Raw genomic sequence first — 53,675 nt, 5'->3', positions numbered from 1 at the left:
CCCGCAAGATACTGCGCATCGCATTTGCTGTCTGGAATTCGGGCGTCCCTTACGACCCCAAGCTTGTCGGCAAGGCTTGTGCTCCAACATAGAATCTACGGTGTTGCATGAAAAAAACCGCCAATTTGGCGGTTTTTTTTTTGCGGCCAACGCTGGTAGTGGCTTACTGCGCCACCGCCTGCAGATGCGAGCCCAGCACGCCTTCGCTGGCGGCTAGCGGCTGGCCGGCCTGCACGGCGGCGATCCAGTCGTCGGTACTGGCCACCGCGGCAAAGCCGGTCTGCATCACCACCGTGAACACGCGGTGGATTTCCTCGGCGCTGGCACTGCCGGCGCGGTTGCGGTAGGGCAGCGAGCCGCTGGCGTCGTTCAGCAGCTCCACCTGCCAGCCGTCGTGGCTGGCGTGCAGCACGGTGGCGGCATCGCAGTTGTGGGTCATGTAGCCGACGATGCTCAGGGTGTCGATGTCGCGCGAGCGCAGCCAGTCGGCAAGATCGGTGCCGGTAAAGCAACTGGCCAGCTGCTTGCTGATCAAGTGGTCGCGCGGGCGCTCGGCAATACTGGGGTGCAGCGCGGCGCCGTGGCTGCCTTCGGCGAAGATCGGCGTGCCTGGCGGGGTGATGTGCTGCACCACCACCACCGGAATGCCGGCGGCGCTGGCCGCATCCATGGCGCGGCCAACGTTGGGCAGGGTGATGGCCGGGTCCGGGTAGCTGATGCCCAGCTTGCCGCTGAAGTATTCGTTCTGTACGTCGATGACGATCAATGCGCGTTTCGGGCTGCTCATGCTGTTCTCCTGGTGTTGGCTGGCGATGAGGCAGTGTGCCGCCGGCGGCTGGCGGCCACGAGTGGCCCGGATGACAATTTACGTTAAGATCAGGCCATCGTAGCGGGAGGCAAAGCCCATGTCCGAGATTCGCGTTGCCGTGGTGGCGTTCGATCAGATCAGCCCGTTCCACCTGTCGGTGCCCTGCGTGGTGTTCGGCGAGAACCAGCTGCAAGCGCCGGCTTACCGCCTGCAGGTCTGCGCCGCCGAGCCGGGGGCGCTGGCTACCTCCGCTGGCTTCGGCCTGACGCTGGCGGCCGGGCTGGGAGCGCTGCAGCAGGCCGAGGTGGTGATCGTGCCCAGCTGGCGCGACCCGGCGGAGATCGCGCCGGCACCACTGTTGGCTGCATTACGGGCGGCGCATGCACGCGGCGCGCGCATCGTCGGGCTGTGCCTGGGGGCATATGTGCTGGCGCAAGCCGGGCTGCTGGATGGCCGCCGCGCCACCACGCACTGGGCCTATGCCGATGACTTTTCCCTCCGCTTTCCGGCGGTGACCGTGGATGCCGATGTGCTGTACCTGGACGACGGCCCGCTGCTGACTTCGGCCGGTACCGCCGCCGGGCTGGATTGCTGCCTGCACCTGCTGCGCCAGCTCAGCGGCGCTGAGGCGGCCAACAGCGTGGCACGGCGGCTGGTGACGCCACCGCATCGCCAGGGCGGGCAGGCGCAGTACATCGAGCAGCCGCTGCCTGCCAGCGCACGCGACGGGCGACTGTCCGGCCTGCTGGACTGGGTGCGTGCCAACCTGGATCAAGCGCACAGCCTGGACAGCCTGGCGGCGCGGGCGCTGATGAGCCGGCGCACCTTCACCCGCCACTTCCGCCAGCTCACCGGCAGTACGGTGCAGGGCTGGCTGCTGGCGCAGCGCCTGGCGCTTACCCAGCGGTTGCTGGAAACCAGCGCGCTGTCTGTGGAAAGCATCGCGCAGCAGGCGGGCTTCGGCTCGCCAGCCTCGCTGCGGCTGCACTTTCGCAAGGCGTTCGGCGTAGCGCCCAGCGAGTGGCGGCAGACGTTTGCCGGAACATATCCTCGATAGTCGGATTGCGTCATGCTGCTGTCGGCGGCGCTGTATGCTTGCTGCTGTCATGTGCTTAGCCGTAAACATTGTCAACTAAACCGAGGGGAAAACACGATGACGAAGCGTGCCATAGAGGGGTTTGCCGGTAGTTGGCACTGTGCCGATGGGTTTTCGGACGTTGTCATTGAAGTTGACGGGTACGAAGGCCACGTCTTGGTCCGTGTCCGGGATGAGTCAGATCAGGAGGAAGCAGAAATTTATGATCTGCTGTTTGCAGATGGCAAATTATCGTTTGCCGCCCACTGGCCATCAAATGGGCGTTTCATCAAATACCGCATGTTGCTGACTGCAAGTGACAGAGCGGATGTCACTTACACCTATAGCGGTCAGGAAACTTGGCTCAAGCAGCCGCCTAGTAGCCCGGATAAGCCGTAGGCGCATCCGGGGGAGTGCAGGGTGTTCGTTGCCGGAATTCAGGCCGTAGTCGCCAGCCGGCCCTGATCAGGCCTGCACCACAATCGCCTCGCCATTCAGGCTGAACGCCAACCCCTGCGGGCCGAACTGCATGCAGGTGTCGCTGCGCAGGCTGGCCATCAGTGCGCGGTAATATTCGAACACCGCCATGCGCTCGCTGTCGGTTCTGGCTGCTTGCCAGGCTGCCACATACGGGCCGGCGGCATCCATTGCCGGCACCAGGCTGGCCAGGGCGTTGACGTTGTGGATGGCCAGCGTCAGCTTGTCGTCACTATTGATCAGCTGTTCGATGGCGGCGGCATCCGGACGTTGGCCGCGTACGCTGATGTAGCCGGTGTTGGGGTCGCTTTCCACCAGCTCGAACGGCGGGCTGGCGCTGATGCCGGCGGCAGCCAGCTTGTGCTGCAGCAGGGCCTGGGCATTGGCCGCCAGGCGGCCAACGTTTTGCCATGTCGGCAGCAGCAGTGCGGTGTCCTGTTCGCGCAACAGGCCGCTGCTGGCTGGCGGGGTGGTTGTGGGGGTGGCAACGGCAAATGGCTGGCCGTTGCCGGTAGTTTTTGCCTGCGGCTTGCCGCTGATGGCGGTGGCGGCGGCAGATGACTGGCTGCTGATCTGCATTATCAGTTTCTCCCTTGGGTGGAGGCTGCAGATAATGCAAACCGCATGCCAGTAGCGGTCGGCAGCTGGCTTACGCCGCCTCAAACCCTTGCAGCACGTTTACCGCGTTGACGCCGATGTCGTCCACCATGTAGCCGCCTTCCAGCACGAACAGCACCGGCATGCCGAGGCGCGCCAGCATCTGGCCGATGCGCAGGTAGTCGTCGTTTTCCAGGCGGAAGCTGCTGATCGGGTCGTCCTTGAAGGTATCCACCCCCAGCGATACCACCAGCACGTCCGGTGCGTAGCCGGCAATGTGCTGGCAGGCCTTTTGCAGTGCGGCGCCGTAGCCCTGCCAGTCAGTGCCGTGCGGCAGCGGCAGGTTGAGGTTGTAGCCGAAGCCGTTGCCGGCGCCCAGTTCGTCGCGGTGGCCGCTGAAATACGGGTAGCTGTTCTTCGGATCGCCATGCAGCGACAGGAACAGTACGTCGTCGCGCTGGTAGAAGATGCTCTGCGTGCCGTTGCCGTGGTGGTAGTCCACGTCTAGTACGGCTACCCGTTTGGCGCCATGGCTGCGGGCATATTGCGCGGCGATGGCGGCATTGTTCAGGTAGCAATATCCGCCCATGTACTCGTGCGCGGCGTGGTGGCCGGGCGGGCGGCACAGCGCAAACGCCGCATGTTGGCCGCCGCGCTGGATGGCCTCCATGCCGCTCAGCGCCAGGTCGGCGCTGGTTTTTACTGCCTGCCAGGTGCCGGCGGTGATCGCCACGCCGGCATCCATGGCATAGAAGCCCAGCTTGCCGTCGATGAATTCCGGCTCCAGGTCGCTGCGCAGGTCGCGCACCGGCCATACCAGTGGCAGCGCGTGGTGGTCGCGGCCGCTGGCGCGCCATTCTTCCCAGGCGGTCTGCAAAAAGCTGAGGTAGCGCAGGCTGTGGGCGCCGGCATAGTGTTCAACGCCAAACTGCTGCGGTGGCAGTACCTCGCCCAGCTGCTGCTGCAGCACGCGGTTCAGCACGGTATCGGCACGGCTGGGCATCTCGAAGCAGGGCATCAGCACGCCGTCCTTGAGTTCGGAGCCGTGGTGCAGGCGGTGGGTGTCACTGTAGAAGGTAAGCATGGGCAGCTCTCGGTAGCGGGATGAGCCAGTATCGGCTGCCGGCGCGGAAATAGCTTTGCCATTTTTCGCGTGTAATGGCTACTATCAGTAAAAGTTTGCTACAGGGCTTGCATTGTGAGCGAAAAATTTTCAGATAAGGCGCTGGATGCCACCGATCTCACCATCCTGCGGCTGTTGCAGCAAGACGGCGCACTGTCCAGCAGCGCACTGGCGGAGCAGCTGTCGCTGAGCGTGACGCCGTGCTGGCGGCGGCTGAAGCGGCTGGAGGAGGCTGGCTATATCACCGGCTACCAGGCCAATCTCGACCGTCGCAAGCTGGGGCTGGATGTGCTGGCCTTCGTGCAGGTGAGCTTTGGCGTGCACGGCGGCGAGCTGCCCAATCGCTTCGAGGTGGCAATGCAGGCCGAGCCGCGGGTACTGAGCTGCCACAAGATCACCGGCAATGCCGACTACCTGCTGCAGGTGGTGGCGCGCTCGCTGGACGACTACAGCCAGTTCGTCGAGGACGTGCTACGGCAGATGCCGGGGGTGTCTGCGATTCATTCCAGCCTGGCGCTGCGCGAAATCAAGGCTGGCAGCCGGCTGCCGCTGGCGCCGTAAAGCTGGTGCTTGCCTTTGCCGTGTGGCAATGCCTCTCCGGGAGATTCCTGTGGCGCGTAGCCGAGCGCGTGCATGCCGCGCTTGCTCGGCAGCGCCAGCCCGGCCGCTAAGGTCCGACAGGGCTGGCGCTGGGGATTGTGCTCAGTCTACCTGCAGGCGCTTGCCGCCGGCGCTGCCACGGCGCTTGGGCAGGGTCAGGGTCAGCACGCCGTTTTCGTACTTGGCGCTGGCCTGTTCACGGTCGATGTCGGCCGGCAGCTGGAAGCTGCGTGACACCATGCCGTAGAAGCGTTCACTACGCAGATTGCGCTCGTCCTTGTTCTGGCTGTCGAACTGTTTCACTTCCGCCTTGATGGTGACCTGCGAGCCGTCGATTTCCACGTGGATATCGTCCTTGGCCACGCCTGGCACCTCAGCCAGCACGGTATAGCCGGTATCGGATTCATTCACGTCCAGCTTGATCTGCGACGGCAGGGTATCGCCGTGCAGCGGCTTGATGAAAAAACCGGGGCTGGTGAAATCGCGGAACAGTTCATCGAACAGGCCGTTACGGGAGGGCAGAATGTTCATGGCTTCTCCTTGCATATCAGTGGCTTGAAGCGGCGGCAGGGCCGTCTGCCATGGATATAGTGCTGACGGCACGGCTTCTCAAGGAGAGGATGGGGAATGATTTGATTTGCGGCAAAGGCGGACACGGTAGGGCGGATGCCCGCAGGGCGATCCGCCGGGTGCGGTGAACTTTATTCGGCGGGACGCCCGATGGAACAGGGCTTCCGCCCTACGCATGGGCAGAAAAAAAGCCACGCTGCAGCGTGGCCTTGGCCATGGGAACAGGGGGGCTTACTGCAGCTCCAGCGCCAGCAGTTCTTCCACCGTCTGGCGACGGCGGATCAGGCGGTCGCTGTCGCCGTCCACCAGCACCTCGGCGATCAGCGGGCGGGTGTTGTAGTTGCTGGACATCGATGCGCCATAGGCGCCGGTGTCGTGGAATACCAGCAGGTCGCCCACGCGTGCCGCCGGCAGCGGGCGCGGCAGTACCACGCCGCCGTCGCCCTGGGTGAATACATCGCCGGATTCGCACAGCGGGCCGGCTACCACGCAATCCTTTTCCGCCTGCGGCACGCCGTCGTGCGGCACCACGCTGATGTGGTGGTAGCTGCCGTACATCGACGGGCGCATCAGTTCGTTGAAGCCGGCATCCACCAGCACGAAATGGTTGCGGCCAACGTCCTTGGTGGCGCGCACCTCGGCCAGCAGGTTGCCGGATTCGGCCACCAGGTAGCGGCCTGGCTCGATTTCCAGCGCCAGCGGGTGGCCGATCACTGCCGCGGCTTGCTGCCGTGCGGCATCCCACAGGCCGAAGTAGTGGTTGGTGTCCACGCTGGCATCGCCGTCGCGGTAGGGAATCGACAGCCCGCCGCCAGCGGAGATGGCGTGCAGGTCGTGGCCGGCCTTCTGCACCAGCCGCACCAGGTCCACCATGGCGCCGCACACTTCCTGCAGGTGGCTGTAATCCACGCCGGAGCCGATGTGCATGTGCAGGCCCACCAGTTGCAGGCCGTGCTGGCGAATCACCGCCAGCGCCGCCGGCAGGTCGCTGTGCCAGATACCGTGCTTGCTGTGCTCGCCGCCGGTATTGGTCTTGTTGCTGTGGCCGTGGCCAAAACCGGGGTTGATGCGCAGCCACACGCGGTGGCCGGGCGAGGCTGCGCCCAGCTGGTGCAGCATGTCGATGGAGCCAGCGTTTACCGGAATGTGGTGTTCAACCACCAGCTCCAGGGTGGGGCGGTCGATCAGATCGGCGGTGAACACGATGCCGGACGGCTCGCCGGATGCATCGTAGCCGGCGGCCAGCGCACGCAGGATCTCGCCGCGCGACACGGCATCCACCTTCACTCCTTGTTCGCGCATCAGCTGCAGGATGTGCACATTGCTGCACGCCTTCTGCGCAAAGCGGATGGTGTCGAACTGGCGCAGCGCGGCGATGCGCTCGCGGATTACCGCGGCATCGTAAGTCCACAACGGGGTGCCGTAGTGCTGGGCCAGTGCGGCGAGGCGGGTGGTGTCTGGGGTCTGCATGCTATGTCCTGATTAGCTGGTTATTGCCCTGCATCATGCGCGCCGGTAGTAATTCAGTAAAATGCTAATATTTTGCCAGGTAATTCAATTCTGATATGGGGACGCCATGAATATCAGCCATCGCCACATCGAGGTATTCCGCGCGGTGATGACCAGTGGCAGCGTTACCGCCGCTGCGGCGCTGCTGCACACCTCGCAGCCCACGGTCAGCCGCGAGCTGGCGCGGCTGGAACAACTGCTGGGCTTTGTGCTGTTCGACCGCATCAAGGGCCGCCTGCTGCCTACCGCGCCGGCGCTGGCGCTGTTCGATGAGGTGCAGCGCTCCTATATCGGCCTGGAGCGCATCGTGGAGGCTGCGGCCAACCTGGCGCGGCCGGATGGCGGCCAGCTGGCGGTAGCCTGCCTGCCGGCATTTGCCCATGCGCTGCTGCCGGCGGTGTGTCGCCGCCTGCAGCAAAGCGAGGGCCTGGTGCGGGTGGCGATTACGCCGCAGGAATCGCCGCTGCTGGAAGAGTGGCTGTCGGCGCAGCGTTTTGACATCGGCCTTACCGAGTCGGAGGAGGCGCCGCCGGGTACCACGCTCACGCCGCTGCTGCGTGCCGACGAGGTATGCGTGTTGCCGGATGGCCACCCGCTGCTGCAGAAGGCGGTGCTGACACCGCAGGATTTTGCCGGCCAGCCGTTCGTGAGCCTGTCGCCGCAGGACAGCTACCGGCTGCAGCTGGATGCGGTATTTGCCGCCGCCGGGGTGGCGCGGCAGCTGGTGTGGGAGACGCACAGCGCGGTGTCAGTGTGCGCGCTGGTGCAGCAGGGGCTGGGTGTGGCCATCGTCAACCCGCTCACCGCGCTGGCCATGGCCGGGCAGGGGCTGCAGCTGCGGCGCTTCGCGGTATCGGTGCCGTTTGCCGTTGGCGTGGTGTTGCCGCAGTTCCGGCCGTCCACCCCGTTGGCCGCACGCTTTGTCGCGCTGTTGCGGCAGGAGGCTGCCGAACTGGCGCAGCGGCTGGCGCGGCTGTAGCGCTGGCTGCGCCGCAAACCGGGAGGCGCGTCACCAAAACGTTGTCTAGTTAACGCTATGGTTTCTTTGCGATTTTATTTAAAATTAAGACAGGAGAGCCTTGTTTTAAACGGGGCTGCCCGAGAATGGTGCCATTGAGCATTAAATAATAATTTAAAAACTGGCGCTTCGAAAACCCTGATTTCCAATCGAGCCAAGTCGCGGCGTGGCAAGGTGTGAACGAAAAATGTCGACGCAGCAGATGGTTGATATGCAAGGAGACACAATCGTGAGCAACGCAGTGCCGCCACGAAAGCGGGGTTTTCGAGGTGCCAAAACGTGAGACCCCCCATGCGTAAATGTGCACTGCTGCTGTGCGGGCTGCTGCTGTGTGGCCTGGCCCAGGCCATGTCGGTTACCTTCATCAACCCCGGCAAGCACGATGAAATCTACTGGCTCACCGCTTCCCGGGCGATGCAGGCGGCGGCGGATGATCTGTCGGTACAGCTGGAAGTGCTGTACACCGAGCGCAACCACCCGCGTGCGCTGGAGCTTGCCCGCGACATCATTGCCCGGCCCAAGGGCAAGCGGCCCGATTACGTGATCTTCTCCAACGACTACGCCACCGCGCCGGAGATGCTGCGGCTGTTCGACGCTGCCGGCATTCGCACCTTTCTGGCATTCAGCGGCCGTGGCGACGACAAGGGCCCCGAGCCGATAGGCAAGCCGCGCAGCCACTACAAGCAGTGGCTGGGCTCGCTGGAGCCGCATGCCGAGGACGCTGGCTACCAGACCGCGCGCGCCCTGATCCAGCAGGGGCGCAAGGCCGGTCTGCCGCGCGTGGGCGGCAAGCTGCAGCTGATCGCCATTGGCGGCGACCGCTCCACCCCCACCTCCATCCGCCGTGATGCCGGCATGCGCCGGGCTGTGGCCGAGGCGGGCGACGTTACCCTGGTGCAGCAGGTTTACGCGGCATGGAACCGCGACCGCAGCGCCGAGCAGAGCGACTGGCTGTACCAGCGCTATCCGCAGGCGCGGCTGGTATGGGCCGGCAATGACCTGATGGCGTTTGGCGCCATGGACAGCTGGCGCAAGAAAGGCGGCATACCCGGCAAGGACGCGCTGTTCAGCGGCATCAATACCTCGGCAGAAGCCATGCATTCACTGCTCGACGGCCACCTCAGCGCGCTGTCCGGCGGCCACTTCATTGCCGGTGCCTGGTCGCTGCTGATGCTGTACGACTACGACCGGGGCGTCGATTTCGTCAACGAAGGTCTGGAGCTGGATCGCAGCATGTTCACGCTGTTCGATGCCGCCGCCGCCGAGCGCTTCCTGCGTGACTACGGCGAGCTGGACTTCTCGCGCGTGGATTTTCGCCGCTACAGCAAGGCACTGAACCCGAAGTTGAAGCGTTACAACTTCAGCTTCCGTCAGTTGCTCAAGTAAGAAAGACTCATTTTGCCGCGTAATTTCCGCTCGCTGGCGCATGCGCTGATCCGCCGCATCGGGCTGCTGGCCCTGGGCTGTGCGCTGCTGTTCAGCGCGCTGCAGGGCATCTGGCAGTACCGCTCGGTGCAGCAGCAATTGCAGGACAGCATCCAGCAGCTGGCCAGCAGCAATATTCCGCTGCTGTCGGTGGCGCTGTGGGATATCGAGCCGGAAGCGGCGCGCCGCCAGCTGCATGCCATCGCCAGCCGCCCCGGTGTGGCATTCGTGCGCGTAAACGTGGTGACCGGGCAGATGTTCGAGGCCGGTGACTCCACCAGCCTGTACAACAACCCGGTACAGCGTTTTGTCATTCCCGTCCCTGGCGAGCAGGGCAGGCCGCTGGGCGAATTGCTGGTAGTGCAGCGCGAGGCCTATATCTACCAGCAGGTGGCCAGTTCGCTGGCCGGCATGCTGCTGGGCTACCTGCTGCTGACGGTACTGATCTGCGGCATGGTGGCCTATGTGCTGCGCCGTGATCTGGAGCGGCCAATGCGCGAAATTGCCGCTTTTGCCGGCCAGCTCACCCCGCAGAGCCTGACCGACCCGCTGCGGCTGCAGCGCGGCTGGCGGGAAGCGCACGACGAAATCGACCTGGTGGCCGGCGGCTTTGTCACCCTGCAGAACGCCTTGACCGAGCATATCGATTCGCTGGATCAGCAGGTGGAAGAGCGCACCCAGCAACTGGAGAACGCACTGGGCGAGATTCGCGCCCTGCTGACGCACGACGCGCTTACCGGCTGCTACAACCGCGCTTTCCTGGCCGAACGCCTGCCACAGGAAATGACCCGCGCCCAGCGCAGCGGCCAGCCCCTGACGCTGGTGTTCTGCGACATCGACCACTTCAAGCGCATCAACGACGAATACGGCCACCTCATCGGCGACGAAGTGCTATGTGCCGCTGCCGGCCGGCTGCGGAGCCAGCTGCGCACCGACGTAGACTGGGTGGTGCGCTTTGGCGGCGAGGAATTCGTGATCGTGCTGCCCGACATCGGCCCGCCGGATGCACAACTGGTAGCCGAGCGGCTGCGTGAAGCCATCGCCACATCGCTGCCATTGCAGGATGGCCGCCTGCTGCAGATCACCGCCAGCCTGGGCGTGGCCGTGTGGCAGCCGGGCGAGGGCATGGAGCCATGGCTCAAGCGTGCCGATGCCCTGCTGTACCGGGCCAAGCTGGCCGGCCGCAACCGGGTGGAGGCCTGACATGGAGCGTGCAAAGCTTGTTATGCATGGCCGCTTGCTTGCCTGCCTGATTGCCAGCCTGCTGCTGCCGGGCGCGCTGGCGCGGCCAACGGTGCAGGCCACGCCCACCATCCACCTGGCCAGCACCGACTACCCACCATATTTTTCGCCCGCGCTGCGCAACGACGGCGTGGTGGGCGCCATCACCCGCGCCGCGCTGGCCAAGCGCGGCTATAGCGTGCAGCTGCACTACCGGCCGTGGTCGCGGCTGATGGCCGAAGTACAGGCCGGCAGCTTCGACGGCGTGATGGCGGTTTGGTACTCCCCCGAGCGCGAGCAATACCTGTACTACAGCCAGCCGCTGGTTTACACCAGCATGGGTTTCTACACCCGGGTGGACCAGCCGCTGGCAGTCGCACCGCTATCCGCGCTCAAGCCATACACCATCGGCACGGTGCGCGGCTACAAGAACCCGCCAGCCTTCGACGCGGCCAGGCTGAAAGTGGAAGCCGCCAACGACGACCTGACCAACCTGCGCAAGCTGGCCGCCGGCCGGCTGGACCTGGTGCTGATAGACCGGGCACTGGCCGGCTACCTGTTGCCGCAGCTGGCCCCAGGCATGGCGGAACGCATTCACTGGCAAGGCCCGCCCATCGCCCGCATGCCGCTGCATCTCGGCTTCTACCGTGGCAACAAGAGTGGCGAGCAGCTCACCCGGCAATTCAACCTCGGCCTGGCCGAGCTGCGCCATAGTGGCGAACTGGCTGCCATCCTGCAGCGCTACCGCTTCGAGCAGTAGCGGCGGGTTGGCCGCAGCGGCTGGCGGTCGCAGTGCATGGCTGGCGTGAAAGTGAATGGAACGCTGGAGTAGGAGGAGAAGGGTTTGCGGCCAACGTTGGGCGCAAGCCCTGAAACATGGAGCACAAACAAAAAAGCCACCTGGCGGTGGCTTTTCGTTTGTACTGGCGTCCCCACGGGGATTCGAACCCCGGTTATCGCCGTGAAAGGGCGGTGTCCTAGGCCTCTAGACGATGGGGACAAAAAATCCGGCCAGTGGCCGGATTTTCTGAGGTGTCCGTGGTGGAGGTAAGCGGGATCGAACCGCTGACCTCTTGCATGCCATGCAAGCGCTCTCCCAGCTGAGCTATACCCCCACAGAGGTTTGCGTTGTTGGTCGTTCAACGCGGAGCGCATATTAGTACACGACTCTTGCGGCGTCAAGCATAAATTTTGCAAGTAGTGAAAACGGGGCCGGCGGCGGGCTTGGCTTATAATGCGCGCTTTGTCTGTGGATGGATGCGCGCCGATGGCGGTGGATCATTACGAGAACTTTCCGGTGGGGTCGCTGGCCTTGCCGCGGCGCATGCGCAAGGCGGTGCACGTGATCTACCGTTTTGCACGCCATGCCGACGATATTGCCGACGAGGGCGATGCGCCGGCAGCACAAAGGTTGGCCGCATTGCAGGCGCTGCGCGAGGAGCTGGATCGCATCGGTGCTGGTGAACCGCCGCAACAGCCGCTGATGCAGGCGCTGGCGCGTGTCATTGCCGAGCGGGCGCTGCCGCTGCAGCCGTTCTACGACTTGCTGTCGGCGTTCAGCCAGGATGTGGAAAAGACCCGCTACCAGAATTTTGCCGAGCTGGTGGACTACTGCCGCCGTTCGGCCAACCCGGTGGGGCGGCTGATGCTGGCGCTGTATGGCGAGCACGACAGCCGCAGCCTGGCGATGTCGGACGGCATCTGCACCGCGCTGCAGCTGATCAATTTCTGGCAGGACGTGGCCATAGACTGGCAGAAGGGCCGCGTGTACATCCCGCAGGATGATCTGGCCAAGTTCCGCGTCAGCGAAGAACAGATTGCGCGCGGCGATGCCGGCGGGGTGTGGCCGATGCTGATGGATAAAGAGGTGAAGCGCGCGCTGGCCATGCTGCAGGCCGGTTCGCCGCTGGCGCTCAAGCTCAAGGGGCGCTTTGGCCTGGAGCTGCGCATGATTGTGCTGGGCGGCGAGCGCATTCTGAAAAAGATTCACGATGCCCGTGGCGATGTGTTCAATCATCGTCCGGTATTGGGCTGGAAAGACTGGCCCGTGATTATCGGCAAGGCGCTGTGGGCGCCGTATGCCAGACGAGGGAGGCGGGCGTGACCCCACAACAATACTGTGAAGACAAGGCGGCGAAGAGCGGTTCCAGCTTTTACGCCAGCTTCCGCTACCTGCCCAGAGAGCAGCGCGACGCCATGGTGGCGCTGTATGCCTTCTGCCGCGAGGTGGACGACGTTGTGGACGAAATCCACGACGACAACGTGGCGCGTACCACGCTGGCCTGGTGGCGCAGCGAGCTGGCGGCCATGTATGAAGGCACGCCGAATCACCCGGTGATGCGCGCGCTGCAGCCGCAGGTGGCGCGTTTCGACCTGCCGCAGGAGTGGTTTGCCGAGATCATCGACGGCATGCAGATGGACCTGGACGTGCCGCGCTACAACCGCTTTGCCGACCTGCAGCTGTACTGCCACCGCGTGGCCGGGGTGGTGGGGCAGCTGTCGGCGCAGATCTTCGGTTACCAGGATCGCGCCACGCTGAAGTACGCGCATGAGCTGGGGCTGGCGTTCCAGCTCACCAATATCATTCGCGACGTGGGCGAGGATGCGCGCCGCGGCCGGCTGTACCTGCCGGTGGAAGACCTGCAGCGTTTTGGCGTGCCGGCGTCCGATGTGTTCGCCTACAAGGAAAGCCCGCAGTTCGCCGAGCTGATGCAGTTCCAGATTGCGCGGGCGCACGAGCACTACCGCCGCGCCTGGCAGCTGCTGCCGGCGGGCGACCGCAAGGCGCAGCGCATCGGCCTGGTGATGGCGGCGATCTACCGCGCCACGCTGGACGAGATAGCGCAGGACGGCCCGGGCAAGGTGCTGAACCAGCGGCTGTCGCTGTCGCCGGGGCGCAAGATCTGGCTGGCGTGGAAGACCTGGAACTTCGGCTACAAGCCGTGAAACCGCGCGTTGCCATTATCGGCGCCGGCTGGGCTGGCCTTGCCGCCGCCATCGAGCTGGCCGATGCGGCCAACCTTACCGTGTTCGAAGCCGGGCGCGTGCCTGGCGGCCGTGCCCGCGCGGTGGAACTGGACGGCATGCGGCTGGACAACGGCCAGCACATCCTGATCGGCGCCTACCGCGACAGCCTGCGGCTGATGCAGCGGGTGGGGGTGGATACCGACGCCGCGCTGGCGGCACAGCCGCTGCGCTGGCAGCAGGTGGACGGCATCGACATGCGCTGCCCGCCGTGGCCGGCGCCGTGGCAGTTGCTGGCTGGCTTGCTCTCGGCCACGGGGCTGCGCTGGCGCGACAAGCTGGCCTTGCTGCGGCTGTTGACCTGGCTCAGGGTAAAACGCTGGCGAATCGGGCAGGATGTTGCCGCGCTGGACTGGCTGCGCGGGCAAGGGCAGGGCGAGCGGTTGCTGGATTGTTTCTGGACGCCGCTGATCCTGGCCACGCTGAACACGCCACCGGCGCAGGCGTCGATGCAGCTGCTGGCCAATGTGCTGCGCGACAGCCTGGGCTCGCCACGCGGTGCCGACAGCCGGCTGCTGCTGCCGCGCGTCAACCTGGGCGCGCTGTTTGCCGAGCCGGCAGTGCAATGGTTGGCCGCACGCGGCGCCGATATCCGCCTGGGGCAGCGCGTCGCCGCCGTGGACTGGCACCAGCGCCGGGTGGCTGGTGAGTGTTTCGACGCCATCATCGTGGCTACCGCGCCCTACCATGCCTTACCCCTGGTGGATGTGCCGGCGCTGCAAAACTTGCTCAAGGCATGGCAATACCAGCCGATAAGCACCGTATACCTGCAGTTTGCTGACAGGGTAGCCTTGCCGGCGGTAATGACCGGGCAGGTGCACGGGCTGGGGCAGTGGTGGTTCGACCGCGAAGCCTTGAGCGGCGAAGCCGGGCTGGTGGCGGTGGTGATCAGTGCGGAAGGCGGGCATGCCGCGCTGTCGCAGCAGGCGCTGGCGGCGCGCTGCGAGGCCGAGCTGCGCCGCGTGGTGGCGGACCTGCCGCCCTTGCTGCGGTCGCGGGTGATTACCGAGCGCCGCGCCACCTTTGCGGCCAACGTCGCCTTGCCGCGCCCCGATGTGCGACTTCCCGTAGAATCGGGCTATCTGGCGGGTGACTGGCTATGTGCCGACTACCCGGCTACTCTCGAAGGAGCGGTACGCAGCGGCATGGCCGCCGCCGCCGCCCTGATGCAGGACTGGACAACAACATAATGATGCAGACTTTTGACGATAACTATCTGGCCGGCCGCGTAATCCTGGTGACCGGTGCCACTCAAGGGGTTGGCCGCGACACCGCGCTGACCGCCGCCCGCCATGGTGCCACCGTGGTGCTGCTGGCGCGCAGCGTGCGCGGCCTGGAAAAGGTGTACGACGAGATCGTGGCGCAGGGCTCGCCGGAGCCGGTGGCGATTCCGCTGGACCTGCTGGAAGCCAGCGACGATGCCTTCAACACCCTGGCCTACCAGATCAAGCATGCGGTTGGCCGCCTGGACGGCATCGTGCACTGCGCGCAGCACTTCTTTGCGCTGTCGCCGCTGACCGACCAGCGCATCGACGAATGGATGAACCAGTACCGCATCAACACCGTGGCACCGTTTGCGCTCACCCGCGCCTGCCTGCCACTGTTGAAGGCGGCGGACGACGCCAGCGTGGTGTTCGTGGGCGAAACCCACGGCCAGCAGCCGGGGCCGTTCTGGGGCGCGTTTGGCGCCTCCAAGGCCGGGCTGAACTACCTGATGCAGGTGGCGGCGTCGGAGTGGGATGTGTACCCCAACCTGCGGGTGAACCTGCTGGTGCCGGGGCCGATCAACTCGCCGTTCCGCACCCGTACCCACCCGGGCGAGGACAAGAGCGAGCGTGGCAATATCGCCGAACTGATGCCGCACATGCTGTACTGGCTGGGTGCGGCCAGCAAGGGGCGCAGCGGCGAGATCGTCTCGCTGGATCTGCGCAGCAACAAGGCATAAGGACGAACGATGCGGGCATATCTGCTGCTGCCAACCGTGATGTTGCTGACCGGCTGTAACTGGGTCATGAACGTCAGCGGGCTGGCGGCCGAATCCAACAAGGCGATCGGGGCCTCGTGCCGTCAGACCGGCCGCTCGCTGGAGGAGTGCTACAGCCGCAACCCCGAGGCGGACAAGGCGCAGATCTACGCTGGCTGGCGCGAGATGCAGGAATACATGGCCAAGAACAAGCTGGAAACCATGCAGCCGCTGGCCGAACCGGTGGTGGAACCTCCAGCGCCAGCTACCGCATCCGCCAGCCATGCCGAGGCGCCTGCTCAAAAAAAAAGTAGTCCCGTAGCCGGTTCCGCGCCGGCGGTAGCCACGCGCCCGGTGCCGCCGCGGCGCCCGCTGTCGAACGAGGAGGCCGAAGCACAGGCCAAGACCGATCCGCTGCTGGACTCCATCCTCTCCACCGTGCGTGGCGACGAAAAACCCAAGGCGCCGCCCAAGGACGAGCAGGCCGCACGCGACAACCGTCTGCTGAATATCCTCAACACCATCAACAGCAGCCAGCCGGCTGCTTCCAAGACCCAGCCGGCCAAGCCGGCCGGCAGTCATTGAGCTTCATGGCCAAGACCAAGACAATCTATCAGTGCAGTGAATGCGGCGGCAGCTCGCCCAAGTGGCAGGGGCAATGCCCGCATTGCAATGCTTGGAACACGCTGAGCGAAACCGTGGCCACAGCACCCGCGGCCAACACCCGTTACCAGAGCTGGACCGCGCAGACACAGCCGGTGCAGGTGCTGTCCGAAGTGCAGGCCACCGAGGTGCCGCGCGAATCCAGCGGCATCGACGAGCTGGACCGCGTGCTGGGTGGCGGCATCGTGCGCGGCGCGGTGGTGCTGCTGGGCGGCGACCCCGGCATCGGCAAATCCACGCTGCTGCTGCAGGCGCTGGCCACCATCGGCAGCAGCCGCAAGGTGCTGTACGTGTCCGGCGAGGAATCGCCGCAGCAGATCGCGATGCGTGCCTCGCGGCTGGCAGTGGACGCAGCGCGCGTGCGCCTGCTGTCGGAGATCCGGCTGGAAGCCATCATCGCCACCCTGCAGCAGGAAAAGCCGGACGTGGCGGTGATCGACTCCATTCAGACGCTGTATTCCGACCAGGTGACCTCCGCCCCCGGTTCTGTGTCGCAGGTGCGCGAGTGCGCGGCGCAGCTCACCCGCATTGCCAAGCAGAGCGGCATCACCATCATCCTGGTAGGGCATGTCACCAAGGAAGGCTCGATTGCCGGCCCGCGCGTGCTGGAGCACATCGTGGACACGGTGCTGTATTTCGAGGGCGACAGCCACTCCAGCCACCGCATGATCCGCGCCATCAAGAACCGTTTCGGTGCGGCCAACGAGCTGGGCGTGTTCGCCATGACCGAGCGCGGTCTGCGTGGGGTGTCCAACCCGTCGGCCATTTTTCTGTCCAGCTACCGCGACGACGTGGCCGGCTCCTGCGTGCTGGTAACGCAGGAAGGCAGCCGCCCGCTGCTGGTGGAAATCCAGGCGCTGGTGGACGACGCGCACGGCTTCCAGCCCAAGCGCCTTACCGTGGGCCTGGAGCAGAACCGGCTGGCTATGCTGATGGCGGTGCTGCATCGCCACGCCAGCGTGGCCTGCTTTGACCAGGACGTATTCCTGAACGCGGTGGGCGGGGTGAAGATCATGGAGCCGGCCGCCGACCTGGCGGTGATCCTGTCCATGGTGTCCTCGCAGCGTAACAAGCCGCTGCCGGAAAAACTGGTGGTGTTCGGCGAAGTGGGCTTGTCCGGTGAGGTGCGTCCGGTATCCCGTGGCCAGGAGCGGCTGAAGGAAGCCGCCAAGCTAGGTTTCACCCGCGCCATCGTGCCCAGTGCCAACGCGCCGCGCCAGCCTATCGACGGGCTGGAGATCATCGGCGTGGATCGCCTGTCCGAGGCGGTGGATTACTGCATCCGTCGCTGACGCCATGACCCCTGGCGACGCCGATATCGAAGCATAGCGCCGCTAGCTGCTGCGCTACTTCCGTGCCCGGCTGCAGGATGCCCTGTTGGCCGCATTGCAGGGCTGGGCGTGCCTCCGCCTGCGCGAGTGCCTGGAAGCGCACGGGTTCCAGCGGGAGGGAACACGATGCACTGCCGCTAGGCCAGCCGCCTTACTCCCGAAGCCATGGACCTGCCACTGTGCCGCGCGGAACAGGCGCTAAGGGTTGGCCGCAAGCTGTTCTGCTTCCGGGTACCTGGAAAACTCCCGCTTTCGTCGCGACACGGCGTTGCGAACGAAAATTTTCCATTACATATCAAATGCATGCCGCCTGGATAGTTTCGTTCGCGCCTTGTCTCTCCGTGACTTAGCTCGATTAGCAATCAGGGCTTTTCGAGGCGCCGTTCCGTAGCCGGATAAGCGCAGCGCATCCGGGGAGGGGGGGGGCGCCTACCCACATGTCAGCAACCCCGGATGCGCCTGCGGCTTATCCGGGCTACCGGTTGCCCCTTGTGTCGTTACGGCTTCTTCCTAGTGTTTGCGGCGTAATGGTTGTTCGCGCCCGGCGCAGGCATTGGGACAGCTGGCGCACTGCTCGGCCATGCCGGCGCATTGCAGCGATTGTTTCAGCGAGCACACCGAGCGGCGGCAGGCGATGAAGCGGACGTTTTCCTCGTTGGCCAGCTGGCGGAAGTGCTTCATCACGTTGTGACCCAGAAAGTCGGTGAACAGGATCAGCAGCTCGGTGCCGGCCGGCAGGCGGTCCAGCTTGCGCTGGTGGGAGCTGTTGCGGCCGCTCAGGTGCTTGTGGATGTTGATGCCGAAAGATTCCAGGACGCCAGGAATATTGCCCAGGGTATCAGCGCCGACCAGCATTGCGTTCATGGTGTTGTCCCGAAAAGAAGTCATGAAAGAGAAGTGATGGCGGCATGGTAATGCCACATGCAAATCTAATCAAGACTTATTCTCATTGATGGGTTGAACGAGTTGCAGGTTTGCGACTGGGGGAAGGGTGGAGTAGGGAGTAGGGAGTGTCGAAGCGCTCAGCGCCTACTCCCTACTCTCCATTCCCGGTTTTACGCAGCGCCTACTCCCAAGTCCCCCAAACGCTACACCGACACGTCCAGCTGGCCGACCAGGCCGGCACTGCCGTTCTCGTTCAGGTACACCCCGGCGCGGCGCATTTGTGCCAGGGTGGCGCCCTGGGCATCGGTGTGGGCAAACTCGGCGTCGATGCTGGGCAGCAGGATGGCGCCGATGCCCAGCTCCAGCAGCGGTGTCAGCTGGTCCTGCTCGCCATCGCGGCCCTGCCAGAGCTTGAGCTGGGCAAACAGCGGGTCGCCTTCGTCGATGGCATGGTTGCCATCGCCATCCAGCGCTGCCAGTTCGGCAAAGCCGTTGCCGCTTTGCGGGCCGAACAGCTCGCTGCGGTCGTTCACCCGGCCATCGCCATTGCGGTCCAGTACCAGCCAGCCGCCATTGCGCAGCAGCGGCATGGCGTCCTGGCTGCCGTTGCCGTCCAGGTCGAATGCCACCGTGGCGCCGGACAGCGCGCCGGCGTCGTTGCCCAGTGTCAGCATCAGCGGGTCCTTGGCGGCGGCGCCGAAATTCAGGGTCTCGCTGCTGTGCAGCTCGAAGCTGCGCTGCAGGCTGATATCGAGCTGGAAGCTCAACTGGCGGCCATCGCGGGTGGTGATGTTGCCGCTGGCGGAAAACTGCAGCGATTCCTGTTCCTGGTAATGGAATTCGCGCTGTACCCGCATGCCCAGCTGCGGTTCGGGGTTGCTGATGCTGGTGTCGCTGGCGGCAAGGTTGGCCGCAGTGCCGCCGCTGGCTTGTGCGGACAGTTCGCGCACATCCTGCAGCCGGATGTGGATGCCGAAGGTTTTTTCCAGCAGCGAGCGCAGCATGGCCAGCGCCGGGGTGAGCCCCTGTTCGCCCCAGTCTTCATCCTGCTGGCTGGCGGCCTTGCCGACTTCGCTCAGGCTAACGTCGTCACCGGCCGCGCTGCTGGCTGGCGGGGTCTGCCACACGCTGATGTCCTGCTTCACGCTGAGCGATTGCTGGTATTGATGCTGGCTGGCCATGGCCAGCGACATGCTGTCGACTTTCATGATGCCGCTCCGGCTGCTGTCTGCAGCCTATATCGGCATTGGTGGGCAAATGCTTAGCTCAGTTTGTCGCGTTTACTATCAAATATCCGCCTGGAAAGCCAGGTCGGGCCGGCCGGCGCCGTTGTCATAGGTTCTTGCCGGCACGCCAGATCGACCAGATCAGCCACATGCTGTTGAAGAAAGCCACCATGAAGCCGAGAAAGCCGAACAGCGGCAGGCCGAACAGGGTGGGGCCGCCCTTTACCGTCATCACGATGGAAGAGCCGATGATCAGGCAGCCGGTGACGATGCCCATGGTCAGGCGGTTCACGCTCTTGTCCAGCTGGTGGCCGAACTGTTCCAGCCGCTTCAGGTCGAGGTTGATGCGGAACTTGCCGTGACGGATGTCCTTGCCGATGCGGATGATGTCGCGCGGCAGGTCGGCAATCATGCCGAAGCCCTCGCGCAGCGTCTGCTTGCTGCGCATCAGGAAGTTGCGCGGGTCGTAGCGCGCCAGGATCAGCTGGCGCACGAACGGCGACAGGTGCTCCACCAGCTGGAAGTTCGGGTCGAGCTGGCGGCCCAGGCCTTCCAGTGTCAGCAGCGCCTTGAACAGCATGGCCATGTCCGGCGGCAGCACGATGCCGTGATCGCGGATCAGCGCCATGATGTCGTTGATCAGCTGCGACATATTGAGGTTTTTCAGCGGCACGTGGTCGTACTGGAACAGCATCTCGCCGATGTCCTCGGCAAACTGCTCCTCGTCCACCGGCGTGCTGCCGGTCCATTCCAGCAGCACGTTCATCATGCCGCGCTCGTCGCGCTCGGCCAGTGCCGCCAGCAGGTCCACGATCTCGTCGCGGCGCTTGTGCGACAGGCGGCCAACCATGCCGAAGTCGATGAAGGCAATGATGTTGTCCGGCAGGAAGATCACATTGCCCGGGTGCGGGTCGGCGTGGAAGAAACCATTGAGCAGGATCATCTTCAGCACCGCGTCGGCGCCGCGCTTGGCCAGCAGCGCCGGGTCGAGTCCGGCGGCGGGCAGCGCATCCACCGGGGTGGCGGACAGGCCGTCCACGAAGTCCTGCACATTTACCGCCGGGTTGGTGTAGTCCCAGTGCACGCGCGGTACGCGGATATAGGCATCGCCGGCAAAATCCTTGCCGAAGCGCTCCATATTGCGTGCTTCCACCGCCAGGTCCAGCTCGCGGCGCAGCGAGCGCGCGAATTGCTGCACGATTTCCGATGGCTGGAAGCGCCGCGCGTCGGCGAACTCCAGCTCCACCAGGTGCGCCAGGTGTTCCAGGATGCGCAGGTCGGCCTCCACCTTTTCCACGATGCCGGGGCGGCGCAGCTTCACCGCCACCACGGTGCCGTCTTTCAGCACCGCACGGTGCACCTGGGCAATGGAGGCGGAGCCGATGGGGTTGTGGTCGAACTCGGCGAAGATTTCCTCCGGCGGCGCGCCCAGCGCCTGTTTCAGCGTGGCGGCCAGCTGCGCATCCGGAATCGGCGGCACGGTGTTCTGCAGCTTTTCGAATTCGGTGATCCACTCCGGCGCGAACATGTCGACACGGGTGGACAGGATCTGTCCCAGCTTGATGAAAGTTGGCCCCAGCTCTTCGAAGGCGCGGCGCAGCCGTATCGGGGTGGGAATGGCGTTGGCCGGGTCGGGAAAGGGGATGTTCAGCCACTGGCCGGCTTTTTCCACCGCGCGTGGCAGCCGCAGCCGCTGGGCGAATTCCCCCAGGCCATGGCGAAACAGGATGCCGCTGATCTCTTTCAGGCGGGGCAGGTCTCGCATTGCAATCAGGGTTTCTCTGAGCATGGCAGGCCGTTCCGGGCGGGGCGCGACAGGCGCGCAGGTGGCAGAAAATGGCAAACAAGTATCGGGGAATCGCCCCGGCGGCACAATAGCATGGGCAGGCAGCGGCGGCTGCGCGGGCGATTGCGGCTTGGTTGCCGCCGCCGGTGATGGTATTGTGCAGGTCGTTTTGTTCCAACCGGCTCACCCCGCATGCGGGCAGGCGGCAACCGGGCCTGGCCCGGCCGAACCAAGTCCGTCTGGGTTTGTCCCTTTACGCTATGAAATTTTTCCACTATTTGCTTGCCTGCGTGCTGGCAGGCTGCATGGCACTTGCCCAGGCCGCGCCGGACAAGAGCGCCGATGCCGATGGCGGCGACCCGATCGCGCGCTTTGCCAGCCCGGGCGAAGAGGCCGTGGGCGATCTGCTGCTGCAGGCCATGAGCCTCTTGGGCGTGGCCTACCGCTTTGGCGGCAACAGCCCGGAATCCGGGCTGGATTGCTCCGGCTTCATCCAGTACGTGTTCAAGAAATCGCTGCACGTGAACCTGCCGCGCACCGCCGCCGAGATGGCGCAGGTTGGCCGCGAGATCGGGCAGGATGAACTGAAGCCGGGTGATCTGGTCTTTTTCAATACCCGTGGCTTCCGCTATTCCCACGTCGGCATCTATCTGGGCAACAGCAAGTTCATTCACTCTCCCCGCACCGGCAAGAACATCCAGGTGGCCAATATGAGCCAGAGCTACTGGGTGAGCCGCTATAACGGCGCACGCCGGGTGACGCGTGGCGCACAGGTGGCCGAGGTGCCGGTGAGCAGCGTGGCGGAAAAGCCGGCCAGCAGCAGCCGCAAGAAAGTTGTCACCAGCAGCCGCAAAAAGCGCAGCAGCGAGGCGGTGGCCAGCAAGTCCGGCAAATCCGCCAAGTCGCCCAGCAAGAAAAAGCGCGTGGTGAAGAAGCGCAGTTGAGGTGGTGGCAAGCCGCCCAGTACAGACCGGATGCCCGCAGTCGCGGGCATCGACATTTGCAAGGTGAAGCATGAATCTGGAATTGCCGATCTGGCATGCCCCCGATGGCAGCGTGGTGTCCTGCACCGAGAAGGTGAAGGTAATGACCGAAAACATGGAAGAGCTGGCACAGATGGCGCAAGACGCATTTGAAGACGCCATCCTGATGGGCTGCGACGAACAGCAGGTGCGCAGCTTCCTGGTGGCGCTGATGCAGCGGCTGGAAAACCCGTACCAAGGCTGATCCCGTGCATCTGAACTTCGAAGCTTTCATCGGCCTGCGCTATCTGCGCGCACGCCGTCGCAACGGTTTCATCTCCTTCATCTCCCTGCTGTCGGTGATCGGCATCGCGCTGGGCGTGGCGGCGCTGATCGTGGTGCTGTCGGTAATGAACGGTTTCCAGCAGGAGATCCGCGGCCGCATGCTGGCGGTGGTGTCGCACCTGGAGGTGTCCAGCTACGACGGCCGCCTGCCGGACTGGCAGCCGCTGCAGCAGGCGCTGGCCAGGCAGCCGCACGTGGTGGCGGCCGCGCCCTATGTCAACGCGCAAGGCCTGCTGTCCAGCGGTGGCAATGTGCGTGGCGCGCTGGTGCGTGGCATCGATCCGGCCAGCGAGCGCCGGGTGGTGACGCTGGGCGACGAGATGCTGCGCGGCAAGCTGGAATCGCTGCAGCCGGGCAGTTTCAACATCGTGCTGGGGGTGGAACTGGCGCGCGCACTGGCGGTGGAAGTGGGCGACAAGGTGACGCTGATCACGCCGCAGGGCAATGTCACCCCGGCCGGCATGATGCCGCGGCTGAAACAGTTCACCGTCAGCGGCATCTTCAAGGCCGGCATGTTCGAGTACGACGCCTCGCTGGCGATGATTCCGCTGCGCGACGCGCAGGTGCTGTTCCGCCTGGGGCACGATGTGTCCGGCGTGCGGCTGAAGCTGGACGACGCCATGCTGGCACCGCAGCTGAAGGCCGAGCTGGCCGGCAAGCTGGCGGCCAACCAGGTGGCCAGCGACTGGACCGACATGAACAGCAATTACTTCCGCGCGGTGCAGATCGAAAAACGCATGATGTTCATCATCCTGACGCTGATCGTGGCGGTGGCGGCCTTCAACCTGGTGTCCACGCTGGTGATGGTGGTGACCGACAAGCAGGCGGATATCGCCATCCTGCGCACCCTGGGTGCCAGCCCGGCCAGCATCATGAAGATCTTCGTGATCCAGGGCTCGGTGGCCGGGGTGCTGGGTACGGTGGCCGGGGTGGCCGGCGGCCTGCTGCTGGCGTTCAATCTGGGCAGCGTGCAGCATGCCATCGAGCAGATCATCGGCGCGCGGCTGCTGTCCAGTGAGGTGTACCTGATCGATTTCCTGCCGGTGGATGTGCAGGTCACCGATGTCGGCACCATCGCGGTGATCTCGCTGTTGCTGTCGCTGCTGGCCACGCTGTACCCCAGCTGGCGCGCGGCGCGTACCCGTCCGGCGGAGGCTTTGCGCTATGAATAATGAAGTACTGGCCTGCCGCCAGCTGTCACGCCGTTACCGCGAGGGCGAGCTGGACGTGGAAGTGCTGCGCGGCATCGATCTCACCGTTGGCCGCGGCGAGCGGCTGGCGATAGTCGGCGCCTCCGGCAGCGGCAAGAGCACCTTGCTGCACCTGCTGGGCGGGCTGGACAGCCCCAGCAGTGGCGAAGTCCGCCTGATGGGCCAGCCGCTGGCCGGTATCGGCGAGAAGGCGCTGGGCGAGCTGCGCAACCGCCACCTGGGCTTTGTCTACCAGTTCCACCACTTGCTGCCGGAATTCACCGCGCTGGAAAACGTGATGATGCCGCTGCTGATCCGCCGCCTGCCGCGTCATGAAGCCGCTGCGCAGGCTACGGCCATGCTGCAGCAGGTGGGGCTGGGCGCGCGGCTGCAGCACAAGCCGGGCGAGCTGTCCGGCGGCGAGCGCCAGCGGGCCGCCATTGCCCGCGCGCTGGTAACGCGCCCGGATTGCCTGCTGGCCGACGAGCCCACCGGCAATCTGGACCGTGGCAATGCCGACGCGGTGTTCCAGCTGATGCTGGAGCTGAACGTCAACCTGGGTACCAGCCTGGTGATCGTGACTCACGACCACGAGCTGGCCAGCAAGGTTGGCCGCGTGCTGACGCTGGGGCCGGACGGGCTGAGCGCAGCTGCCTGACAACCGGCGGCATCTGATCCCACTAAACCGATAGTCCGATTCACAAGGAGTTTGCATGCTGGGACACGGTACCGAACCGCTGACTTTCGATCGCCTGATGGCCGCCCTGCAGGGGCCGACCGGCTGGCTGGAGCTGGGTATCGCCACGCTGTGCGTGGTGCTGGCCTATGTGCTGAGTCGCCGCATCTACGCGCGCTGGTTCGTGCTGCCGGCTGGCGGCAGCTGGTCGTTCGGCAAATACCTGGCGTTCCGGCTGGTGTTTCCGCTGTCGGCGCAGCTGCTGACGCAGCTGGCCGGGCTGGGCTGGCAGCTGTTGCAGGGGCATCGTTCCGAACTGCTGATCGTGGCCGCCACGCTGCTGTTCTGGCTGTCGGTGATCCGCATCCTTACCGCCGTGGTGCGCCATGCGCTGCCCAGCGGCCGCTTCGAGCGCAGCAGCGAGCACTTTGTCTCCATGCTGCTGTGGCTGGGCTTTGCCAGCTGGGCGGTAGGCATCGATACCGTGGTGCTGGACTGGATGGAGTCGATCAGCTTCCGCATCGGCAAGAACCACATCAACCTGCTGATGATCCTGTCCGCGCTGGTATGGGTGTCGGTGGTGATGGTGGGCGCCATGTGGGTGAGCAAGCTGATCGAGGCGCGGGTGATGCGGCTGTCCGAGGTGGACCTGAGCCTGCGCATCGTGTTCAGCAAGCTGGCGCGCACACTGCTGATCGTGGTGGCGGTGCTGATTGCGCTGCCCATCGTCGGCATCGACCTCACCGTGCTGTCGGTGTTCGGCGGCGCGCTGGGCGTGGGCCTGGGTTTCGGCTTGCAGAAGATCGCCAGCAATTACGTGTCCGGTTTCATCATCCTGCTGGATCGTTCCATCCGCATCGGCGACCGGCTGATGGTGGAAAACCGCACCGGCTACGTGAGCAAGATCACCTCGCGCTACGTGGTGCTGAAAACCGCCGACGGCTCCGAGGCGCTGGTGCCGAACGACACCCTGATTGCCAACACCGTGGTCAACCAGTCCTATTCCGACAAGGCATTGTGGATCAGCCTGCCGGTGCAGGTGGCCTACGGTACCGATCTGCCCCGTGCACTGGAGCTGCTGCGCGAGGCCGCCGAGCACCCGCGGGTGAAGCCGGACCCGGCGCCGGCTGCCTTCGTGGTGGCGTTTGCCGACTCCGGCATCAACCTGGAGCTGGGCATCTGGGTGCTGGACCCGGAAAACGGCATGCTGGGGCTGCGTTCCGATATCAACCTGCGTATCTGGCAACTGTTTGGCGAGCACGGCATCGATATTCCCTACCCGCAGCGCGAAGTGCGGGTGGTAGGCGAGGCTGCCGCGGCAGGAGGGATGTGACATGCAACGACTGGCAGTAATCGACGATGATCTGGCGGTGCGCCAGTCGCTGCTGTGGCTGCTGGAGTCCCCCAGCCTGGCGGTAAGCGGCTACGACAGTGCTGAAGCCTTCCTGGCCGACACCACGGCAGCCAGCTGCAACTGCCTGATCGTCGACCTGCGCATGGGCGGCATGAGCGGCATCATGCTGCTGGAAAAGCTGGCCGCATGGCCGTACTGCCCGCCGGTGCTGATGCTCACCGCGCATGGCGACGTGCCACACGCGGTGGCGGCATTCAAGCAGGGCGTGGTGGATTTCCTGGAAAAACCGTTCGACGACCAGCACCTGCTGCGGCTGGTGGAAGCGTGCCTGGCGCGCGACAGCGAGGCGCGCAGCCGCCACCAGCGCCGCCAGCAGGTACAGGACGCGCTGCAGACGCTGACCGAGCGCGAACGTGAAGTGATGCAGCTGATCCTGGTGGGGCTGCTCAACAAGCAGATCGCCGAGGAGCTGGCCATCAGCATGAAAACGGTGGAAGTGCACCGCGCGCGGGTATTCGACAAGATGGGCGTGAAGTCGGCGGTGGAGCTGGCCGGGCTGATCAGCATCCTCGACAGCCAGGGGGGCAAGGCATGAAGGCGCCCAAGCAGCCGGTGTCGGTACTGGTGGTGATCCACACGCCCGACCTGCAGATACTGCTGATCGAGCGTGCCGACCGCCCCGGTTACTGGCAGTCGGTCACCGGCAGCCGCGAAGGCGACGAGGCGCTGAGCGATACCGCCCGCCGCGAAGTGCTGGAGGAAACCGGCATCGATGCGGTGGGCCTGCATGACTGGCAGCAGCAGAACGTCTACGAAATCTACCCGCACTGGCGCCACCGCTACGCGCCGGGCGTCACCCACAACACCGAGCACGTATTCAGCCTGCAGCTGCCGGCACCGCAGCCGGTGCAGCTGGCGGCGGGCGAACACCTGGCCTGGCAGTGGCTGCCATGGCAGCAGGCGGCCGAGCTGGTGTTCTCGCCATCTAATGCTGATGCCATAAAAAAACTGGCGAAAGCAAGATTGATGACATAGTTGCCACAGTATTTGCTATTAATACCCGCCTTTCTCTTTAGTTATTTCTTATCAATAACCCTGCGGCGCTGGCGGGGCTATCATGACGTCATGAGTAGCAATAAATCTGGAGAGCGTCATGAAGCTTGCTTACGACAAGCTGCGGGTGCTGGTAGTTGATGACCAGATGCTGGTGCGCTCGCTGATTGTCAGAACGCTGCGCGAACTGGGCGTCAGCGAGGAAAACATCCATCAGGCGGTAGACGGCGCCACCGCCAAGCGGGCGCTCGATGCCAAGACCGTGGATATCGTGCTGTGCGACCTGCAGATGGAGCCGATCAACGGCATGGATCTGCTGAAGGAAATCCGCTGTGGCATGACGCTGAATGCGTCCACGCTGCCTTTCGTGTTTCTGTCCGGCCATGCCGAGCGCGAGGTGATCCTGCTGGCGGCACGGCTGCATGCCGATGGTTTCGTCATCAAGCCACCCAAGCCGGCGGAGCTGGAGCGCCACTTGCTGGAGGCCATGTCGCGCCAGCGCCCGGAGCCCGATCCGTTTGCCTATTGCAACATTCCCACCGGCACCCGCCATGACAAGTACCTGTTCAGCGAACTGATCGCCGAGGCTGCCCAGCGCATGGACGACGACCAGACGCCGGTGGAAAGCATGACGCTGGAACAGGTGAAAGCCGGCAGCATTCTGGGCGCCGACCTGCGCAGTCAGGACGGCCATCTGCTGCTGCAGCGCGGCGCGGTGATCACCCGCACCCAGCTGCGGGTGCTGCGCGAATTTGGCGATCGTTTCGGGGTGACGTCCATGGTGCTGGTGCGCCCGCAGGACGGCCAGGGCTAACCGGGCAGCAATGATTACGCCAGCCGCCAGCGCACAGACCAGCGCCAGCAGCCAGACACGCGCCATCGGCCGTGCCATCCAGTTCACCGTGCTGCTGCTGGGGGCATTGCAGCTACTGGCGTCGCTGTTGCTGCTGTGGTCGGACTACGTTGGCTATCGCAAGGCGCAGGAGCACGAGGCGCTTAACCAGGCCAACCAGCAGATGTTCGCCGCCACCCGCGAACTGTCGCGCGAGCATGTGCTGACGCTGGCGCTGATTTTCCGCCACGCCGCTGTCAGCCAGGCGCAGCTGGCAGAGCTGGCCGCCGTACGGCAGCAGGTGGATAGTCAGTTCCGCCAGCTGTTGCCGCAAGCCAATGCCCTGCGCCAGCAACGCATCCAGCCGCAGCTGGACAGCCTGCAGCGATACCTGCAGCTGCTGCGCCAGCGTCGCGAGATGGTGGATCGGCTGCTGCAGCAGACCGGCACCATCGACGAAAATGCACTGGCCGGCTGGCATTACAGCATCGGCCCGCTATTCGATGTGCAGGACAAGATCCTGCAGCAGGACAGCTTTCTGCTGGCGGATGAGTCCGACCCGGTGCTGAACCGGCTGGCCATGCTCAAGTACGAACTGTGGAGCATGAGCTACATGCTGCAGGCCGAGTCCGCCGCCTTGCTGCAGCGTGGCTATTTTGCCCGCCACCTCAACAGCAGCGAGGAATACGAGCAGCTGCGTCGCCAGGAAAAAGGTGCCTTGCTGCTGGTGAGCCTGCGCAGCGGCCTGCAGTTTGTGGCCGACCCGGCGCTGCAACAGTCGCTGCTGCGGCTGAGCGCGGTGATCGACCAGCTGCATCACGCCACGCGGCAGCAACAGCAGCTGCTGGATAGCGGCGGCGCAGGCAGCCTGCCGCAGCAATCCTACCGGCAGCTCAACGCCCGGCTGGGCACTGAGCTGTCGGCGCTGTTCCAGCAGCTGACCACCCGCATGTCGCAGCAGGTCAGCCAGTATCAGCAGGGGTTTCGCAACCAGCTGCTGCTGCATGGCAGCTTCAGCCTGCTGGCACTCGGGCTGTACCTGTATCTGTGGTGGCGCATGCGCAGCAGCATCCTGCGGCCGTTACGGCGCATGCAGCGGGTGCTGGATGCCGCCACCGATGCCATTCTCACAGTGGATGCCGACCGGCGGGTGCAGGTGGCCAACCTGGGGGCGGCCAGCATGTTCGGCCATGCGCGCGACAGCCTGCACGGCATGCCCATTGCCGAGCTGCTGCAATGCCCGCAACTGGAGCAGGCCTGGCTTGCCTCTGCCGGCCAGGGCAGGGCGCTGACCGGCCTTGGCTGTCGTCGTGATGGCAGCCTCTTTCACGCCGAGATCGCCCTGTCGGCGCTGGGCGATGGCAGTGACCGTTTTCTGCTGATCGTGCGCAACGAGCAGGAGCGCCACGAGGCGGAAGTCTCGCTGTCGCGCAGCATGGGGCTGCTGGGCGCCATCCACCATATCCAGAGTCTGTTGTTTGCCCGCCGGCCGCGGCAGACGGTCTATCGCGAGCTGCTGGAGCGCCTGCTGCACTACAGCGCCGCGCCTGCCGGAGTCTTGCTGGTGCTGGAGCAGGATAGTGACGGCCAGCAGCGTTTTCATCGCCGCGCCAGAGTCGGCGATGCCGAGCTACCCGGCTGGCTGCAGCAGCTGTGCAGTCAGCCGACCGAGGCCATCCTGCCGCAGGCACAGCAGCCACTGCAGCAGGATGGCTGGAGTGTGTTGCCGGTCAGCATCGACAGCCGCAATGTGCTGCTGGTGGCGGTGATGCTGCCGGAGCTGGCACCGGCTGCCTGCGTGGCGCTGCAGCCATTGTTGGCCGCAGGCAGCAGCATTGCCGGTTTCTATGCCGAGGAAGACCGCCGCCATGCTACCGAGCGCCACCTGCGCCAGGTGCTGCAGATGGAAGAAGCCATCTACAGCACATCGCCGGTCGGTTTGCTGCGGGTGGATGCCAACCATGTCATCGTGCGTGCTAACCAGGCCGCCTGCAGGCTGTTTGGCGTGGCTTCGGCAGGGCTGGATGGCATGGCCCTGCCGGAACTGCTGGCAGAGGAGACGCCATGGCCGGTACTGCGCGAGCAGTTGTGCCAGCTTGCCGACGGCCTGGAAGTGGAATGCCTGCGTGTGGGCGGGCAGCGCATCTGGGTGCTGCTGGGCGGCCAGGCCTTGCCGCTGCCTGGTGAATCACCGGGCATGATCCTGTCGCTGGTGGATATCACCGAGCGCCGCGCGGTGCGCGAAGCGCTGCGCCTGGCGCGTGATGAAGCCGCCGCCGCGCGGCTGCAGCTGGAGGTGGCGCTGGAATCGCTGGAAGAAGCCTTTGCCTTCTTCGACAGCAAAGACCAGCTGGTGCTGTGCAACCGGCGCTATGCCGAGCTGATCGGCAGCAACGAGCCGCCGGCCAGCCTGCAGGGGCGCAGTTTCGAACAGCTGGTGCGCACCGCCCTGGCGCGCATCGAACATCCGGAAGACCAGTACAGCCAGGAACAATGGGTGGCCGAGCGGCTGCGGCGGCACGCCAGCGGGCAGGCCACCTTCCAGATCAGCATCGGCGAGCGCTGGTACCAGCTGAACGACCACGCCATCCCCTCTGGCGGCTCGGTGTGCATCTACGCCGACATTACCGAACTGAAGCAGCAGGAAATGGAGCTGCTGCTGGCCCGCGACCAGGCCGAACAGGCTAACCGCGCCAAGAGTGCCTTTCTTGCCACCATCAGCCACGAGATTCGCACGCCGATGAACGGTGTGCTGGGCATGCTGGAGCTGCTGTCGCTTTCCGCGCTGGATGCCGGCCAGCGCGATAGCCTGGAAACCATCCAGGACTCGGCGCAGACCCTGCTGCGCCTGCTCGACGACATTCTCGACTTTTCCAAGATCGAGGCCGGCAAGCTGGATATCGTGCCGGAGCCGGTGGAGGTAGCCGGCCTGCTGGGCAAACTGCAGCAGTTCTACCGCGAGGCGGCAACGCGCAAGGGCCTGCAGTGGCAGCTGGAGGTGGACCCGCAGCTGGCGCCACGGCTGCTGCTGGACCCGCTGCGCCTGCGGCAGATCCTGCACAACTTCTGCAGCAATGCGCTGAAATTCACCGCCCACGGCAGCGTTACCCTGCGAGTGCGCTGCCTGGCCGACAGCGACAAGCAGCAGACCCTGTGTTTCGAAGTGCAGGATAGCGGCATTGGTGTGGCGCCGGAGCAGATGGCGAACTTGTTCGAACCCTTCACCCAGGCGGAAAGCAGCACCACGCGGCGCTTCGGCGGCACCGGGCTTGGCCTGGCCATCTGCCGCCGGCTGGCCACGCTGATGGGCGGGCAGGTGGACATGCGCAGCGAGCCGGGCGTGGGCACCACGGTGGCGCTGCAGCTGACGCTGGCCAAGGTCAGCGGCGATGCCGCCGAGCCCGTGCTGCCGGTGCAGTCGCTGCGCCAGCCGGCGGTGCCACGCCAGCTGCCGGTGCTGTTCGTGGAAGACAATCCCACCAACCGCAAGCTGGTCGGCAAACAGTTCGAACTGCTGGGCTACCCGCTGCACATGGCAGAAGACGGCGTGGCAGCGTTGCAGCAATGGCAGAAACAGCCGTATGCGCTGATCCTTACCGACTGCCACATGCCGAATATGGATGGCTACGAACTGGCGCGCACCATCCGTTACTACGAGTCCGCGCTGGAAGATGCCCGCCGCATTCCCATCATCGCCTGTACCGCCAATGCCAGCCAGGAAGAGGTGGACAAGACCCGCGAGGCCGGCATGGACGATTTCCTGCCCAAGCCGCTGGGGCTGGAGTCGCTCCGCAGCATGCTGGACAAATGGCTGCATCACACCGGTTTCGTGCCACAGCAGCCACAACCGGTGCCGCCGCCGGCCGCCGTGACGCCGGTGCTGGACCGCAGCGCGCTGGCCATCTACAGCAATGGCGATACGGCGGTGGAGCGCGAGATACTGGCCGATTTTCTGGATAGCAACCAGGAAGACATGCTCACCCTGCAGCAGGCGGTGGCTGCGGCCAACCCCGAGCGCGCCGCCTTTGCCGCCCACCGCATCAAGGGTGCCAGCCGCATGGTGGGAGCGCTGGCGCTGGCCGAGGCCGCCGCCGCGCTGGAAGCCAGCGCCCGCGCCGGTGACGACAGCACGCTGGCTGCTGGTTGGCAGCAGCTGCAGCAGGCACTACAGCAACTGCAGCACAGCGTGGCCGCGATGGCGGAATGAGATGACTGCTTGGGCGCCTCGAAAAACCCGGGTTTCCAATTGAGATAATGCGGCGAGACAAGGCGCGAGCGAAACTATCGACGCAGCATATGTTTGATATGTAAGGAGAAATTTTCCGTGAGCAACGCGGTATCGCGACGAAAGCTGGAATTTTTCGAGATGACCGTTTGTCGGTGCGCAAGGCAAGCCAGTGCCGGGCAGCTAAGCTGAAAGTCACGGCGGCGCAGCAGCTGCCGCCATGGCGAAAACGAAGCCTGACGCACGGGTGCCCACAGGACAGATCATGAACAGCATCAGCGTAGTCACTTACAACCTGCACAAGGGGATGTCGCCGCTAGGACGGCGGGCATTGATGCCGGAAATCGCCGGCGCGCTGCAGGGGCTGGACCCGGATGTGCTGTTCCTGCAGGAAGTGCAGGGCCGCCATCTCGGGCGCGAACAGCAGCACCGGGGTTGGCCGCAGCACGATTTCCTGGCCGGGCAGCTGACACGCCATGCCAGCTACGGCATGAACGCGCGTTACGACCACGGCCACCACGGCAATGCGGTGCTGTCACGCTTTCCCATTGCCGCCACGGCCAACCATGACCTGACGGTAAACCGGCTGGAGCAGCGCGGCCTGCTGCACACCCTGATCCAGCCGCAGGGCTGGAGCCAGCCGGTGGCCTGCCTGTGCGGCCACTTCAACCTGCTGGCGCGTGACCGCCGCCGCCAGTACCAGGTGTTGCTGCGCTACATCCGCCAGCACATTCCCGCCGACATGCCGCTGATCCTGGCTGGCGACTTCAACGACTGGCAGCGCGAGGCCGACGAGCACCTGAAGGCCGCCACCGGCCTGACCGAAGCCTTTGTCAGCCACACCGGCCGCCATGCGCGCAGCTTCCCGGCGCGGCTGCCGCTGCTGTCGCTGGACCGCATCTACCTGCGCGGGCTGGAGGTGGAATCGGTGGCGGTGTGCCACGGCCAGCCGTGGTCGCATCTGTCCGACCACCTGCCGCTGCAGGCGCGGGTGCGGCTGCGCAGCCGGCATTGAAGCTGGCTCGGGTGTGCTGTGTTTCCTGGGGGGGGCTGATATTTCCCCGGATGCGCTGACTTTCCCCGGATGCGCTGACTTTCCCGGATGCGCTGACTTTCCCGGATGCTCTGACTTTCCCGGATGCGCTGACTTTCCCCGGATGCGCTGCGCTTATCCGGGCTACGAAACCGGGCAACCAAACCGGGCAACCAAACCGGGCTACGAGGCCGGGGGGCGGAGTCGGTTGATGGCGCGTGAGTCTTGCAAACAAGACCTTGGCCGCAAGCCGGTAACGGCATGCGACCAACATGGGTACTTGTAGCCCGGATAAGCCAACGGCGCATCCGGGGAAATCAGCGCATCCGGGGTTACGCAGAGCCAGATTGTCCCTCAGGCTTGCCGCTTCGCCACTGTAGAAGGTCTCTGTGATGGCCACCCCATGCGGGTGGCTTTTTTCATGGTTTCCAGGGGCAAGGAAGTGGGGTTGTTGTCATGTTGCCGGCATGTTTTGCGGCGAAAGTCGGCAAAAAGTGTGTTCGCAATAATTATCTGTCGCTATTTCGTATCGACTTTGGCGCCGGATATCGCCAATGTGTCGCACCCCGCCGTGCGCGGGGTGACAGAGCACACACAAGGAGAAAAACATGCAACAACAGCACAGCGACGCTGGGCTGCGCCGGGAGCTGAAGGCCCGCCACCTGTCGATGATCGCCATTGGCGGCTCCATCGGCACCGGCCTGTTCCTGGCCTCCGGCGCCACCGTGGCTACCGCCGGCCCCGGCACGGCGCTACTGGCTTATGGCGTCATCGGCCTGATGGTGTATTTCCTGATGACCAGCCTGGGCGAAATGGCGGCCTACCTGCCGGTGTCCGGTTCGTTCCAGGTATATGGTTCGCGTTTCGTCGACCCGGCATTTGGCTTTGCCCTGGGCTGGAACTACTGGTTCAGCTGGGCGGTAACCGTGGCGGTGGAGTTGGCCGCGGCGGCCATCATCATGGCGTACTGGTTCCCCGGCGTGCCGGGGCTGGTGTGGAGCGCGCTGTTCCTCGGCATCGTGTTCCTGTTCAACTACATCTCGGTGAAGGGCTTTGGCGAATCGGAATACTGGTTCTCGCTGCTGAAGGTCATCACCATCATCGCCTTCATCGTTACCGGCACGCTGATGATCTTCGGCATCATGAGCGGCAGCCACCCGGCGCAGTTCACCCCGGGGCTGCAGGTGTTCGAAACCGGCGACGCGCCGTTTGTCGGCGGCATTCCGGCCTTCATTTCCGCCGCCATGGTGGTGGGCTTTTCCTTCATGGGTACCGAGCTGATCGGCGTGGCCGCCGGCGAATCCGCCGACCCGGCCACCACCATTCCGCGCGCGGTGAAGCAGGTGTTCTGGCGCATCCTGATGTTCTACGTGCTGGCGATCCTGATCATCGGCCTGATCCTGCCATACAACGATCCGTCCATGCTCAAGACCGGCATGGAGGACGTGGGCGCCAGCCCGTTCACCCTGGTATTCAAGCGTGCCGGCTTTGCGCTGGCGGCAGGGGTGATGAACGCGGTGATTCTTACCGCCATCCTGTCGGCGGGTAATTCCGGTCTGTATGCCTCCACCCGCATGCTGCACAACATGGCACTGCACGGCATGGCGCCGCGCGCGCTTGCCAGGCTGTCGCCGGGTGGGGTGCCGCGCCGCGCGCTGCTGGCCACCACGGCGGTGGCTTCGCTGTGCTTCCTTACCTCGCTGGTGGATGAAAAGGGTGTCTACCTGTGGCTGCTCAACGCCTCCGGCATGACCGGTTTCATCGCCTGGCTGGGCATCGCGGTGTGCCATGTGCGCTTCCGCCGCGCCTATCTGCACCAGGGTGGCGAGCTGCATACGCTGCCGTACCGGGCGCGCTGGTTCCCGCTGGGGCCGCTGCTGGCATTCGGCATCTGCCTGGTGGTGATGCTGGGGCAGAACTATGCGGCGTTCACCGGCTCGCGGGTGGACTGGGTGGGGGTGATTGCCACCTATATCGGCATTCCGCTGTTTCTGCTGCTGTGGCTGGGCTACAAGCTGCGCCACCGCAGCCAGGTAGTGGCACTGCATGAGGTCGATCTGCAGACCGGCAGGGTGTAACTACGATTCACGGTAGGCAACTCACGGCCAGCGCATGTGCGCTGGCCGCCAGGCTGCAGACAAGCTGACTGTTCACGCGTCACCGGACCCGGCAAAGCCGGGCCGCCCCTGTCAGGTGTTTGCATCGGCAGCCTTCCCGTTTACAACGCAACATCCTTTCGCGTGGCAAAAGGATGTTGCCAACCCTCTCACGGCTAGCGCATGCGCGCTGGCCGTTTTGCTTTAGTGATATCCGCAGGCGCATTTTCATGATGATTTATCAAGATGGCCGCATAGACTGAGGAGTGGTGGCGCGCACGGTGCGGCAGCCAGGGGGGCGGGAGGCGGATATGCAGTGGATGAAAACAGCGGTGCGGCGGCTACCGCTGCTTGTGGGTTTGCTGTGCAGCCAGTGGTCGCTGGCCGCTTATGACAGTATCGGCACCATCAAGACCATCAGCGGGGCGGTGCAGGTGCAGCGCGGGGCCGTCACGGTGACACCGGCTCCCGGTTTTGCCTTGCTGGCCGAGGATGTGGTGCGCACCGGCAGCGCCAGTTCGGTGGGCATCGTGATGCGCGACAGCAGCATCCTGTCGGCCGGTGCAAACAGCGAGCTGCGGCTGGATGCCTTCCGTTTCGACCCGCTCAGCCAGACCGGCGCCATGCAGACCACGCTGCGCAAGGGGCGGTTGTCGGCCATTTCCGGCGCCATCGTCAAGCACTCGCCGGAGGCCGTGCAGTACAAGACCCGCACCATGACCCTGGGGGTACGTGGCACGGAATTCATTCTGGAAGCTGAGCCGGGGGAGGACTGATACATGGATGCAGCCGTTGTTGTCATTGCCATCGGCCTGGCCGCCTTGCTGCATCAGCCAGCCAGCGACAAGGTGGTGCTGCTGCCGGCGCCGGATGGCAGTGTGGGGAGGGTGGTGATTACCACCGCACAGGGGGAGCAGGAGATCTCGCAGGCCTATCAGAGCGCGGCGGTACGCAGTAACGGCAAGCTGACAAGCGGTAGCGAAAGCCCGGACAGCGTGGCCAAACGCTATGGGGCGCTGCTGCAGGCGCAGCCCAGGCGTCCAGCCAGCTACCTGCTGTATTTCGAAACCGGCAGCGACATGCTGACGGCGGCATCGCAGGCCACGCTGGAGGCATTGAAGCAGGATGTCGCCACCCGGCCGGTGCCGGAAATCCTGGTGATAGGGCATACAGACCGGGTAGGCCGTGCCGAGGACAACGAGGTGCTGTCCCTGCAGCGGGCGCAACTGATTGCCGACCTGCTGCAGCAACAGGGCGTGAAGCCTGCCGCGCTGGAGGTAACCGGACGGGGCGAGCGCGACCTGCTGCTGCCCACCGACGATGGGGTGGACGAAGCACGCAACCGGCGGGTAGAGGTGTCGGTGCGCTGAGCGGCACCGTGACATCGCCCGCGATCGAGCCTGCCAAGCATGTCTGAAAATTTCACACCATTGCCGCACTGGCTGCGCCGCTGGCTGATCGGGCTGCGCGGCCAACCCTTTGCTGCCGTGCTGTTGCTGCTGGTGTTGCTGCTGCAGTTGGCCAGCGATCTGCCAGGCAGCTGGCAGCAGCGCTTGCCAGCCTCCTGGCAGCCCGTCCTGGCCCGGCTTGCGGCACCAATGTCGACGGCGCGTGGCTGGCTGTTCGACAGCTACCAGGGCCTGCTGCCGCGGCAGCCACGCAGCCAGCCGGTCACCATCGTCGCCATCGATGAGCGCAGCCTGAAACAGCTGGGGCAATGGCCATGGCCACGCGACAGGCTGGCGGCGCTGGTGCGCCGTATCCATGCCGCGCAGCCGGCAGCGCTGGGGCTGGACATCTACATGCCGGAAGCAGACCAGAGCTCGCCGGAACAGTTGGCCGCACGCCTGCCGGCGCAGCAGCAGGCGCTGGCCGGCGCGCTGCGTGCACTGCCCGGCAATGATGTGCTGTTGGCCGAGGCCCTGCAGCAGGCGCCCAGCGTGCTGGGGGCGGCCGGTTTCGATATGCCCGCACCCACCACCTCTGCCGGCATGCGCAGCATGCCGCTGCAGCTGGCGGGCGATGACCCGCAGCCCTACGTGCGCCATTACCCGCAAGTGCTGGCCAGCCTGCCGCTACTGCAGATGGCGGCGCAGGGGCAGGGGCTGCTCAGCCTGGATGCCCAGCGCGGCGGGGTGCGCCGCTTGCCGCTGCTGGCGCAGGTGAATGCGCAGCTGCTGCCGTCCATGACCATGGAAATGTTGCGCGTCGGCAGTGGTGCCTCGCGCATCCAGGTACAGACCGGCCCGCACGGGGTAGAGCTGCTGCAGGTGGCCGAGCTGAGTGTGCCCACCCAGCCGGGCGGCGACATCTACCTGCACTTTGCCCACCAGGCCGCCGGCGCGCAGCGTTACGTGTCGGCGCTGGACGTGCTGCAGGGGCGGGCGGATGCCGCCCTGCTGCAGGGCAAGCTGGTGCTGGTCGGGCCGACCGCTGCCGGCCTGGGCGACATGCACTACACCGCGCTGGGCGAGCTGGTGCCTGGCAGCGAGATCCAGGCGCAGGCAATGGAAGCCTTGCTGGATGGGGATTTCCTGCTGCGGCCGTGGTGGAGCATCTGGGCAGAGCTCGCGCTGACCGCGCTGCTGGGCGGCATGCTGCTGTGGCAGATGCCGCGCGAGGACAATGCGCTGCTGCGGCAGATCAAGCTGCGACCGCAGCTGGCCTTGCTGCTGATCGCGTTGCTGCTGCTGGTGCTGGCCGCTGCTGGCCTGGCGCTGTTCCATATTGCCGGGTTGTTGTTCGATGCCGGCAGCGTCGGCATTGCCATGGTGCTGGTAATCGTCACACTGCTGTTCAGCAATATGCTGGCCGGGCTGGCAGATGCGCGCATGAAGCTGGCCAGCCTGGTGGAAAGCGGCATCGCGCAGGGCAAGCTGCACCAGCGCCAGGCGCTGCTGCGCACCACGCTGGATGCGGCTTGTGACATCACCTGCTGCGAAGGCGGCGCGGTACTGCTCAGAAGCGGGCCCAACAGCCTGCAGTTCACCCTGCATACCTACCCGTCGGCACTGCCGGCACAGCAGGTGCCGCTGACCGCCGATACCCTGGCCGACACCCGTACCGTGCCGGGCGAGGTGGCCGCCAGCGGACAGGCGCTGTTCATCGATGACCTGGCGCTGGCAGCCGGCCCGCTTGCGGCCAACACCCGGCTGCTGCTGGGGACTGCCGGCATCTTCGCCCATGCCGTGCTGGCGGTGCCGATGAAACTGAGCGAGGGCGACATCATCGGCGTGGTGATGCTGTTCAATGCCCGCGACAGCTACAGCAAGGCGCTGATACCGTTTGATCGCAAGCTGTTGCCATTCATGGCGGCGCTGGCCACCCAGGCGGCGGTGGCGATCGAAAACCAGAACCTGGTAGAGGCGCAGAAGAACCTGATGGACGCGATGATCAAGATCATCGCCGGCGCCATCGATACCAAGAGCCCCTACACCGGCGGGCACTGCGAACGGGTGCCGGAGCTGGCATTCCAGCTGGCCCAGGCCGCCTGCGACGAACAGCAGGGGCCGCTGGCCGATTTCAACTTCCACAGCGATGACGAGTGGCGCGAATTCCGTATCGGCGCCTGGCTGCACGACTGCGGCAAGGTAACCACCCCGGAATACGTGGTGGACAAGGCCACCAAGCTGGAAACCATCTACAACCGCCTGCACGAGATCCGCACCCGCTTCGAGGTACTGCTGCGCGATGCCCGGCTGCAGCGCTGGCAGGCGATCTATCTGTACGGCGAGCAGCCCTCCGTCGCCGATGCCCGGCTGGCGGCGCGCGAGGCCGAGCTGCAGCAGGATTTTGCCTTTGTCGCCGAATGCAACCAGGGCGGCGAGTACATGGCGCCGGAACACATCGAACGGTTGCAGCGCATTGCCGCCCAGACCTGGGAACGCCATTTCGACGACCGCCTGGGCTTGTCGCAGGAAGAGCAGCTGCGCCTTGCCGGGCAGCCGCCCCAGCCCTTGCCGGCGGTGGAGCCGCTGCTGGCCGACAAACCGCAGCATCTGGTTCCGCGCCCGCCCAGCAAGGCGCTGGACCCGAAATACGGCTTTCGCCTGCAAGTGCCGCACTACCTGTACAACCACGGTGAGCTGTACAACCTCAGCGTCGGGCGCGGCACGCTTACCGAGGAAGAGCGTTTCAAGATCAACGAGCACATCATCCAGACCATCGTGATGCTGGACCAGATGCCCTTGCCCAAGTCGCTGCAGCGGGTGCCGGAATACGCCGGCACCCATCACGAAACCCTGCGTGGCGATGGCTACCCACGACAGTTGGCCGCAGAGCAGCTATCGATACCGGCGCGCATCATGGCGATTGCCGACATCTTCGAAGCGCTCACCGCGTCGGACCGGCCATACAAGGCCGGCAAGACGCTGTCCGAGGCGGTGGCCATCCTCTACCGCTTCAAGCAGGAGCAGCATATCGACCCGGTACTGTTCGACCTGTTTCTTACCTCCGGCGTGTACCGCCGCTACGGCGAACGCTTCCTGCGCCCGGAGCAGGTCGACGAAGTGGACATTGCCCGCTATCTGGGCTGAGTCGGCCGTTGGCAATGCTGTTTGACCTGTGTCATGGCGATATGGCGTTTGCTGCCTAGATTGAAGCAACCCCGCTGCAGCATGCTGTCTGCCAAGACGGGGAGTGCGGGTTTTGCCTGGGGTCGACTGGCTCGGCAGAGGGGATTTCACGGGAGAACCGATATGTCATCCTCTAGCCTTGCTTTGCGTGTGCTGCTTGGCAGCGCGCTATGTGTCGCCGCTGCACAGGCGGATACCCTGCAGAAAATTGCCGACAGCAACACGATTACCGTGTCCTACCGCGAGAGCGCGGTGCCGTTCAGCTATGTGGTCAATGGCGACACCATCATGGGTTTCTCGGTGGACCTCAGCCACGCCATTGTCGACGCCGTGCGCCAGCGGCTGGGCCGCCCGGATCTGAAAGTGAAATACCTGCCGGTGAATGCGCAGAACCGCATACCGATGCTGGTGGCAGGCAACTACGACCTGGAGTGCGGCTCCACCACCAATAATGTCGCGCGCGGCAAGGATGTGGCCTTCTCCATCAATTTCTTCTACGCCGGCACCCGCGTGCTGGTGCGCAAGGCGGACGGTATCGGCAGCTATGCCGACCTTGCCGGCAAACAGGTGGCCAGCGTGGCTGGCAGCACCAATCTGAAAGTATTGCAGCAGTACAGCGACGAGCACCGCCTGAACATGCAGTGGCAGCCAGCCAAGGATTACGCCGATGCCTTTGGCCTGCTGGCGGCGGGCAAGGTGTCGGCCGTGGCGCAGGATGACATCCTGCTGTTCGGTATGCGCGCCAATGCGGCCAACCCGGAGCAATTCGAGGTGGTGGGCGACACGCTGCAGGTGGAGCCTTATGCCTGCATGCTGCGCAAGGACGACCCGGCGTTCAAGGCATTGGTGGATGGCGCCATTGCCGGGCTGATGCGCTCCGGACGCTTTGCCCGCTTGTATGCCCTGTGGTTCCAGTCACCGATTCCGCCACGGCAGGCAATGCTGTCCATGCCGATGAGCCCGGCATTGCAGGCCAATCTGCGCACGCTAAGCGATCAGCCGGCGCGTTGAGTGCTACCCGCCATGGCCTGGCCTGCTGGCCCCGCCATGGCAGCTAGCCGCCGTCGCCCTCCTTGAACCACAGCGCATCCGGCAGCTGGCCAAACACGCTGCGCAGGCCCTCGCCCCAGCCCTGGCGCAGGGTCTGGAAGTAGGGGTCGTCCTCGGTCACGCGGTGGCGCGGCGCGAAGTCAAAGTTATCGCGCTGCTGCCACAACAGATCAATGGGCAGCCCAACCGACAGGTTGGAGCGGATGGTGGAATCGAAGGAGATCAGCGTGCACTTGATCGCCTGCGCCAGCGGCGTGTCGTGGCGTATCACCCGGTCGAGGATGGGCTTGCCGTATTTGGCTTCGCCGATCTGCAAATAGGGCGTGTCCGGCGTGGCCTCGATGAAATTGCCCTGCGGGTAGACCTGGAACAGCCGTGGCGGCTCGCCCTTGATCTGCCCGCCCAGCAGAAAGCTGCAGCTGTAGTCCACGCCCTGGCTCTGGGTCTGGCCGTTGTCGTCGCGCGCGATCACCTCGCGCACCGTCTTGCCCACCAGCTCCGCCGCCTGGTACAGGCTGCTTACCGTGTGCAGGTTGGCCGCATCGTGGCTGAGCCGGCTTTTCAGCAGGCTCACCACGCTCTGGGTGGTGGCCAGGTTGCCGGCGTTCAGCAGCACGATCTGCCGCTCGCCCGGCACTGCGATCACGTTCATCTTGCGGAAGGTGGCCACATGGTCCACCCCCGCGTTGGTGCGCGAATCCGAGGCGAAGATCAGCCCCTCGTCCAGCACCATGCCTACGCAGTAAGTCATTGCTGATCCGCCTCCGTTACCCGCGCATGCGCCTGCAGCGCCTCGCTGCCGCCGCCACGGCGCACGCCGCGTACCGGGCTGGCATCGGTGTAGTCCAGCCCCACCGCCAGCTTCAGGTGGTGGCGGTCCGGGCGCATGCGGTTGCTGATGTCGAAGCCCAGCCAGCGGCCGCCGGCATGCACTTCGGCCCAGGCGTGGCTGGCCACGTGGGTATCGCGGTCGCTCAGCAGGTAGCCGCTGACATAGCGGGCCGGCAGCCCCAGGCTGCGGCAGGCGGCGATGAACACATGGCTGTGGTCCTGACACACGCCGGCACCCAGCGCCAGCGCCGCGCTGGCGCTGGTCTCCGCCTGGGTGACGCCGCCGGTGTAGGGCATGGCGTCGGCCACGGCCAGCATCAGCGCGGCCAGGCCGGCCTCCGCGTCGGCGGCAATGGCGGCGGCATGGCTGGTCGCCAGCGCGCGGATGGCATCGTCCGGTTCGGTCAGCGTGCTACCGCGCAGGAATACCGGCGGCGGCAGCATCTCGGCTTCCGCCGCCCAGTCGTCGCTGGTTTCCACCACGCCGTGGGCGCGCAGGCGGATCTCGCTGTGCGGGGTGTCCAGGGTGAGCACGTGCAGGATATTGCCGTAGGCGTCGGTACTTTCGCTGGCCGCCACCGGCAGTTCCAGCTGCCAGCTGATGATGCGCTGGTGGCTGCTTTGCGGCGGGGTCAACCGCAGGTACTGGGTGCTGTGGCTGACAGTGGCGTCGTAGCGGTACACGGTTTCGTGATCGATGGTGAGTTGCATATTGCCCCCTGCTAGATAGCGGTCAGTGAAAGTTGCCAGTAGGCTACGTCCAGCCAGCGTCCGAACTTGCGGCCAACCTGCTCAAAGTTGGCGACTTGCTTGAAGCCCAGCGCGCGGTGCAGCGCATCGCTGGCCGGGTTGGGTTGCGCCACGCCGCCGATTACCGTGCGCAGGCCAAGTGCGGTGAGCCGTTGCAGCAGTTCGCGGTACAGCAGCTTGCCCAGGCCCTGGCCCACAGTGGCCTGGCGCAGGTAGATGCTGGCTTCCACGCTGTGGCGGTAGGCCGGCCGCGCACGCCAGCGGCTGGCGTAGGCGTAGCCGAACAGCTCACCGTCCTCGGCTTCGGCCACCAGCCACGGCAGACCCTGTGCCTGGGTACTGGCGATGCGCTCGGCCATGTCGGCCACGCTCACTGGCTTCTCCTCGAAGGAAATGGTGGTGTACTCGATGTAGGGGTTGTAGATGGCGCAGATGGCGGCGGCATCGACCGGGGTCGCCTCGCGGATGATCAATTCGCTCATGCTGCCTCCAGATAGGCGCCGTGCACCGCATCGCCCAGTGCGTGGATCTGGCTGAGAAACTGCGCCAGGTAGGCGTGCAGCCCGCCGGCGAGAATGCTGTCGATCTGGTCGTAGCACAGCTCGGCATGCAGGGTGGCGGCCAATCGCTTGGCGCGGTGGCCGGTATCGCCCTGGATGCGCGGCAGCAGTTCGGCGATTTCGTCCACGCAGGCGCGCAGCGAGCGAGGCACGTCCGGGCGCAGGATCAGCAGCTCGGCCACGCGCCGTGCGCTGAGGCTGTCGCGGTACAGCTCATGGTAGGCCTCGAAGGCGCCCAGCGAGCGCAACAACGCGCCCCACAGGTAGAAATCCGCCGCGCTGTCGTCCAGCTCATGGCCCACCAGGTGCGATTTCACGTCGATCAGCCGCGCGGTGTTGTCGGCGCGCTCCAGGAAGGTGCCCAGGCGAATGAAGGAAAACGCGTCATTGCGCTGAATGGTGCCGTAGGTGGTGCCGCGAAACAGGTGCGAGCGCTCCTTCACCCAGTCGAAGAAGCCAGCCAGCGGGCGGCCTTCGGCAGCCATCAGCCGTGCCTCCAGCCAGCTGGCGTTGATGTTCTCCCACATCTCGCCGGTGATCTTGCCGCGCACGGCGTGGGCGTTTTCGCGGGCGTATTTCAGGCAGCTGATGATGCTGGCCGGGTTGGCCGCATCGAAGGTCATGAAGTGCAGCACGTCTGCGGCGGCAAGCTGCGGGTGGCGGGCGCGGCAGGCGTCCAGCGCGCCGGTGGTGGCCAGCGCGGCGGCAATGTCGGCGCCGCCGCGGGATTGCGGCAGCAGCGACAGGCTGTGGGTCACGTCCAGCAGGCGCGCCAGGTTTTCGGCGCGCTCCATGTAGCGGCTCATCCAGTACAGCTGGGAAGCGGTGCGCGAGAGCATCATGATCAGTCCTCCAGTATCCAGGTGTCCTTGGTGCCGCCGCCCTGGGACGAGTTCACCACTAGCGAGCCTTCCTTGAGTGCCACGCGGGTCAGCCCGCCGGCCACCATGCTGATCTCGCGGCCAGAGAGGACAAAGGGGCGCAGGTCGATGTGGCGCGGCGCAATGCCGGCTTCCACGAAGGTGGGGCAGGACGACAGGCACAGCGTGGGCTGTGCAATGTAGTTGGCCGGGTCGGCAAGAATGCGCTGGCGGAAGTCCTCGATCTCGGCGCTGCTGGCGGCCGGGCCGATCAGCATGCCGTAGCCACCGGCGCCGTGGACTTCCTTCACCACCAGCTCGGCCAGGTTGTTGAGTACGTGGTCCAGCTCCGCCGGGCGGCGGCACATCCAGGTGGGCACGTTCTGCAGCAGCGGCTCCTCGCTCAGATAGAAGCGGATCATGTCCGGTACATAGGGGTAGATGGACTTGTCGTCCGCCACGCCGGTGCCGATGGCATTGGCCAGGATCACGCCGCCGCTGCGGTACACCGACAACAGCCCCGGCACGCCCAGCATGCTGTCGGCGCGGAAGGCCAGCGGGTCGAGGAAGGCGTCGTCGATGCGGCGGTAGATCACGTCCACCTGCTTGTGGCCGGCGGTGGTGCGCATGTACACGCGGTTGTGCTTCACGAACAGGTCCTGGCCTTCCACCAGCTCCACGCCCATCTGCTGCGCCAGGAAGGCGTGCTCGAAATAGGCACTGTTGTGGTGGCCGGGGGTGAGCACCACCACGGTGGGGTTTTCCGCCAGGCTGGCGTGGCGCAGGGTGTTCAGCAGCAGGGTGGGGTAGTGCTGCACCGGCGCCACCGCGTGGCTGGCGAACAGCTCCGGGAACAGCCGCATCATCATCTTGCGGTTTTCCAGCATGTAGGACACGCCGGAGGGCACGCGCAGATTGTCTTCCAGCACGTAGAAGTTGCCGTCGTTGTGGCGGATCACGTCCACGCCGGTGATGTGCGCATAGATGCGGTGCGGCAGGTCCAGCCCCTGCATCGCCGGCTGGTACTGGCTGTTGGAGAACACCTGCTCGGCCGGGATGATGCCGGCCTTTACGATGTGCTGCTCGTGGTAGATGTCGTGCAGGAAAGCATTCAGCGCGGTAACGCGCTGGCGCATGCCGGCCTCCAGCGTGCGCCATTCGCTGGCGGGAATGATGCGCGGCACGCTGTCGAAGGGAATCAGTCGCTCGGCGCCGGAATCGTCGCCGTACACGGCGAAGGTGATGCCGACGCGGTGGAACATCAGGTCGGCTTCGGCGCGCTTGCGGGCCAGGGTCTGCGGCGACTGCGAGTGCAGCCAGTGGGCAAAGTCGCGGTAATGCGGGCGGATGCCGCCGCTGGCGAGCAGCATTTCGTCGTAATGGTGCGCTTCGGGCAAGGTCAGGGCATGCATGGCGCGTTCTCCTGCTGTTCATTGTCAGCAACAGTTCAGCAAGGCCTGTGCCAGTGGGCGGCAACAAAAAAACATTCAAGCTGGCGGGATTTTGCCCCGAAATAAGGCATGCGCACGGGCTGCCGCAATACGGGCGTCATGCTGGTGCAGCATGCCCCTGACTGGAGCAGGGACTTGTCCGGTGAGACAGCTTGTCGCCACAGTTGGGCGCAACGTATATTGATCAAATCTAATTATCGAAACGCAAGACATGTTTTCAGGGAAAACCGTAGTGATGCCAGATGACAAGACCCAGCGCACGGATGGCGTCTACCAGCCGTTGCCCTTGTCTGCGTGGCACACCGCGGCTACCGGCCCGGCACGCTGGCATCTGCTGATGGGCTGGCTGCTATCGCTGGCTGCCTGTCTGTGGCTGGCCATGGTGCAGCTGTATGGCGGCTGGTACGGCTTCAATGCCCGCCTGGGCGAGCTGAGCTTCGTGCTCAGCATCTACCCGCCGCTGACCATCAGCACGCTGTGGGTACTGTGGTTCGGCTATGCCTGGGGCGCGCCGCTGGCCTACCTGTCCACTCTGACCGTGGCCATACTCTCCGGCCTGTCACCGGGCTGGGCGCTGCTGTTCTCCTGCGCCAATCCGCTGGGCTTGCTGGTATTGGCACTGGTGTACCAGCACGTGAATGTGCGCTACGTGCCGTCCTCGCTGTCCTCGCTGCTGTTCTTCATTTCGGTCTGTTTCATTTCCGGCGTCTCCAGCGCTACCGGCTCGTTTATCTGGAGTTATACCAACCAGCTGTCGGCCATGGGGGCGTTCCAGGTGTGGCAGGGCTGGTGGAGCGGCAATTTCCTGCAGACGGTGGTCAGCTGCGGCCCCTTGCTGCTGCTGTGCACGTCCCGACTGCAGCGCTGGCGGCAGCGGCACTGGCCGCAGCCGGCCCCACAGCCGCAGGCTACGCGCTGGGGCTTGCTGGTAGCGCTGGCGTCGCTGGCCGGGGTGCTGGCGTTTCTGTGGCTATCCTTCCTGCTGGCCGATCGCAGCGTGATGACGCTGGGCGGCGACAGCTCCGGCGCCTGGCAGCAACGCGCCATGCTGTACCGCGATTCCGCCTTGTCGGTGTACTGGGTGATGTCGGTGCTGCTGTTCGCGCTGGTATTTCTGGGCTACCGCTTTTTCCACCAGCGCACGCTGCAGCTGAAGCTGGCGGCGGATAGGGTCGCCTACGAGCGCGACCTGGCGCTGCGCCGCCAGGGGGAGGCGGAGGTGGCGCGCAATGCCCTGCATCAACTCAACCTGGAGTTGGCCGCACGCATGGCCGAAGTGGAGCAGCTGCAGACGCAACTGCGCGAGCAGGCCAGCCGCGACCCGCTGACCGGGCTGTACAACCGCCGCTACCTGCACCAGCGCCTGCCGCAGCAGCTGCAGCGCGCCGAGCGCCAGCAGCAGCCACTGCACCTGGTGCTGATCGACCTGGACCATTTCAAGGCAGTGAATGATCAGCACGGCCACGCCGTGGGCGATGCCGTATTGAAACAGTTCAGCGCGCTGTTCATCGGCCTGCTGCAGCCGGAGGACATTGCGGCCCGCTATGGTGGCGAGGAATTCTGCCTAGTGCTGCCGCAGCGCAATGCCGAGCAGGTGGCGGCACTGTTGCGCAAATTGCAGGCCGCCTATGCGGGCATCCGCCTGCAGAGCCACGATGGAGAGTTGAGTGGGCTGAGTTTTTCTGCCGGCATCAGTCTTGCCAATGATGGCGGGTGCAGCGAGGACCTGCTGCTGCAGCAGGCAGACGCCGCGCTGTACCAGGCCAAGGCCGCCGGGCGCAATGGCTGGCGCTGCTTTCAGCCACAACCGGCCTGAGGCAGTGCTGGTGGCAAGCATGCTTGTGTAAAATTCAAACGAATGTTTAACTGTGTTGATAGCCTGCTGCCTAATGCAGGTACAGCACAGACAACACGAGGCGTACACACATGCTTACCGCAACTCCCCGCAGGGTGGCCATCGTCGGGGCCAACCGCATTCCCTTTGCCCGTTCCGGCACTGCCTATGCCCAGCTTTCCAACCAGACCATGCTCACCGACACCCTGAAAGGGCTGGTGGACAAATACGGCCTGCACGGCAAGCTGCTGGGCGAGGTGGTGGGGGGGGCGGTGATGAAACATGCCCGCGACTGGAACCTGGTACGCGAATGCGTGCTGTCGTCCGGCCTGCATCCGGCGACCCCTGCCTACGATGTACAGCAGGCCTGCGGCACCGGGCTGGAAGCGGCGATCCTGGTAGCCAACAAGATCGCCCTCGGCCAGATCGATGCCGGCATCGCCTGCGGCAGTGATACCACCTCCGATGCCCCGGTAGCGGCGCATCGTGGCCTGCAGCGGGCGCTGATGGACCTGAACGCCGCGCGCAGCGGCGGCCAGCGGCTCAAGCACCTGCTACGCGCTCTCAAGCCGGCGCATCTGTTGCCGGAGTTGCCGGCCAATGCCGAACCGCGCACTGGCAAATCCATGGGGCAGCATGCCGAAATCACCGCGCAACGCTACGGTATCAGCCGCCAGGCGCAGGACGAGCTGGCACTGGCCAGCCACCGCAACCTGGCCGCCGCCTACGCGCGCGGTTTCTTCGACGATCTGGTGATGCCGTACCACGGTCTGCAGCGCGACAACAATCTGCGTGCCGACAGCTCGCTGGAGAAAATGTCCAGCCTGCCGGCCGCTTTCGATCGTCAGCAAGGCACCATCACCGCGGCCAATGCCTCGCCGCTTACTGATGGCGCTTCGGCCGTACTGCTGGCCAGCGAAGAATGGGCGGCGGCCAACGGCCTGCCGGTGCTGGCCTGGCTGGTGGCCGGCGAAACCGCAGCGGTGGATTTTGTCGATGAACGCGAGGGGCTGCTGATGGCGCCGGCCTACGCCGTGCCGCGCATGCTGCAGAAACACGGCCTGAGCTTGCAGGATTTCGACTTCTACGAAATCCACGAAGCCTTTGCCGCCGTAGTGCTGTGCACGCTGGCTGCCTGGGAATCCGCCGAATTCTGCCGCGAGCGGCTGGGCCTGCCGGCGGCGCTGGGCAGCATCGACCGCAGCCGGCTGAATGTGGCCGGCAGCTCGATCGCCGCCGGCCACCCGTTTGCCGCCACCGGCGGCCGGGTAGTGGCCACGCTGGCCAAGCTGCTGGCGGAAAAGGGTAGCGGCCGCGGCCTGATCTCCATCTGCGCCGCCGGCGGCCAGGGCGTGACGGCGATTCTGCAGCGTTGACTCCGCCGGGCTGGTCGCCGCCGCAGGTGGCTGGCGGGCAGCGGGCATTTCGGCTAGAATCGCCCCCCTGTCTCACTGCCCCGGTGGTGAAATTGGTAGACACAAGGGACTTAAAATCCCTCGACCTTACGGTTGTGCCGGTTCGACCCCGGCCCGGGGCACCACAGCGACAGACAGTGAAGTATGCAGTTGTAAAAAACCCGCATGGCGCAAGGCTCTGCGGGTTTTTTGCGTCCTGGCGGGCGCAGTATTCACGCAAATCGATACCTTCCGGCTGTGCTGGCTGTGATGCATGGCGACTGGTCGCAAGAACTACGTCTTGTGCCGTATTGCCATGCCTGAACTGGCGCGGAATACTGGTTTCGCTGCCATGTCCGGCAGCGCCGATTCTTGAGCAGATTCTTGTCTGTTTGTATGTCGTGGGGAGGTTCGCATTGCCATCGCTGGCAAACCTGCGAATATTGTTGCCAGTAATGCGCGCAGGGCGCCTCGAAAGCAGGAGGTTTTTTGCGCTGCCCCGTTAGAAAGCCATGGAACTACATGTATTGGTTGGGCTGTTTGGCTCCGCGTGCTATGTCATTGCCTATGCACTGGTGCAGTTGCGCAAGCTGCAGATGACGGCGAAAAGTTATGCCTGCCTGAATATTGCCGGCTGTGTCTGCAGCCTGTACTCCCTGTCCTTTGATTTCAATCTGGCCGCATTCGTGTCGCAGGCCTTCTGGCTGCTGTTTACCCTGGTGGGCATGTGCCCTGGTAATCGCACTGCCTAGCGTCGCAAACAATCCTGTGCCGCCTGATGCCGTTCACTATGGCGAGTGAGCGGCATTTTTGCTGCTCCGGGCCCCGTTGCCCGCTGGGCGGCAGCCTGTGTTGGCAATAGCAACGCCCGGCCAGCGCTGCGAACTGCCAGCGCTGGCCGGGCGTGAAGGCCATGTTGGCCGCAAGGCTGTCATGGCGCCTGTTGCCTGCCGTTACCGGCCACCGATACACCGTGGCTGGTACGGCCGGGGTCAGGCTGGCACTTTCTTGCTGCTGGTGGCGACGGTCTTCGGGTCCAGCAGTTGCAGCAGCGCGTTCTTCGACAACGGCGGCAGCTGCGCCACCGCAAAGCGGTACGGCTTGGCTACCTTGCGCAGCAGCAGCCACAGGTAGTCGGCAAAGCTGCGGCGGATGATCAGGAACACGCCGTCGTCCTCCAGCCGCAGCACCGTGCCGCCAGCCTTGCCCAGCACCGTGCTCACCGCCTGGCCCACGGCCAGCGATTCGAAGTCGTACACCCCCATGTGGCGCAGCACGGTGACGTGCTCGGCTCCGGACAGCGACACGCAGCTCAGCCCGCCGCTGTTGTCCACCGCGTGGGCGAACAGGCCATTGAACGCGGTCTCGAATGCGGCCAACCGTGCGCCCAGTTCGGCACGGCGGGTGACCAGCAGCAGCTCGTCCGGCGATACCCAGACCAGCACGCCGCCTTCGCCGCTGCTGAACTGCCCGGCCGCCGGTACGCTGGCACCGGTCACACTGACGATGGCGGCGGCAATGGCGGCATCCGCCAGTTCGCCGCGAATCGCGATGTAGCCCAGCAGCGGCAGTTCGTTGGCACGCACTTGCTGGCTGTTGTCGGCCGGCACGGTCTCCGCCGGCAGGTTGAAGTTCACCAGCGGGGACTGCAGGTAGGGTTGGAAGTTAGGCATGTTGACGCACCCCTTCTTGATCGACGAATACGGAGGAAACCACTTTGGCCGGGTGCATCTTGCCCTGCGCCCACACATACACGGTGTCGCCGCTGCGCTGGCTGCCACCCTTCAGCACTGCCATGGCAATGGAGCGGCCGAGGAAGGCGCTGTGGTAGCTGGAGGTGACATGGCCCTGCATATTGGCTGGCGGGGTGGCGTCCGGCGTGGACAGGATCTGCGCGCCTTCGGTCAGCACCACTTTCGGGTCTTCGGTATAGAGGCCCACCAGCTGCTTGCGGTCGCTGCGCACGGTGTCGGAGCGGCTCAGCGAGCGTTTGCCGAGGAAGCTGAACGGCTTCTTCATGCCCACTGCCCAGCCCATGGCCAGATCCATCGGTGTCATCGAGCCATCGGTATCCTGGCCGACGATGATGAAGCCCTTCTCGGCCCGCAGTACGTGCATGGTTTCGGTGCCGTACGGGGTGATGCCGAATTCTTCGCCCGCCGCCATCACCTGTTCCCAGATGTAGTGACCGTAGCAGGCGTCGACGTTGATCTCGTACGCCAGTTCACCGGAGAAGGAGATGCGGAACACCTTGGCCGGGACGCCGGCCACGGTGCCTTCGCGCCAGTCCATGAACTTGAAGTTCTCGGCCGACAGGTCGATGTCGCTGCACAGTTTCTGCAGCACGGCACGGCTCTTCGGCCCCACTACCGCGGTGGTGCTCCAGTGGTCGGTGGTGGAGGTGAAGCGCACCTTCAGCTCCGGCCACTCGGTCTGGTGCCAGCGCTCCAGCCAGTTCAGCACGCGGGCGGCGCCGCCGGTGGTGGTGGTCATGTGGAAGTGGTCGTCGGCGATGCAGGCGGTCACGCCGTCGTCCATCACCATGCCGTTCTCGTCCAGCATCAGGCCGTAGCGGCACTTGCCCGGGTCCAGCTTGCTCCAGGCGTTGGAGTAGATGCGGTTGAGGAACTCGCGCGCGTCCGGGCCTTTCACGTCGATCTTGCCCAGGGTGGAGGCATCCATCACCCCCACGCTGTTACGGGTGGCCAGACATTCGCGGTCCACCGCCTGGTGCATCGTTTCCTTGCCCTGGGGGAAGTACCACGGGCGCATCCACTGGCCGACGGTCTCGAACAGCGCGCCACGCTTGAGGTGCGAGGACTGCATGGCGGTGTAGCGGCGCGGCTCGAAGGTGTCGGCCTTGTGGCTGCCGGCCAGCGCGCCGAAGGTTACCGGGGTGTAGGCCGGGCGGTAGGTGGTGGTGCCCACGGCGGAGATCGGTTTGCCCAGTGCCTCGGCGGCGATGGCAAAGCCGTTGACGTTGGACAGCTTGCCCTGGTCGGTACCGAAGCCCAGCGCGGTGTAGCGCTTCACGTGTTCGATGGAGCGGTAGTTCTCGCGCACCGCCAGGTGGATGTCGGCGGCGGAGACGTCGTTCTGGAAGTCGACAAACGCCTTGGCGCCGTGGCCTTCGGCCAGGCCGTCCGGCACGCGGAACAGGCGGCGGGTGGCGGCCACCTCGTGCTCGTCGCCCTGCGGGCAGTCGCCGTGGGTGCTGCGGCCGAAGCCGGCCAGCATGGCGCTGGTGGCGGCATGGGTCTGCGCCAGCGCGGTGGACAGTTCCCAGCGGCCGGTGATGGCGCCGGCACAGCTGATGCCCTGGCGGCCTTCGTCCGGTACCACGAAGGACAGACTGTCCTCTTTCCAGTACGGGCGGCCGGTGTTGTGGCAGAACAGGTGCACGGTGGAGGTCAGGCCGCCGGAGGACAGGATGCTGTCGGCCGACAGGCGCGGGCCCTTGCCACGCACGGTGTTGGTGAACGGGTCCAGCTGTACCAGCTGCGCGCCGCTGACGGCGGTCTTGCCGTGTACCTGGGCAATGCCGTAGCCCAGCATCAGCTCCACGCCGGCCTGTTTGGCCTGCTGCTGGCGCCAGTCGGCGGCACCGCGCAGACGGGTGTCGATCAGTGTCACGCGGCTGCCGGCTTCGGCCAGATCGCGGGCGGCGTCGTAGGCGGCGTCGTTGTGCGTCATCAGCAGCACGTTGCGGCCAACGGCCACGCCGTAGCGGTTGAGGTAGGTCTGGCCGGCGGCGGCGGTCATCACCCCCGGGCGGTCGTTGTTGCCGTAGACCAGCGGGCGCTCGATGGCGCCGGCGGCCAGCACCACGTGGTGGGCGCGGATCTTGTGCAGGCGCTGACGCGGCTGGCCCGGGTTGCGGCTGCCAATCGGCAGGTGGTCCTGGCACAGTTCCAGTGCCTGCACCAGGTTCTGTTCGTGCAGCGCGAAGGCGGTGGTGCGGGTCAGTACCGTGACGTTGCCCAGGCTATCCAGCTCGGCCAGGCGCTCGTTCACCCACTGCATCGCTGGCTTGCCGTCGATACGGGCGCTGGCGTCGGACAGCATCCAGCCGCCGGCTTCGTTCTGTTCGTCTACCAGCAGGGTCTTGAGACCGGCGCGGCCGGCCAGGGTGGCGGCCCACAGGCCGCAGGCACCGCCGCCCACCACCAGCACGTCTACGTGGTGGTGCAGGTGGTCGTAGTATTCCGGGTCGGCTTCCACCGGCGCGCGGCCATAGCCGGCTGCCATGCGGATCAGCTTCTCGTACATCGGCCAGGCGGCTTTCACCGGGCCCATGAAGGTCTTGTAGTAGAAGCCGGGCGGCATGAAGCGGCTGAAGGTACCAGCCAGGCCCTTCAGGTCGAAGTGCAGCGACGGGAAGCCGGTAGTGGTGGTGGCGGACAGGCCGTTATACAGCTCCACCTGGGTGGCTTTCAGGTCCGGCACGGTGTAGGCGCCGGTTTCCAGCTGGATCAGCGCGTTCGGCTCTTCCGAGCCGTGGCCGATGATGCCGCGCGGGCGGCCGTACTTGAAGCTGCGGCCGATCAGCTTGACGCCGTTGGCGATCAGCGCCGAGGCCAGGGTATCGCCGGCGAAACCCTGCAGGCGCTTGCCGTCAAAGGTGAACTGGAGCGGCGACTGGCTATCGATGCGCTGGCTGTTGCGGTGGACACGGTAGGCGCTCATGCTTCGCTCTCCTTCAGGTACTGCGTTTTGCCTTCTGCCAGCGTCCAGCTGCCGGCAATCTGATAACTGGCGGTGTGACGCTTGACGACAAACACCTTGCGGCAGCCGGCGGTGTGCTGCCATTGCTCCCAGAACCAGCCGCGGGTGTTCTTGCGCATGAACAGGTAGTCACCCCATTCGGCATCGCTGGCCTCTTCCGGGTTGGCCGGGCGGGCGATATAGGCCTCGCCGGCATAGCTGAATTCTTCTTCCTCGCGGGTCGCCCCGCAGTGCGGACAGTGAAGCTGGAACATCGGATTCTCCTCGTCAGGCTGGCTCGGCCAGATCCGGCGGGGCGACCAAGGTTGGCCGCATAGGCGCCGGAGTGGCCGCGCGGGCCGCTCTTAGTGGGCTACGCCGGCGGCGCCGTGCTCGTCAATCAGATGGCCGGTGCTGAAGCGGTCCAGCGCAAAGGCGGCGTTCAGCGGGTGCGGCGCATCGTTGGCGATGGTGTGGGCGAACACGTGACCCGAGCCCGGCGTGGCCTTGAAGCCACCGGTACCCCAACCACAGTTGAAGTACAGCCCCTTCACCGGCGACTTGCCGATGATCGGGCAGGCATCCGGCGCCACGTCCACA

General features: G+C 65.1%; 48 protein-coding genes and 3 tRNA genes. 32 read left to right on the top strand and 19 right to left on the bottom strand.

The window, feature by feature from the left end; all coding sequences use genetic code 11:
• Positions 1-163: 163 nt before the first annotated feature.
• Positions 164-787, bottom strand: a complete 624-nt coding sequence (locus ACFOKJ_RS07275; protein ID WP_390277952.1) for a cysteine hydrolase family protein — start codon at positions 785-787, stop codon at positions 164-166.
• 118 nt (positions 788-905) lie between these two features.
• On the opposite strand from ACFOKJ_RS07275, the gene ACFOKJ_RS07270 reads away from it, so the two are divergent.
• Both ACFOKJ_RS07270 and ACFOKJ_RS07265 read left to right on the top strand, forming a co-directional pair.
• Positions 906-1,865 carry a GlxA family transcriptional regulator gene (locus ACFOKJ_RS07270; protein ID WP_390277949.1) on the top strand — a complete coding sequence of 320 codons (960 nt, stop codon included), beginning with the start codon at positions 906-908 and terminating at the stop codon, positions 1,863-1,865.
• A 96-nt stretch (positions 1,866-1,961) separates the two neighbouring features.
• The gene (locus tag ACFOKJ_RS07265; RefSeq protein WP_390277947.1) at positions 1,962-2,282 is read left to right on the top strand and encodes a hypothetical protein; all 321 of its coding nucleotides are present in this window, start codon (positions 1,962-1,964) and stop codon (positions 2,280-2,282) included.
• Positions 2,283-2,348: 66 nt separating this feature from the next.
• Here ACFOKJ_RS07265 and ACFOKJ_RS07260 read toward each other — a convergent pair whose 3' ends face one another.
• On the bottom strand, positions 2,349-2,939 hold the full coding sequence (locus ACFOKJ_RS07260; RefSeq protein WP_390277945.1) for a hypothetical protein: 591 nt from the start codon (positions 2,937-2,939) through the stop codon (positions 2,349-2,351).
• A gap of 70 nt (positions 2,940-3,009) precedes the next feature.
• A complete protein-coding gene (locus ACFOKJ_RS07255) occupies positions 3,010-4,041 on the bottom strand; it encodes a histone deacetylase family protein (protein WP_390277943.1) in 1,032 nt (343 codons plus the stop codon).
• Between the two features lie 114 nt (positions 4,042-4,155).
• Here ACFOKJ_RS07255 and ACFOKJ_RS07250 point away from each other — a divergent pair, with 114 nt between their 5' ends.
• Positions 4,156-4,641, top strand: coding sequence for an Lrp/AsnC family transcriptional regulator (locus ACFOKJ_RS07250; RefSeq protein ID WP_390277940.1), 486 nt, complete (start codon positions 4,156-4,158; stop codon positions 4,639-4,641).
• 141 nt (positions 4,642-4,782) lie between these two features.
• On the opposite strand, the gene ACFOKJ_RS07245 is transcribed toward ACFOKJ_RS07250, so the two are convergent.
• Positions 4,783-5,211, bottom strand: a complete 429-nt coding sequence (locus ACFOKJ_RS07245) for an Hsp20/alpha crystallin family protein (RefSeq protein WP_390277938.1) — start codon at positions 5,209-5,211, stop codon at positions 4,783-4,785.
• Positions 5,212-5,481: 270 nt separating this feature from the next.
• Positions 5,482-6,720, bottom strand: a complete 1,239-nt coding sequence (gene lysA / locus ACFOKJ_RS07240; RefSeq protein WP_390277937.1) for a diaminopimelate decarboxylase — start codon at positions 6,718-6,720, stop codon at positions 5,482-5,484.
• A 106-nt stretch (positions 6,721-6,826) separates the two neighbouring features.
• Between lysA and ACFOKJ_RS07235 the strand changes: the two genes are divergently transcribed.
• The 4 genes from ACFOKJ_RS07235 to ACFOKJ_RS07220 all read left to right on the top strand — a co-directional run bounded on the left by ACFOKJ_RS07235 (position 6,827) and on the right by ACFOKJ_RS07220 (position 11,183).
• Positions 6,827-7,738: a LysR family transcriptional regulator gene (locus ACFOKJ_RS07235; RefSeq protein WP_390277934.1), complete on the top strand. Its 912-nt coding sequence runs from the start codon at positions 6,827-6,829 to the stop codon at positions 7,736-7,738.
• Between the two features lie 330 nt (positions 7,739-8,068).
• Positions 8,069-9,163: an ABC transporter substrate-binding protein gene (locus ACFOKJ_RS07230; RefSeq protein ID WP_390277932.1), complete on the top strand. Its 1,095-nt coding sequence runs from the start codon at positions 8,069-8,071 to the stop codon at positions 9,161-9,163.
• 12 nt (positions 9,164-9,175) lie between these two features.
• Complete coding sequence (locus ACFOKJ_RS07225) at positions 9,176-10,405, top strand: GGDEF domain-containing protein (protein ID WP_390277930.1); 1,230 nt, start codon at positions 9,176-9,178, stop codon at positions 10,403-10,405.
• Position 10,406: 1 nt separating this feature from the next.
• Positions 10,407-11,183: a substrate-binding periplasmic protein gene (locus tag ACFOKJ_RS07220; RefSeq protein WP_390277929.1), complete on the top strand. Its 777-nt coding sequence runs from the start codon at positions 10,407-10,409 to the stop codon at positions 11,181-11,183.
• Positions 11,184-11,347: 164 nt separating this feature from the next.
• Here the strand turns inward: ACFOKJ_RS07220 and ACFOKJ_RS07215 are convergent.
• A tRNA-Glu gene (locus ACFOKJ_RS07215) sits at positions 11,348-11,423 on the bottom strand.
• A 39-nt stretch (positions 11,424-11,462) separates the two neighbouring features.
• A tRNA-Ala gene (locus tag ACFOKJ_RS07210) sits at positions 11,463-11,538 on the bottom strand.
• Positions 11,539-11,690: 152 nt separating this feature from the next.
• Between ACFOKJ_RS07210 and hpnC the strand changes: the two genes are divergently transcribed.
• The 6 genes from hpnC to radA are packed head-to-tail and all read left to right on the top strand — an operon-like array spanning position 11,691 to position 17,365.
• Entirely contained in the window at positions 11,691-12,527 is an 837-nt protein-coding gene (gene hpnC / locus ACFOKJ_RS07205; RefSeq protein ID WP_390277927.1) for a squalene synthase HpnC, read from the top strand.
• Entirely contained in the window at positions 12,524-13,369 is an 846-nt protein-coding gene (gene hpnD, locus ACFOKJ_RS07200) for a presqualene diphosphate synthase HpnD (protein WP_390277925.1), read from the top strand. Before hpnC ends, hpnD begins: the two co-directional genes overlap by 4 nt.
• On the top strand, positions 13,366-14,637 hold the full coding sequence (hpnE, locus tag ACFOKJ_RS07195; RefSeq protein ID WP_390277923.1) for a hydroxysqualene dehydroxylase HpnE: 1,272 nt from the start codon (positions 13,366-13,368) through the stop codon (positions 14,635-14,637). Before hpnD ends, hpnE begins: the two co-directional genes overlap by 4 nt.
• Positions 14,637-15,392, top strand: a complete 756-nt coding sequence (locus ACFOKJ_RS07190; protein WP_390277921.1) for an SDR family oxidoreductase — start codon at positions 14,637-14,639, stop codon at positions 15,390-15,392. Before hpnE ends, ACFOKJ_RS07190 begins: the two co-directional genes overlap by 1 nt.
• 9 nt (positions 15,393-15,401) lie before the next feature.
• The gene (locus ACFOKJ_RS07185; protein ID WP_390277919.1) at positions 15,402-15,995 is read left to right on the top strand and encodes a hypothetical protein; all 594 of its coding nucleotides are present in this window, start codon (positions 15,402-15,404) and stop codon (positions 15,993-15,995) included.
• A gap of 5 nt (positions 15,996-16,000) precedes the next feature.
• On the top strand, positions 16,001-17,365 hold the full coding sequence (gene radA / locus ACFOKJ_RS07180; RefSeq protein WP_390277917.1) for a DNA repair protein RadA: 1,365 nt from the start codon (positions 16,001-16,003) through the stop codon (positions 17,363-17,365).
• A 549-nt stretch (positions 17,366-17,914) separates the two neighbouring features.
• Here radA and ACFOKJ_RS07175 read toward each other — a convergent pair.
• The 3 genes from ACFOKJ_RS07175 to ACFOKJ_RS07165 all read right to left on the bottom strand — a co-directional run bounded on the left by ACFOKJ_RS07175 (position 17,915) and on the right by ACFOKJ_RS07165 (position 21,280).
• Positions 17,915-18,268, bottom strand: a complete 354-nt coding sequence (locus ACFOKJ_RS07175) for a DUF2325 domain-containing protein (RefSeq protein WP_390277914.1) — start codon at positions 18,266-18,268, stop codon at positions 17,915-17,917.
• 224 nt (positions 18,269-18,492) lie between these two features.
• Entirely contained in the window at positions 18,493-19,497 is a 1,005-nt protein-coding gene (locus ACFOKJ_RS07170) for a hypothetical protein (protein WP_390277912.1), read from the bottom strand.
• A 124-nt stretch (positions 19,498-19,621) separates the two neighbouring features.
• Positions 19,622-21,280: an ABC1 kinase family protein gene (locus ACFOKJ_RS07165; RefSeq protein ID WP_390277910.1), complete on the bottom strand. Its 1,659-nt coding sequence runs from the start codon at positions 21,278-21,280 to the stop codon at positions 19,622-19,624.
• A 326-nt stretch (positions 21,281-21,606) separates the two neighbouring features.
• Here ACFOKJ_RS07165 and ACFOKJ_RS07160 point away from each other — a divergent pair, with 326 nt between their 5' ends.
• From ACFOKJ_RS07160 to ACFOKJ_RS07090, 15 genes are all read left to right on the top strand, one after another.
• A complete protein-coding gene (locus ACFOKJ_RS07160; RefSeq protein ID WP_390277908.1) occupies positions 21,607-22,245 on the top strand; it encodes a C40 family peptidase in 639 nt (212 codons plus the stop codon).
• A gap of 70 nt (positions 22,246-22,315) precedes the next feature.
• On the top strand, positions 22,316-22,528 hold the full coding sequence (locus ACFOKJ_RS07155; RefSeq protein WP_390277907.1) for a hypothetical protein: 213 nt from the start codon (positions 22,316-22,318) through the stop codon (positions 22,526-22,528).
• 4 nt (positions 22,529-22,532) lie between these two features.
• On the top strand, positions 22,533-23,780 hold the full coding sequence (locus ACFOKJ_RS07150) for a lipoprotein-releasing ABC transporter permease subunit (protein WP_390277905.1): 1,248 nt from the start codon (positions 22,533-22,535) through the stop codon (positions 23,778-23,780).
• Positions 23,773-24,456, top strand: a complete 684-nt coding sequence (lolD, locus tag ACFOKJ_RS07145; protein ID WP_390277902.1) for a lipoprotein-releasing ABC transporter ATP-binding protein LolD — start codon at positions 23,773-23,775, stop codon at positions 24,454-24,456. The genes ACFOKJ_RS07150 and lolD overlap by 8 nt, the downstream gene beginning before the upstream one ends.
• Positions 24,457-24,511: 55 nt before the next feature.
• Positions 24,512-25,807 (top strand): mechanosensitive ion channel family protein, encoded by a 1,296-nt coding sequence (locus tag ACFOKJ_RS07140; RefSeq protein ID WP_390277900.1) that lies wholly within the window; start codon positions 24,512-24,514, stop codon positions 25,805-25,807.
• Between the two features lies 1 nt (position 25,808).
• A complete protein-coding gene (locus tag ACFOKJ_RS07135; protein ID WP_390277898.1) occupies positions 25,809-26,423 on the top strand; it encodes a response regulator transcription factor in 615 nt (204 codons plus the stop codon).
• Positions 26,420-26,863 (top strand): dihydroneopterin triphosphate diphosphatase, encoded by a 444-nt coding sequence (nudB, locus tag ACFOKJ_RS07130; RefSeq protein ID WP_390277895.1) that lies wholly within the window; start codon positions 26,420-26,422, stop codon positions 26,861-26,863. Before ACFOKJ_RS07135 ends, nudB begins: the two co-directional genes overlap by 4 nt.
• A gap of 118 nt (positions 26,864-26,981) precedes the next feature.
• A complete protein-coding gene (locus tag ACFOKJ_RS07125; protein WP_390277893.1) occupies positions 26,982-27,695 on the top strand; it encodes a response regulator in 714 nt (237 codons plus the stop codon).
• A 10-nt stretch (positions 27,696-27,705) separates the two neighbouring features.
• Positions 27,706-31,920 (top strand): ATP-binding protein, encoded by a 4,215-nt coding sequence (locus ACFOKJ_RS07120; protein ID WP_390277890.1) that lies wholly within the window; start codon positions 27,706-27,708, stop codon positions 31,918-31,920.
• Between the two features lie 283 nt (positions 31,921-32,203).
• Positions 32,204-32,953 carry an endonuclease/exonuclease/phosphatase family protein gene (locus ACFOKJ_RS07115; protein ID WP_390277889.1) on the top strand — a complete coding sequence of 250 codons (750 nt, stop codon included), beginning with the start codon at positions 32,204-32,206 and terminating at the stop codon, positions 32,951-32,953.
• A 626-nt stretch (positions 32,954-33,579) separates the two neighbouring features.
• Positions 33,580-35,049 (top strand): amino acid permease, encoded by a 1,470-nt coding sequence (locus ACFOKJ_RS07110; protein ID WP_390277887.1) that lies wholly within the window; start codon positions 33,580-33,582, stop codon positions 35,047-35,049.
• A gap of 329 nt (positions 35,050-35,378) precedes the next feature.
• A complete protein-coding gene (locus ACFOKJ_RS07105) occupies positions 35,379-35,843 on the top strand; it encodes a FecR family protein (protein WP_390277885.1) in 465 nt (154 codons plus the stop codon).
• A gap of 3 nt (positions 35,844-35,846) precedes the next feature.
• Positions 35,847-36,437, top strand: a complete 591-nt coding sequence (locus tag ACFOKJ_RS07100) for an OmpA family protein (protein WP_390277884.1) — start codon at positions 35,847-35,849, stop codon at positions 36,435-36,437.
• A gap of 39 nt (positions 36,438-36,476) precedes the next feature.
• Positions 36,477-39,602, top strand: a complete 3,126-nt coding sequence (locus ACFOKJ_RS07095; RefSeq protein WP_390277881.1) for a CHASE2 domain-containing protein — start codon at positions 36,477-36,479, stop codon at positions 39,600-39,602.
• A 162-nt stretch (positions 39,603-39,764) separates the two neighbouring features.
• On the top strand, positions 39,765-40,652 hold the full coding sequence (locus ACFOKJ_RS07090; RefSeq protein ID WP_390277879.1) for an amino acid ABC transporter substrate-binding protein: 888 nt from the start codon (positions 39,765-39,767) through the stop codon (positions 40,650-40,652).
• A 43-nt stretch (positions 40,653-40,695) separates the two neighbouring features.
• Here ACFOKJ_RS07090 and ACFOKJ_RS07085 read toward each other — a convergent pair whose 3' ends face one another.
• The 5 genes from ACFOKJ_RS07085 to ACFOKJ_RS07065 are packed head-to-tail and all read right to left on the bottom strand — an operon-like array spanning position 40,696 to position 45,104.
• Positions 40,696-41,442 (bottom strand): peptidase, encoded by a 747-nt coding sequence (locus ACFOKJ_RS07085; RefSeq protein WP_390277877.1) that lies wholly within the window; start codon positions 41,440-41,442, stop codon positions 40,696-40,698.
• Positions 41,439-42,233 carry a transglutaminase family protein gene (locus ACFOKJ_RS07080; RefSeq protein WP_390277874.1) on the bottom strand — a complete coding sequence of 265 codons (795 nt, stop codon included), beginning with the start codon at positions 42,231-42,233 and terminating at the stop codon, positions 41,439-41,441. The genes ACFOKJ_RS07085 and ACFOKJ_RS07080 overlap by 4 nt, the downstream gene beginning before the upstream one ends.
• Before the next feature lie 11 nt (positions 42,234-42,244).
• Entirely contained in the window at positions 42,245-42,754 is a 510-nt protein-coding gene (locus tag ACFOKJ_RS07075) for an arsinothricin resistance N-acetyltransferase ArsN1 family B (RefSeq protein ID WP_390277872.1), read from the bottom strand.
• Complete coding sequence (locus tag ACFOKJ_RS07070) at positions 42,751-43,674, bottom strand: alpha-E domain-containing protein (protein ID WP_390277870.1); 924 nt, start codon at positions 43,672-43,674, stop codon at positions 42,751-42,753. Before ACFOKJ_RS07070 ends, ACFOKJ_RS07075 begins: the two co-directional genes overlap by 4 nt.
• Before the next feature lie 2 nt (positions 43,675-43,676).
• On the bottom strand, positions 43,677-45,104 hold the full coding sequence (locus ACFOKJ_RS07065; RefSeq protein WP_390277868.1) for a circularly permuted type 2 ATP-grasp protein: 1,428 nt from the start codon (positions 45,102-45,104) through the stop codon (positions 43,677-43,679).
• A gap of 274 nt (positions 45,105-45,378) precedes the next feature.
• Between ACFOKJ_RS07065 and ACFOKJ_RS07060 the strand changes: the two genes are divergently transcribed.
• From ACFOKJ_RS07060 to ACFOKJ_RS07045, 4 genes are all read left to right on the top strand, one after another.
• Complete coding sequence (locus ACFOKJ_RS07060) at positions 45,379-46,959, top strand: sensor domain-containing diguanylate cyclase (RefSeq protein ID WP_390277955.1); 1,581 nt, start codon at positions 45,379-45,381, stop codon at positions 46,957-46,959.
• Between the two features lie 110 nt (positions 46,960-47,069).
• Complete coding sequence (locus ACFOKJ_RS07055) at positions 47,070-48,353, top strand: acetyl-CoA C-acetyltransferase (protein WP_390277867.1); 1,284 nt, start codon at positions 47,070-47,072, stop codon at positions 48,351-48,353.
• Between the two features lie 77 nt (positions 48,354-48,430).
• Positions 48,431-48,517 (top strand) — tRNA-Leu (locus ACFOKJ_RS07050).
• A gap of 366 nt (positions 48,518-48,883) precedes the next feature.
• Positions 48,884-49,123 carry a CBU_0592 family membrane protein gene (locus ACFOKJ_RS07045; RefSeq protein ID WP_390277865.1) on the top strand — a complete coding sequence of 80 codons (240 nt, stop codon included), beginning with the start codon at positions 48,884-48,886 and terminating at the stop codon, positions 49,121-49,123.
• A gap of 240 nt (positions 49,124-49,363) precedes the next feature.
• On the opposite strand, the gene ACFOKJ_RS07040 is transcribed toward ACFOKJ_RS07045, so the two are convergent.
• The 4 genes from ACFOKJ_RS07040 to ACFOKJ_RS07025 all read right to left on the bottom strand — a co-directional run.
• A complete protein-coding gene (locus tag ACFOKJ_RS07040; RefSeq protein ID WP_390277863.1) occupies positions 49,364-50,044 on the bottom strand; it encodes a sarcosine oxidase subunit gamma in 681 nt (226 codons plus the stop codon).
• Positions 50,037-53,057, bottom strand: a complete 3,021-nt coding sequence (locus ACFOKJ_RS07035; RefSeq protein ID WP_390277861.1) for a sarcosine oxidase subunit alpha family protein — start codon at positions 53,055-53,057, stop codon at positions 50,037-50,039. Before ACFOKJ_RS07035 ends, ACFOKJ_RS07040 begins: the two co-directional genes overlap by 8 nt.
• Positions 53,054-53,350 carry a sarcosine oxidase subunit delta gene (locus ACFOKJ_RS07030; protein WP_390277859.1) on the bottom strand — a complete coding sequence of 99 codons (297 nt, stop codon included), beginning with the start codon at positions 53,348-53,350 and terminating at the stop codon, positions 53,054-53,056. The genes ACFOKJ_RS07035 and ACFOKJ_RS07030 overlap by 4 nt, the downstream gene beginning before the upstream one ends.
• 90 nt (positions 53,351-53,440) lie before the next feature.
• The coding region (locus ACFOKJ_RS07025; protein WP_390276564.1) for an FAD-dependent oxidoreductase at positions 53,441-53,675 on the bottom strand (235 nt) is incomplete at its 5' end.

Source organism: Vogesella amnigena, from assembly GCF_042648905.1.
Lineage (GTDB): Bacteria > Pseudomonadota > Gammaproteobacteria > Burkholderiales > Chromobacteriaceae > Vogesella > Vogesella amnigena.
The sequence above is the reverse complement of the archived record's forward strand: the minus strand, read 5'-3'. Positions and strand labels throughout refer to the sequence as shown.

Coding starts and splice junctions, on each gene's coding strand:
- ACFOKJ_RS07080 (WP_390277874.1), bottom strand. CDS start 42,233: ATGCAACTCACCATCGATCACGAAACCGTGTACCGCTACGACGCCACT.
- ACFOKJ_RS07125 (WP_390277893.1), top strand. CDS start 26,982: ATGAAGCTTGCTTACGACAAGCTGCGGGTGCTGGTAGTTGATGACCAG.
- ACFOKJ_RS07155 (WP_390277907.1), top strand. CDS start 22,316: ATGAATCTGGAATTGCCGATCTGGCATGCCCCCGATGGCAGCGTGGTG.
- ACFOKJ_RS07275 (WP_390277952.1), bottom strand. CDS start 787: ATGAGCAGCCCGAAACGCGCATTGATCGTCATCGACGTACAGAACGAA.
- ACFOKJ_RS07030 (WP_390277859.1), bottom strand. CDS start 53,350: ATGTTCCAGCTTCACTGTCCGCACTGCGGGGCGACCCGCGAGGAAGAA.
- ACFOKJ_RS07175 (WP_390277914.1), bottom strand. CDS start 18,268: ATGAACGCAATGCTGGTCGGCGCTGATACCCTGGGCAATATTCCTGGC.
- nudB (WP_390277895.1), top strand. CDS start 26,420: ATGAAGGCGCCCAAGCAGCCGGTGTCGGTACTGGTGGTGATCCACACG.
- ACFOKJ_RS07060 (WP_390277955.1), top strand. CDS start 45,379: ATGCCAGATGACAAGACCCAGCGCACGGATGGCGTCTACCAGCCGTTG.
- ACFOKJ_RS07095 (WP_390277881.1), top strand. CDS start 36,477: ATGTCTGAAAATTTCACACCATTGCCGCACTGGCTGCGCCGCTGGCTG.
- ACFOKJ_RS07170 (WP_390277912.1), bottom strand. CDS start 19,497: ATGAAAGTCGACAGCATGTCGCTGGCCATGGCCAGCCAGCATCAATAC.
- ACFOKJ_RS07245 (WP_390277938.1), bottom strand. CDS start 5,211: ATGAACATTCTGCCCTCCCGTAACGGCCTGTTCGATGAACTGTTCCGC.
- ACFOKJ_RS07090 (WP_390277879.1), top strand. CDS start 39,765: ATGTCATCCTCTAGCCTTGCTTTGCGTGTGCTGCTTGGCAGCGCGCTA.
- ACFOKJ_RS07260 (WP_390277945.1), bottom strand. CDS start 2,939: ATGCAGATCAGCAGCCAGTCATCTGCCGCCGCCACCGCCATCAGCGGC.
- radA (WP_390277917.1), top strand. CDS start 16,001: ATGGCCAAGACCAAGACAATCTATCAGTGCAGTGAATGCGGCGGCAGC.
- ACFOKJ_RS07220 (WP_390277929.1), top strand. CDS start 10,407: ATGGAGCGTGCAAAGCTTGTTATGCATGGCCGCTTGCTTGCCTGCCTG.
- ACFOKJ_RS07270 (WP_390277949.1), top strand. CDS start 906: ATGTCCGAGATTCGCGTTGCCGTGGTGGCGTTCGATCAGATCAGCCCG.
- ACFOKJ_RS07135 (WP_390277898.1), top strand. CDS start 25,809: ATGCAACGACTGGCAGTAATCGACGATGATCTGGCGGTGCGCCAGTCG.
- ACFOKJ_RS07070 (WP_390277870.1), bottom strand. CDS start 43,674: ATGATGCTCTCGCGCACCGCTTCCCAGCTGTACTGGATGAGCCGCTAC.
- ACFOKJ_RS07120 (WP_390277890.1), top strand. CDS start 27,706: ATGATTACGCCAGCCGCCAGCGCACAGACCAGCGCCAGCAGCCAGACA.
- ACFOKJ_RS07185 (WP_390277919.1), top strand. CDS start 15,402: ATGCGGGCATATCTGCTGCTGCCAACCGTGATGTTGCTGACCGGCTGT.
- lolD (WP_390277902.1), top strand. CDS start 23,773: ATGAATAATGAAGTACTGGCCTGCCGCCAGCTGTCACGCCGTTACCGC.
- ACFOKJ_RS07165 (WP_390277910.1), bottom strand. CDS start 21,280: ATGCGAGACCTGCCCCGCCTGAAAGAGATCAGCGGCATCCTGTTTCGC.
- ACFOKJ_RS07055 (WP_390277867.1), top strand. CDS start 47,070: ATGCTTACCGCAACTCCCCGCAGGGTGGCCATCGTCGGGGCCAACCGC.
- ACFOKJ_RS07235 (WP_390277934.1), top strand. CDS start 6,827: ATGAATATCAGCCATCGCCACATCGAGGTATTCCGCGCGGTGATGACC.
- ACFOKJ_RS07105 (WP_390277885.1), top strand. CDS start 35,379: ATGCAGTGGATGAAAACAGCGGTGCGGCGGCTACCGCTGCTTGTGGGT.
- ACFOKJ_RS07035 (WP_390277861.1), bottom strand. CDS start 53,057: ATGAGCGCCTACCGTGTCCACCGCAACAGCCAGCGCATCGATAGCCAG.
- ACFOKJ_RS07160 (WP_390277908.1), top strand. CDS start 21,607: ATGGCACTTGCCCAGGCCGCGCCGGACAAGAGCGCCGATGCCGATGGC.
- ACFOKJ_RS07085 (WP_390277877.1), bottom strand. CDS start 41,442: ATGACTTACTGCGTAGGCATGGTGCTGGACGAGGGGCTGATCTTCGCC.
- ACFOKJ_RS07100 (WP_390277884.1), top strand. CDS start 35,847: ATGGATGCAGCCGTTGTTGTCATTGCCATCGGCCTGGCCGCCTTGCTG.
- ACFOKJ_RS07265 (WP_390277947.1), top strand. CDS start 1,962: ATGACGAAGCGTGCCATAGAGGGGTTTGCCGGTAGTTGGCACTGTGCC.
- ACFOKJ_RS07110 (WP_390277887.1), top strand. CDS start 33,580: ATGCAACAACAGCACAGCGACGCTGGGCTGCGCCGGGAGCTGAAGGCC.
- ACFOKJ_RS07040 (WP_390277863.1), bottom strand. CDS start 50,044: ATGCCTAACTTCCAACCCTACCTGCAGTCCCCGCTGGTGAACTTCAAC.
- hpnC (WP_390277927.1), top strand. CDS start 11,691: ATGGCGGTGGATCATTACGAGAACTTTCCGGTGGGGTCGCTGGCCTTG.
- ACFOKJ_RS07075 (WP_390277872.1), bottom strand. CDS start 42,754: ATGAGCGAATTGATCATCCGCGAGGCGACCCCGGTCGATGCCGCCGCC.
- ACFOKJ_RS07255 (WP_390277943.1), bottom strand. CDS start 4,041: ATGCTTACCTTCTACAGTGACACCCACCGCCTGCACCACGGCTCCGAA.
- ACFOKJ_RS07230 (WP_390277932.1), top strand. CDS start 8,069: ATGCGTAAATGTGCACTGCTGCTGTGCGGGCTGCTGCTGTGTGGCCTG.
- ACFOKJ_RS07115 (WP_390277889.1), top strand. CDS start 32,204: ATGAACAGCATCAGCGTAGTCACTTACAACCTGCACAAGGGGATGTCG.
- lysA (WP_390277937.1), bottom strand. CDS start 6,720: ATGCAGACCCCAGACACCACCCGCCTCGCCGCACTGGCCCAGCACTAC.
- ACFOKJ_RS07065 (WP_390277868.1), bottom strand. CDS start 45,104: ATGCATGCCCTGACCTTGCCCGAAGCGCACCATTACGACGAAATGCTG.
- ACFOKJ_RS07190 (WP_390277921.1), top strand. CDS start 14,637: ATGATGCAGACTTTTGACGATAACTATCTGGCCGGCCGCGTAATCCTG.
- ACFOKJ_RS07140 (WP_390277900.1), top strand. CDS start 24,512: ATGCTGGGACACGGTACCGAACCGCTGACTTTCGATCGCCTGATGGCC.
- ACFOKJ_RS07045 (WP_390277865.1), top strand. CDS start 48,884: ATGGAACTACATGTATTGGTTGGGCTGTTTGGCTCCGCGTGCTATGTC.